Source organism: Coleofasciculus sp. G2-EDA-02 (genome assembly GCF_040226375.1).
Classification (GTDB): Bacteria; Cyanobacteriota; Cyanobacteriia; order Cyanobacteriales; family Coleofasciculaceae; genus Coleofasciculus.
In genome coordinates, this window is record NZ_JAVKEW010000251.1 from 1 (window position 1) to 55,146 (window position 55,146).

Here is a 55,146-nt window from a genome sequence, read left to right on the forward strand (position 1 = left end):
ACTGGTACGGTTCGATACTCAGCGACTCAATAACCCGGAAATAGCTGGTATCGAGTATCAGCAGGGAGAGCTGTTTGGTTACGAAGTCCGCGAGTATCTGCTAACTAAGTGGAATCGCCAATGTGCTTACTGTGGAGCTTCTGGCGTTCCTTTGCAGATTGAACATATCCACCCTAAAGCTAAAGGTGGCAGTAATCGGGTTTCTAACCTGTGTTTGGCTTGTCAACCATGCAACGTGAAAAAAGGAACCCGACCGATTGAACAATTTTTGAAGAAAAAACCGGATATTTTACAGCGGATATTAGCTTTCGCCAAACGTCCCCAATTGGACGCGGCTGCCGTCAACTCCACCCGATGGGTACTGTATCATCAGCTAACAGCTACGGGTTTACCAGTTGAAACGGGGACAGGTGGAATGACAAAGTTCAACCGCACCCGCTTAGGTTTACCGAAAACCCATTGGCTTGATGCTGCAAGCGTAGGACAATCAACAAGAGAGAATTTAATAACTCGAAATATTAATCCCTTGGTAATCGAGGCAACGGGACATGGGAGGAGGCAAATGGCACAAATCAATAAATTTGGCTTCCCACGCCGAAAAAAAGATGGCAGTCATAGCGTGAGAACTCGCACCAAAGAGTTTCATGGATTTAAGACAGGCGATATTGTCCGCGCCATTGTCCCCACCGGGAAAAATCAAGGAACGCACATTGGGCGAGTGACAGTGAGAGCTGGTCGAGTCTTTGACTTGACTACAGCAAAAGGGAAACTGCAAAGCATCAACTGGAAGTATTTCGAGCCAATCTGGAAAGCTGACGGTTATACTTATGTCCACAAAGGAAAGAAATGTCCATTGATGCGAGCGATTAGAGGAATAGCGATCGCTTATTTGATAAACCGCGCCCTGATCCCCAAAGCTAACACCATCAAGAAAGCTAACCCCATAAATCCCGCGATCGGGTTACCATCGACTCCGGTTATCCAGGGAGAAACTTGACCCGAATACTGCACCAGTTGTCCCACATTAATGATGTAATAGCCCCAAACCAACCCCCCATGTAAACCAATGGGTAAACCCAAACGCCCTTGTCCTCGCTTTGCCCAAACTAAGGTTAATCCCAACAGCACTAACCCTGGAAATCCCGGTAACGTGCGAATAATTTCTGCGATGGGTTTGAGAAAATGCAGCGTAGCAAAAATTAGCGCATCTGCCCAAAGGGATAGTTTAGGAGAATAGTCTCGCTCCAACTCATCCAGTAACCAACCCCGAAATACTAACTCCTCTGCTAAGCCAATACCCAGAGCGCTAACCAATCCTTCTAAAATAATCCGCCCCAGTTGTTCCGGGGGAGGTTGAAAGTTTAGCCATCCTAATCCCCCCTCTAACGCAAACAAGCCTAGGGTAAAAACTAGACCAATACTTAACCCATTGAGCAAGTCTATCCCATTGCGCCGAGAGGAGTACAACCCATACTGTTTTAACAGTTGAGGTTCTCTATAAACTGAGCGCCCCCAAACTTTTAGTAGCCCGAGAAATTCCCCAAACAATAGCGCCATCGTTAGAATAGTAACTAGGTTTGGATCATCGACTAAAAGGTAGATTGGCGCAGCTAACGGTAACCAAAATAGCCCTAGGATAACAACAAACAAACCCAGCCGCACAGGTGCTGGGTATTGAGCTAATTTCGGGAGGTTCAGTCTCAAAATGTTCAGGGCTTAACTCTCCCTATTCATCCGGTTCAATCGTACTGGTTAAGCCATGATTCTTCAAGGTTTCACAGTAAAACTCGGCATGTTCCATAGCGCAGGTAATGACTAGAGCAATTCCTGAGTTGTGGGCTTCCATCATAATATTGACCGCTTGCGGCTGAGTCAAACTCGGTACCGTCTGTATCAAGGCTTGCACCACATATTCCATCGGGTTGAAATCATCATTGTGGAGCAAAACACGATAGCGAGGTGCGGGTTTCCGAACAGTTGATGTTGAACGCTTCTCAATCGTTTCCACAGACACGGCTAGGCTTCTCCCTCTCGTTCTAGTGTTTACAAAAAAATAGTTGCTGGGGTACAGTCCCCCATTTTAGCTTTTTCTTTATATTACTCAACAATTATCAGACCAATCACCCGATTTGGCGAGTAGAGATAGCCGAATCTTGACTCAATTCCACAATCCTTATAGTGTTGATGTATGACTAAATAACGTAAAATAATGCATAATCTGGCGTTCAACTACAACTCAGAAACCATAGGTAGCTGCTTAATCCTGCATGCAGACTGCTTCGATTGGCTGGCGCAGATGCCGGACAACAGCATTCATGGAGTCGTAATGCTTTTCTGTCTCAATTCGACGAACACCGGATGGTAATCCATTTAATGATGTTATTTTTAGTGAACGAACTCCGCGCCAAGAACGGGAGATTGCGAATCACCCTAGTTTAAAACCCCAGTCGTTTTTACGCCAAGTTGTTCATGCTGTTTTACCCTTAGGTGAAGGTATTCTGATTGACCCCTTTATGGGTTCAGGTTCGACAGTCGCCGCCGCAGAATCTGTAGGCGTTTGCTGTATCGGGATTGAGCGATATACAGACTATTATCAGATGAGTCGCACCGCCATTCCTCAGTTAGCGACGTTGAACGTGTCGCCGCATCTGCAAAAATCGACTGAGAAAGTTGATGTGCAAATATCCGCTGATTCTCAAAAACACCAGCAGTTAACGCTTGGGTAATCCCTGACTTTTCACGAGAAATCACGAAACCTGCCTATCAGGGCGGGTTTAGTCGCATCTGGGTACAACCGAAGAGATAGTAGTGAAACCCGCCCCTACACCTTTACATAGTGATCCTATTTCTTAACGCTTACGCTATATTAGTTAACGTTACTTAACATTATCGAGAACCATGCAGGCGACCCCCGTTGCAGCAACAGCAACCATTCCTGGCATCTACTGGCAATGGCGAGGACAGTCGATTTACTACGTCAAAGCGGGTGAGAGGCGATCGCAACACCCCCCTCTGTTACTTATCCATGGATTTGGTGCATCGACGGATCACTGGCGCAAGAATATTGCTGAACTCCAAAAAGACTTTGAAGTTTGGGCAATTGATTTATTAGGGTTTGGACGATCGGCTAAACCGGACTGGCAATATAGTGGTGATTTGTGGCGAGACCAGTTGCATGATTTTATCACCCAGGTGATTGGTCAGCCTGTGGTGTTGGCAGGAAACTCTTTAGGTGGCTATTGTGCGCTATGTGTCGCGGCGCAACGTCCTGATTCTGCGGCGGGAGTGGTATTGCTTAATAGTGCGGGTCCTTTTACCGATACGAAGGTTCCAGAGTCCGCGAATTCAGGGCGAAAGGGGTTTAAGAGCATGACGCGAAGTCTCCTATTGCAACCCTGGGCGAGTTTCCTATTGTTTCAGTACCTGCGGCGACGGGCAATTATTCGCAGAACCCTCAAGCAAGTCTATTTAGATCACAGCGCTATTACTGACCAACTGGTAGAGGATATCTATCGCCCCTCGTGCGATCGCGGAGCGCATAAAGTCTTTGCTTCAGTCTTCAAATCGCCCCAAGGGGAAAAAATCGATGTGCTGCTTGCCAGTTTACGCTGTCCCCTCTTACTCTTATGGGGAGAAAGTGATCCCTGGATGAATGCCAAAGAACGGGGAGCAAAGTTTCGTCAGTATTATCCTCAACTGACAGAATACTATCTCCAAGCCGGTCATTGTCCCCATGATGAGGTTCCCGACCAAGTGAATGAACGATTAAAGTCTTGGGTGATTAAAAATTGCTAAAGATTTTGTCATTCGTCAGGGAACAGTAAATTCATAATTCCTATTTAATACTGGTTCAGCCATGAAAAATCTCTGACGCCAAAATTAACAATAAACGCAACGTTTAAATTTTCCATCGATTTAACTAAATAGAGAATCTCTTCAATCGGTGTTGATTCGTAATGATTAAATAAAATAGCCAAGCGTCTTTCAAGGTCAGGGCGAATCAACTGGGGAGACAATAGGACAATTTTGAGCAGTAAAACTGTCATTTTTAGAGAACCCAGATTATCGACTAAATCACAAAACCAATAATGTTGGGGTTTTTCCCTACTTTCCACAACGAGCAAATCAAATAACTGGCTGCATGTTTTTCCAATCAAAGAAGTGTCAACTTTATGATTGTTACATTCAGTTAGCGTATTCGTTAGGTGTTTATTCAATAATCGATAAAAGTTGTGTTGCCCATAGCTCGGATCGATCGACGTAACTAGATACTGATATAAATTTTCTTTAAACAGGGAATAAGATGGAGTTCGGCAAGTTTGGTGAAGAAAGTCTTGAGCCAACTCACGGTACGTATATGAATTTTCAGCTTTTCCGCCAAACTGTTGCAGTGCTAGATACAATTCCTCATCATTCAATAGAGTGGGATTGTTCATCAATTGCTCTCTATTTGTAGCTGAGGATGTAGTTCCCTCAACTAGATAAGTAGCGTACTGCAAAAGTTCGTCCTCTAATCGTTGCTGTTTTTCCCCTTGCAGTTTTTTGATGGTTTGCTGGGTTTCCTCGGAACAGCCTTGACTCAATAAACAATAAGAGAATAAGAAGGGATAATGACCAATTAAGTGAGCTAACTTTTTCGGTTTCGGTGTAGAATCCTCCTCTCCCTTTGCTGAATCATCGACTACTTCACCCAGAGATTCTAAGACTCGATACTCTTCCAAGTCGATCAAACTTGGTACTGAATCATCGACTACTTTCACAAGACGTTTTAAAGTGCGATATTCTTCGGAGTCGATAAAGGTTTTCACGAGTTGTCGCAAGCGGCTAGAGGTAGGCTGGTAGGAGCTTTGGAACAGACCCAGTAAATGTGCGATCGCGACATTTTGTTTAGGCGTCATTTGCCAACGGTTCACCAGGATGTGACAGCAGCGATAGAGAATATTTTTAAACTTTTCTTCAGCCTGTTTAGACGCCGTGATTACGTAGAGTGCTGCTAAAATTGTCGGTTCAGGATAGCCATTACCATGGATGAACAATTGACGGAAACGCTCAATCAACTGAGCCGGAGACTCCCGTTGTACACAGTCGATTAAGTGATTGTAGATGAGTTCTACTTCCACACTAGAGAGGATGTCTAAGTCCGGCTTATCCGCCTTGTTATCCGTTTTCAGAACGTAAACAGGTTGAGGTAGATTAGGAAAGTTCTGCTGAACCCACTGTTGATTAAAGACAGACTGGTAAATCTGGTTATAGACTCGTAATTTGCCATTTTGCTTGACCACTACTCCGGTCAACCGCAATTCCATTTTTGAGCGACTTTCATCAGCCGCGATTTGTCCACGTTGTAAAATTTGCTGATAGAGATCAATAATTTCCGGATTACTCTGTCCACCTTTGCTCAAGCGATTGTGGATAGTTCTTAAATGTTCAGGTTCATCAAAAGCCTCCCAATTTTTAATCACTTGATTTTGAATCAGTTGTTCTACCCAATCTGAGATTTTAGCTTGAACATTTCTGGCGGGATAAAGTCTCTGTAGCAGGCTAGGTTGTCGCGTCTCCCAGGTTTTATTTAAACCTTGCTTCTCGACATATTGATGGACTAATTTACATAGCTTTTGAGTGAGAAAAGGTTGACCTCCTGTCCAAGTTAAAATTTCTTGGATAATCACATCAGGATGACTGACTTTTCCCACTAATCCCTGCACCAAGGGGTGAACGTCTTCTAGCTGAAAACCCGAAAGTTCAATGGCTTGACCGATATTGAATGGAGTGCTGCGGTATTTATCTTGAATTAGATCTGAAGGTGTGGCGACACCGAGGAGAGCAAAGGCGAGGCGTTTATAGTTGGGATTGTTGCTGCGCTGATTATAGCAGGATTTGATCGAGGCAAAAAAATCATCAACGGGGAAGTGTAAGCGGAGAACGCTATCGATTTCATCAAAAAAAATCACCAAATTATGAGGAATTGCTCGGAGTAAAACCTCATCGATAAACGTTCTAAAACGTTGCACAATAGAAAGAGTCTGGCGAGTAGACCACCAGGTTTCCAATTCACCAGCATCCATGAGATCGAAGCTGCTGGCTAAGGTGTAAACAATCCCGGCATACCACTGTTCTAGAGTAATATTTTGGCATCCGATCGCACTCAAGTCAACCGCCGTGCAAGCAAACCCCACCTGGTTCAGGCGCTGCATTGTGCGAACCCGTAAGCTCGATTTTCCCATCTGGCGAGCGTTAAGGACATAACAAAACTCGCCGGCTTTGAGCGCTTCGTAGAGTTGATTGTCAGCTTGTCGAACGACGTAAGTGGGAGCATCAATGGGTAGACAACCCCCAACTTGATACTCATAGACTGAGTTTTGGACGGCAATCATGGGACGCACCTGGGGTGTCGGTGAAAATACGGAATTTACCTCTGACAGGATTGTATCCTAAATTGTTCTATTTCCCAGAACTGATAACTTATACACCACACTCAATGAATTAACTTTATGAAATCTTCATAATAACCAGATAATTTGGGGATTAGTGTGAAGACTTTATAAACTAGTCCCTTATGTATCAACTAACACCTAATTGCATGATACAAGTCTATAAGAATACAAATCTATAATACTTCTAGCTCAAAACCGAGTGTACCAAACCTATAAAACCTGGGCAACTGCATCTCAAAAGACACCAACCCTCCTGGTTACAGGGGGAGCCGGATATATCGGCTCTCATACCGTGCAAGCCTTAAAGGAGGCGGGTTATCAGGTTGTTATTTTGGATAATCTAACCTGCGGACATCGAGATTTCGTGACCAATGTTTTGCAGGTTCCCTTAATTGAGGGGAGTATCAGCGATCGCGCCTTACTTGATCGGGTATTTGCCACTCACTCTATCACAGGGGTTATCCACTTTGCCGCCTGTGCCTATGTGGGGGAATCCTTCACCAACCCAGCCAAGTATTACCGTAACAATGTGGCGGGAACCCTGACGCTCTTGGAGGCGATGGTGGCGGCTTCGGTGAAAAAGTTAGTCTTTTCATCCACTTGTGCCACTTATGGCATCCCGCAGTCATTACCCATTACGGAAGAACAACCACAAAATCCCATCAATCCCTACGGTAGTAGTAAATTGATGGTCGAGAAAATGCTGGCTGATTTTGAGGCGGCTTATGGGTTAAAGTATATCTGTTTCCGCTTCTTCAATGCCGCTGGGGCAGATCCGGCGGGACGCTTGGGAGAAGATCATACTCCAGAACCCCACCTGATTCCCTCCGTGTTGTTTAGCGCCCTCGGTTGGCGAGAATCCATTTCCGTGTTTGGCACCGATTATCCCACCCCAGATGGTACTTGTATTCGAGACTATGTTCATGTTAGCGATATCGCCCAGGCGCACTTGCTAGGATTAGCTCGACTATTGCAAACTGATGAAAGTGAAATTTTTAACCTGGGTAGTGGCAAAGGTTTCTCCGTCAAACAAGTGATTGAAACCGCCCAGACAGTAACTCAACAACCAATCCCCGTGATCGAATGCCCTCGCCGCCCTGGAGATCCCCCTGTGCTAGTCAGCACTGGAGAAAAAGCCAAGCAGGTTTTAGGTTGGCAGCCCCTATACCCAGAGCTTAAGGATATGATCACCCATGCTTGGCATTGGCATCAACAACGCCACGGTTGGCGAGCGAAACAAATGGTTCAGCCTTGCCTTAGCGCATCTGGGGCATATTTATAGTTTCAGCAGCAACCCAAAAATTTATGATCACCCCGAACCGCGATCGCGTAGCTTCTACCTTACCCCTGGTTTCGGTTATTATTCCAGCTTATAACGCCGAAGCCTTTATTGAGAAGACACTAAAATCCGTTCTATCTCAGACGTATCAGAACCTGGAGGTTTTAGTCGTCGATGATGGTTCCCAAGACAGAACCCCTGAGATTATTAAATCCATTGCACAACAAGATAAACGGGTAGTCTTGTTGCAACAGAAAAATGCCGGAGTCGCCGCCGCCCGGAATTTAGGCATTGAAAAGTCTCAAGGAGAATTCATTGCTCCCATTGATGCGGATGATATTTGGTATCCCGAAAATATTGAAAAGCAAGTCCAATGTTTTCTTGAATCCGATCCCTCGGTAGGATTAGTCTATTCTTGGTCTGTGGATATTGATCAAGATGATGTCCCCACGGGTATATTTCGTGCCGCCAAAATTGAGGGAGAGGTTTACGTCACCCTAGTCGGTCACAATTTTATCGGCAATGCGAGCGCCTCCATGATTCGTCGAGATTGTTTACAGCAAGTTGGAGGATATAACTGCCAATTGAAAGAACAGGCGGCTCAAGGATGTGAAGATTGGGATATTTATCTGAGAATCGCTGAAGTTTGTCAATTTCGCGTTGTCCCAGACTTTCTGATTGGTTATCGCAAAATTACCAACAGTATGTCCCGTGATTCTACTCAAATGGCAAAGTCACACCATTTAGTAATGCAAGCTGTACGACAAAGACATCCCGAAATACCCACAGCTCTCTATGGATTTTCGAGTAGCAGTTTATATATTTACTTTGCCCATCAAAGTCATTATTTTAAAGACCATCAAACAACTCTATTTTGGCTAGGGCAAGCAATAAAATCAGATTTCGTCACACCCTACTTACGGCTGGGGTTTTATTTATTGGCTCTCCAAAGCATTTTAGGGTTAGTCCTTCAGCTTGTGAGAGCGAAAGTGGGGGTTGCGGAAAACCAGTCGTTCAAGTCAAAAGAGATAAAAAATAGAATGACTCTTGATGACATAAAACGCAAAGAAAGGGCGATCAAGCTCAAGGTCTTAGTTGGCGATGCCTTTCACTATTTCATTCCTAAGCTTACCCAAGCTCCGAAACTTAAGCTGAAGTATGAAACAATTAAAAAGTCAGTATTGAATTAAAAAGGTATTTTTTGGGATCAAGTGACTACTGAAGAACATCGATTGAAGAGGAAAAAATTATTAAAAGGCTGCTCCTACTGCTAAAAATTTACCCTTGGGCAATTCCGGCAATTGTTACCCTGGGAATTTTATCTTCAGTTTCGGAAGGATTGGGGGTTAGCTTGTTCATTCCTTTTCTACAGAACTTGTCTCAAACCTCCAACCCAACAGTCAGTGACAATGCTTTAATCGGCTTTCTAAACCAAGTCCTCAGTACCGTTCCTACCAGTCAGCGCCTAGTCGTTATTCCCCTATTTATCTTTGGCGCTATTGTAATGAAAAATGGCTTAACCTACGGTAACTCGGTTCTCTTGGCATGGTTAAATTCGCGCATCAGTCATCGGTTGCGCTCTCGTATTTTCGATCAGTTATTAAGCGTCAGCTACAGCTTCTTAGAAACCAAAGATTCTGGCAAATTACTCAATACATTGGCAACTGAGACATGGCGCACCAGTGAAGCACTAGGGGTATTGGTCAACCTGATCGTAAGTTCCTGTACTACCTTTGTCTATGTCACCTTACTCCTGCTAATTTCCTGGCAGTTGACGCTATTAGTGGGCGGGATCATGCTTTTGATTTCCCTAATTATCCAGTTTGTGACGCGCCAGTCCAAAGTTTTGGGACAAAAGGCAGTACAAGTGAATGCCGCCCTGGGAAGACGAATGTATGAAGGGTTGGCAGGGATGAGAACCATTAGAGCATTTGGACAAGAACCTTACGAGCAAAAGCAGTTTGATCAGGCGTCTGAGCAAGTCCGTAATATCTTTATGAAGCTCGATACTCTATCGGCGTCAGTGAATCCCCTCTATGAGGTGCTTTCGGCATTGCTCGTGTTGAGCATTATGGTGATTGCGTTGCTGCAAGATAGAACTGCATTACCTACCCTGCTGACCTTTCTGTTCATTCTTTACCGACTCCAGCCGCAGATGCAACTGCTCGGTGGCAATCGCGTTAAGTTGCTGATGTTAGCGAGTTCAGTGGATGATGTAATGTACTTTCTGGAACCCTCGGACAAGCCCTACATCCGCTCTGGCAATCTGACGTTTTCCGGGTTGCAGCAGGCTATTTCCTTAGACTCCGTTAGCTTCCGCTACAATCCCCACGATAAACCAGCATTACATAATATCTCCATCTCAATTCCCCGTGGAAAAACCACCGCTTTTGTGGGTCCTTCCGGTGCGGGGAAGTCTACCCTAGTTAACCTAATTTGCCGTTTTTATGAGGTTACTGAAGGCGAAATTTATGTAGACAATCACCCCTTAAAAGAATTAGATTTACCATCTTGGCGTCGTCATCTGGCAATCGTCAGTCAGGACATTTATATTTTCAGTAATACCATCAGGGAGAACATTGCCTATGGTCGCTTAGACGCAACAGAAGCAGAGGTAATTGCCGCCGCCAAACAAGCCAATGCCCATGAGTTTATCATGCAACTCCCTCAGGGCTACGAGACCAAAGTTGGCGATCGAGGAATTCGGCTCTCCGGGGGTCAGCGACAGCGCATCGCCCTTGCCCGTGCGATTATCCGGAATCCAGAAATTCTGATTCTAGATGAAGCAACCAACGCCCTAGACACGATTTCAGAACACTTAATTCAAGAAGCGCTGAATACCTTTAGCCATAACCGTACCGTCATTGTCATCGCCCATCGCCTGTCCACTATCGAAAAAGCTGACCAGATTATTGTGATGGAGAATGGACAGGTGGTTGAGTTGGGGAATCTCCAGCAGCTTCTCCAACTCAACGGACTCTTTGCCAAACTCCACCGACTGCAATATCACCATTCTCCAGCTTGACCCTCAAACCAGACTCATGTCCTACTCCATCATTGATTTGGAAGTCACTCAACCCCTACCCACCCTCCACACAAAGGAGGACGAAACGGGTATCGCTTTGGTACTGCGCCGTAAAGACAGACCCATCGGTTTGGTGATGCAAGAACTCCCGCCAAACAGCGTAATGACTCCCGAAGATTTAGCGCCACTCCTGAGTCGGGAAATTGGCACAAAGCTGCTTCAGGAAAGTATCCGAGAGGAGTTGGTTTCTCCTGGGAATTCAGAGCAGTTTCCCTCCCTAACAGTGGCGATTTGTACGAAAGACCGTCCCGATAATGTGGCAAGATGTCTGGAGTCTTTACTTAAGCTACAACTATCAGACGGTTCTCCTCGTTTTGAAATTTTAGTGGTGGATAATGCACCGTCTGATGAGCGCACCAAAGATTTAATTGACACATTACCGACCGTGTGCTATACCAGGGAACCGAAAGCCGGTCTAGATTTTGCTCGCAATCGTGCTTTGCAAGAGGCGACGGGCGAACTTCTGGCATACCTTGATGATGATGTAATTGTAGACCGTCAATGGTTCAATGGACTGGTAGAAGCTTGGGCAGAAAATCCCGATGCGGGTGGGTTTACTGGGTTGGTTCTGCCTTATGAGTTGGTCACAGAGGCACAAATTCTGTTTGAAAAAAGGGGCGGATTTCGGCGCGGTTTTGAGAAAATCCGCCATGGACAAATTTTACCCGGCAATCCCCTCTATCCCTGTGGAGCCGGAATTTTTGGTGCGGGATGCAACATGGCGTTTCGCCGGGAGGTTTTACTCAAACTGGGTGGCTTTGATGAGGCGTTAGATACAGGCGCACCGCTTCCAGGTGGCGGGGATTTGGATATCTTTTACCGCGTAGTTCGGGCAGGATATCCTTTAGTGTACGAACCTCAATACCTGGTGTTTCACCAACACCGTCGGGAACTGGCAAAACTCCGCCATCAGTATTGGACGTGGGGGTTAGGTTTTATGGCATTTGTGGTTAAGTCTTACCAGCAAGACATCTCCATGGGTTTAAGATTTCGCTTATTGGTCGGATGGTGGTTTCAAGACCAATTGCGCCAGTTTGCAGAGAGTTTGATAGGGCTTCATCCTTTACCGCCGGGAATGATTCTCGCCGAACTCTGGGGTGGTGTTGTGGGACTGTTGGGAGAATATCCTCGTTCACAGAGGCGTATTGAGCAGATTAAGCAGCAATTTATCAAATTATCCGGTAATGATCCCAATGAGCTATGAGTGAGCAACATCCTTATCGAGCAACAATTTTACCGATACCAGAGGGAGAACAGCGCCCTTTGTGGTCGGTGATGATTCCTAGTTATAATTGTGCTGAATATCTGCGGGAAACCTTGGCAAGTGTGTTGGCTCAAGACCCAGGATCAGAGGTGATGGAGATTGAGGTGATTGATGACCATTCTACCCAGGATGATCCAGAAGCGGTAGTAAAGGAACTGGGTCAAGGTCGAGTGCATTTTTACAGACAACCAGAAAATGTTGGCTATATCCGCAATTTTGAAACCTGCTTAGAGCGATCGCGTGGTAAGTTAATCCACATCCTCCATGGTGACGATTATGTGCGGCATGGCTTCTATTGTAAACTTCAAAGGGCTTTTGAGGAAAATTCAGACATTGGTGCGGCGTTCTGTCGCCATATTTATATGGACGAATACGGACACTGGCAAAGCATTTCCCACCTCGAAAAACCGGAAAGTGGCATTGTACCGAATTGGTTAGAACAGATTGCTGCCGGACAACGGATAACCACACCCTCAATCGTGGTTAAGCGGGATGTTTACGAAAAACTGGGTGGGTTTGACCGCCGTTTTTCATGCTGCGGGGAGGACTGGGAAATGTGGGTGAGAATAGCGACGGAGTACCCTATTTGGTTTGAAGTTGAGCCTCTGGCTGTCTATCGAGTCAAGCGACTGGGTTCGCTAACGGAACGTTCTGTCAAAACCAACAAGCTGGTTCAAGATATGCGTAAAGCGGTAGAAATTATAGAATCCTATCTACCTGACTATCTGCCGCCTACCGTCGCTTACAAATTGACCAGTCAGGCGAGAGAAACTTATGCGGGTTGGGCAGTAGAAACGGCAGGAAATCTCCTCGCTACTGGCAATCTAGACGCCACTGTATCCCAACTTCAAGAAGCACTCAAGTGCAGTCGTTCTGCCAGAATTTGGCGCTGGATGATTCGTGTGCTTTGCTTTGAAGGAATCAGCTTGCTGGGGCGCAAATGCCGTTCAATGTTGACATTGAATCGTGAAAACGTCGTCAGTTGCCAGGATGTTACCGGAAATTAATCACAAGTGAATTAAGCAGTAGATTGTATGAGTACGTTTATTCCTTGGAAAATTTTCCACCTTGAGTTAAGTGAAGTCATCCCAGCATTATCGGCTGAACCGGACTATCAGGGACTGTATCTAGTGTTTTGGTGGCATGGCATTCCCCTGGGCGATCGCGCGATTTCAGTTGACCAGTTACCGATGAGTGCTACGGAACTGACCAATCTAATTGTACAAACGATTACACCTGCCGTTGGCGATCGGCTTTTGCCTCAAGGGTTTAAAGCGGCGCTATCGGAGCATCCCGTACACCAGCCGCCAGCTATACCCCCAGATTTTTATACTTTATTAGCATTAGACTGCCCTCTAGAGAGACTTGATGAATGTTTATCAAAAGAATCTGACGGTGAAACGGTTTCCGTTGTAATTTGTACCCGAGACCGTCCAGAGCAATTAGAAAAATGTTTGCGATCGCTCCAAAGTTTATCACAGCCTCCCCAGGAAATTATTGTCGTAGACAACGCACCCGCTACAGAGGCAACAAGGGAAGTGGTTTCCCAAATACCTGGTGTTCGCTACATACTAGAACCGCGTCCGGGTCTGAGTGTAGCGCGTAATACAGGCATTCGCCACAGTACAGGAACGATTATTGCGTTCACTGATGATGATGTCGCCGTTCATCCGAACTGGATTCGTCGAATTCAGCAAGGCTTTGAGAATCCTCAAGTAATGGCGGTGACGGGATTAGTCTTACCCGGAGAACTTGAAACCGAATCTCAATTAACCTTTGAAACGGGTCACGGAAACTTTAGTTGGGGATACCGAAAGCGCATCTTTGATCAACATTTTTTTGAGTCAATTCAACCTCTGGGTGTTCCCGTATGGCGCATCGGTGCAGGTGCTAATATGGCGTTTCGTCGCCATATTTTTGATCAAGTTGGCAACTTTGATGAACGCTTAGGGGCGGGAGCATCTGGCTGTAGTGAGGATTCGGAATTTTGGTATCGAGTCTTAGCTGAAGGTTGGCTTTGTCGTTACGAACCAACAGCAGTGGTTTTCCACTACCACCGCAAAGAACTTGAGCGTTATAAACAGCAGATGTATCAATACATGCGGGGACATGTTGTTGCTCTGTTAGTTCAATTCGCCCGATATGGACATTGGGGGAACTTGATTCGCTTATTTGTCATTTTACCGGGATATTACGCCAAGGTATTATTAGGCGGTATCCTCAGAGGCTTTAGTTCCAGGCACAAAACCTTAGTCACAGAAATTTTAGGGTGCTTAGCCGGAATCAAGTTTTATTTACAAAATCGAGTCCAAGTGTGAAAGGGGCAAAGCTTTTTTTAGTTTCATTGAGGCTTACTCTAGATTAGGCTCTTTACAGAAAATCATAAGTATCAACCCCTCACCCATGACAAATAAAGCACCACTCAATCATTTTTTATCGAAAAATCCTTTTTCCCGTCCCCTAACTCAGGGCTTTTTTTACAGAGAAAAAATGCGTGCTATTCATCGCATTGCTCCAGAGCAAAATTTTAGAGAAATTCTCGAAGTCGGTGGGGGTCAGAGTGGTCTCACGGCTCTGTTATACCCCCAAGCAAAAGTCACCAACCTGGATCTTAATACTGAATATTCCCAAGCGCCCTGCAATCAACAAGAACGAGTCCGCTTTGTTTGTGGAGACGCAACGGGGCTACCTTTCAACGATGATTCATTTGATGCTGTCACTATGTTTGATGTTTTAGAACATATTCCGCAGCACGAAAAAGCTGTATCAGAGGCACGGCGAGTGCTGCGAACAGGTGGTTTTCTCTTAGTCAGCACTCCCAACGAAAATTGGCGGTTTCCTTACTATGGATTTATGAAACCTATCTGCCCTAGTGATACTGATGTCATGGCTGAATGGGGACATGTACGCCGTGGCTACACGTTAGATGAACTGAAGAATCTGATTGGTTTACCCTGTCAAAGCTATGCTACTTTTATTAATCCAGTCACTGTGATTTGCCATGATATCGCCTTCTCTCATTTATCACCTCTTAATCGTGAGTTCCTTTGCGCCTTACTCAGTCCCATTACTTGGTTAAGTTACGTCCAACACAAGCCTGAAGCTAAAGGTACAGAAACTGCATCTGCTTGGCAGAACGGGGCAGAGTTGATTTAAAAAATTATAACCTTTAATTAAGTATTATTGCCATCAATGGTGTCTATCTATTTGTATGAAATTTACGCCCAACATACTCCGCTTTTTAATCATTGCCTTATTAGTTCTGGGTATATTCTTTCGCTTCGCCAATCTCGATCAAAAAATTTACTGGCATGATGAAACTTACACATCTTTACGGCTTTCTGGTTACTCCCTTAAGGAATTAACTCAGGGTGTCTTTACAGGTGAGGTAATTAGCATCGAAGAGTTGCATAAGTACCAACGGATTAATTCTGAACGGGGTGTCGTTGATACAGTCAAACGCCTTGCCGAAGAAGATCCCCAACACCCCCCTCTTTATTACGCCATGGCACGATTATGGGTGCAGGGATTCGGTGACTCAATAACCGGGATAAGAAGTTTATCTGCTGTCATTAGTTTGCTCATTTTTCCCAGTGCCTACTGGTTGTGCCGAGAGTTATTCAAGTCATCGTTAACAGCCTGGATAGCCGTTGCTCTAATCGCCCTATCACCTTTTCATGTATTATATGCTCAAGAAGCACGGCAGTATAGTTTATGGACAGTTACCATTTTGTTATCCAGTGCAGCGCTACTTAGAGCCATAAAATGTCAGACTAAGCAAAGTTGGATAATTTATGGAGTCACCCTATCTCTGGCACTCTACTCTCATTCAATTTCCTTATTGGTTGTGCTAGCATACGGTGTCTATGTCTTTCTCATTGAAGGATTTCGCCTCAGTCGAAATCTGATGGCTTATTGGGTAAGTACCCTATTAGCAGTTCTTTCTTTTGTGCCGTGGTTGATTAATTTACGTAATACCAATGGGGTAAGCTGGACAGCAAAAGAAGTATCTGGGTCATTTTTAGTCAAAAATTGGCTGGGGGATTTGACGCGAATTTTCTTTGATTTCCAAAAAGTCGATAATCCTTTAATTATTGTCGCTCCGCCTGTTTTAATCTTAATTGGATATTCAGTTTACTTTTTAGTGAAAAAATTAGATCGGAAAATCTGGTTATTTTTATTGGCATTAGGTGGAATTCCATTACTGCTGCTATTACTACCCGACTTAATCTTTGGCGGACGCAGAACTACAGTCAATCGTTATTTAATTCCGACTTATTTATCGGTGCAATTGGCTGTAGGTTATCTTCTTAGTACGAAGATTACCTCGATTCATCTTTTTCAACAGAAATTTTGGAAAGTAATAACAGCAATGCTGATTTCAATAGAAATTATTTCTTGTGCCATAAATTTGCCGCAAAAAACAGCATGGAACAAGGAATTCAGTAACGATAATCTCCCAATAGCTTTCATTATTAACAAAAAAAATCATCCTCTTTTAATTAGTAGTACAGACTACTACCTAAATCCTGGTGAATTATTTTCTATCAGCTATTTGCTTGATGCTAAAGTTAAATTGCTATTACTGGTTGAGCCAAACACACCCAATATTCCTAATGATTACACAGATATTTTTTTATTTAACACGTCTCAAGTATTAGCCAAGGAGATTGAACAAAAATACGATTATAATGTAAAGCGTTTTAATCAGTATAGGGGGTTATGGCATTTGAAAAAGTAGTTTTATGTTTGTTATATTTTTTTGATAGTTAATGAAAGAGGATCAGAAATGAACAATACCCATGAAAAAAGCTATTGAAAGAAATATTTACCCAAAATGTACAGCGCTGGACATAGAATTAAATTAATCTTGCCGACGAATTAAGCTAATTTTAGAGTTAATAGGTGAAGTTAATTATGCAACCAATTTAGTAAAAAAATAATTAAGGAGATAGTCTTGTATAAATCATATATTGATAACTTGATACACAAAATAAACTTAAGACTTTTAGGATTCATCTCAATTTTGAGAAAAGTTTTCCAAAACAAGATAGTTAGATTTCTTTTTTGCGGTGGGATCACAGCCGCTTTCAACGTTATACTTATTTATATCCTAATCGAGGGGTTAGGACTTAATACACCTGTTCTGCGTAATTTTGCCAATGTCTTAGCTATTGAAGTTTCATTGATATTCACTTTCTTTGTCTATAAGATTTGGGTTTGGTCAGGAGGAACTTGGAGACTTAGAGACGTTTTAGGTAGAGAAATTCCTCTGTTTCATATTTCATCAGGGATTGCTATAAGTCTTCGCAGTTTTCTAATTTTTCCTATAGTAGATTGGTTAGGCGTTCATTATGTAATTAACACTTTAATGGGAATTCTCATCGGATCAATATTAAATTACTTCGCTTGTGATAAAATAATTTTTAAAAAGTAATTATAAACGCCGACCTAATTCTTACAAGTTTTATGGGGCGCACTAAAACTTGGTGTTCACTGCCATCATAGTCTAAACTCCAGTTGGTTACGGCGAGCGCACCCAGGCTGATTAATACACTCAACACAGACTGATATCCTTCCTCGTAGTCTAAACTCCAGTGATGAACATCCAGCCCAAACCCGCGATCGCATTACTGCATTGGGGCGATCTAATTGAAGACTTTCTCGACAGTATTGGCATCTCCTTTGAGGGATTCTGTCAGGAAATGACAGGGGGCTGGATGTTCGGCTACATAGATGCCTTGCGATTGGCTGGCGTGCGGACGGTATTATTCTGCATTTCAGCCCAGGTTAATACACCGACACGCTATACCCATTTCCCAACAGGTGCGACGATCTGTGTACTGCCTGCCCCTAAAAGCTATCGCGCCATTCACCGCCCCATGGTTCGAGGTGTGAGTTACCTGTTATCAGCCGTACTGCGAGACATTGCCCCTTACCTAGCCACGCCCTTGAGGATACTCGCCCACGAACTACGCCAGGAAGGCTGTCAGGCGATTTTATGTCAAGAATACGAATATGCTCGCTTTGATATGTGTGTACTGTTAGGGCAATTAATCGGCTTACCCGTATTTGCCACGTTTCAGGGGGGAGACTTCCAGATGAGTCGCCTGGAACGTCCCCTGCGTCCATTCTCCATGCAAGCTTGCGCTGGTTTAATTGTCGCCACCCAGACTGAAGTCCAGCGAGTGCAGTCTCGGTATGGTGTACCTTCGAGCAAGATAGCCCAGATTTTCAACCCCTTAGACCTGAGTATATGGGATGAGAGCGATCGCGTGACCACCAGAGCAACCCTAGGAATCCCACCAGAGGCTGAGGTGGTGGTTTGGCATGGGCGAATTGACCTGCGTCGTAAGGGACTCGATATCCTAACCACGGCTTGGGAACAGGTTTGTCACCACCGCCGAGAACGGGACTTGCGGCTACTGCTGGTTGGCACGGGTAGCGATGCGGATCAACTGCGTCAACGGATTTCACAAATGCACTTACCCGGTGTAATTTGGATCAATGAGTACATCCTTGACCGCACGGCTATCCGTAACTATCTGGCTGCAGCTGACCTCTACACTCTCCCCTCTCGCCATGAAGGTTTCCCCGTTGCCCCTCTAGAAGCCATGGCTTGTGGTTTACCCGTCGTGGCTACTGATGCGCCTGGTGTACCTGATATTCTGGAGAATGGTGAGTTATCAGGGGGACTGATTGTCCCTCGCGAAGACGCAACCGCCCTAGCACTGGCTCTGGGTCGAGTTCTCGATGATCCAGCTTGGCGGTGTGAGTTAGGGAAACATGCCCGACATCGAGTAGAAACTAGCTTTTCTCTAGAGGCAGTAGGCAAGCAATTGCGCGATTTCCTTTTTAGTGATAGCTCAAACCTATCCTAAATGCGATGCTTCCCAGAGAAGGGCGGGTTTAGTTCAGTTATCCGTGTGTAGCCATGAGTTATCTGTAAAACCCGCCCCTACACCCCTGCTTCCCTATCCCTTGTGACTAAAGAGTCGGAAATACAGACTGACAAAAAACTCTTTAATCGGAAAGGCTAAAAACGTTAGCGGATTAATCGTGACGATAATATTCCGGACATCTCGAACCGCTAAGTTGATAATTTGTTGTGCCACCCAATCAGCAGACATGACGCCAATGGGATTGAGATTACTCTTAAACGGTCCTAAAATCAGTTTGCGGATCACACAAGGCGCATCTAAGCGGCGTAATGTGACTAAATCCCCTAATGCCCGTTTGCTTAATTCATACAGAGGACTGACGGCTGGACTGACTTCGGCTTCTGAGGTATTGACCCACACTTCCTTGCGGGCAATATCTTGATTGGTGCGAACGGTCTGCAAAAATAATTCTAATAACCGCCAACTGGAGAATGTATTCACCTCATAAGATTTCGCGATCGCGTCAGCGGTTCTCTCCCCATGGACGTTAATCCCATGATTGAGGATCAGAATATCAATCGATTCTAACTCAGCCTTTAAGTCAGATTCGTTTCCCACCTGCCAAGTTATCGTTTTTACCGATAGCGGTTCGCCCTCTGCCGTTAAAATGATCGGGTCTGACTTTGAGGTTAATGCGATAACTTTAGCCCCTCGTTGGTGCAAATGATACAACAGCGATCGCCCCAGTGTGCCAGACGCCCCGGTAACGGCGACAGTTTTGCCTTTCAGGGATAGCGCGGTACCCATAAGTTTATCGACGAAGGTCAATGTGCCACAATAATAAGCCTTTTGGTTATCAAAGTGATGTCGCCAATGATAGGGGCGATTTACCATCCAGTTCGAGGGAGGAGTAAAGAATTGTCCCGGACGATGAGTTAAGTCGGTTAATTCATCCGCACCGGAGAGTCCACTCCCTCGCGCGATCGCACCGACTAAAAAGCTTAAGGTATAGACAACACCTGCCAATGCCACCCAATGGGGTTCACTCCAGATATAAGCTACCCCCCACAGCAGGAGGCTAAACAGCAACATGACCAGGGATTCCGGTAAATCATTGTACCAATGAGCTTGGCGATAAATTTGCTCACTAACCGACGTTAAATCCGGTTTGAACACCCGATGGTGCCAGACATGCAACCGATATAAGGGCGTCCAATGATGGGACAGGATGTGATAAAAATCGCGGATTAGTTCCACCCAGAGGACAGAACCCAGTCCCCATGCTGCTGTAGTCACAAAAGACATCATACCCAAGCTAGATCCTCACCCATTCACAACGAGCAAACGTTAAAATACTAGAGCATACTCCTCAAAGTATAAAAAAATTAACGATTTAAGATACAATTAGATACAATTTGTGTGGGTGGAGAAATCAAGGAGCTTATGCCAGAGAACTCCTGGACAGAGAATAATCATAGCAGTGAGCTTGATCCCCTTAGCTCCCTGCTGTCTGAGTGGTCTGAAGATGATTTTGAAAGTGACTTTTTCTTTCAGGGACTCGAAGGGCGACGACGCAAAGCTGCGTTGGCGCTAACCCTGATTTGGGGTGGGACAATTACTCTGCATCTTCTATCCTGGGGTTCTTGGTTAGTCTTTGGTTTAACCGCCCTGTTAGGTATTCAGGCGATACGGGTATTAGTGGCGCGACCCCTCAGAGTGCCGAAACCACTACAGGGAGACAATCCGGCTGATTTTCCCTATGTGTCCTTACTGGTGGCGGCTAAAAATGAAGAGGCGGTGATTCAGAACCTGGTGAGGATGCTGTGCAATTTAGATTACCCCAAAGAACGCTGCGAACTCTGGGTAATTAATGATCACAGTACCGATAAAACCCCCATCCTCTTAGAGCAACTCGCGGCAGAATACGATCAGTTAAATGTATTTCATCGCGATGCGAACGCGACAGGGGGTAAATCCGGAGCGTTGAATCAGGTATTACCCCTGACAAAAGGGGAAATTATTGGCGTATTTGATGCCGATGCTCATGTGACCACAGATCTGCTGCGGCGAGTGCTGCCAATCTTTAATCAGTCGAAAGTTGGGGCGGTACAGGTACGAAAAGCAATCGCGAATGTATCCCTGAATTTCTGGACAAAAGGACAGATGGCAGAAATGGCGCTGGATAGCTATTTCCAACAGCAACGGACTGCCATTGATGGGATTGGTGAACTGCGGGGAAATGGTCAGTTTGTGCGCCGTTTGGCATTAGAACGCTGTGGCGGCTGGAATGAGCAAACGATTACCGATGACCTGGATTTAACCATACGCCTACACCTAGATAGATGGAATATTCGTTTCCTGGAATCCCCGGCGGTGGATGAAGAAGGGGTTACTAGCGCCCTATCTCTGTGGCATCAGCGTAGTCGTTGGGCAGAAGGGGGATATCAGCGTTATTTAGATTACTGGCGTCTGATTGCGAGTAATCGTTTGGGTTTTGGTAAAACTATCGATTTATTCTCATTTTTAATTATTCAGTACCTATTGCCAACCGCTGCGATACCTGATTGTTTAATGGCGCTGCTTCGCTCTCGTTTACCTCTGTATAGTCCGATTACAGGATTAGCGCTGACTCTATCTTTCATCGGTATGTTTACGGGATTGCGTCGGATTCAACGGGATGAACCTTTGACAGTCGGCACTGTATTTCTCAATGCCTTGCAAACAGTACGAGGTGTTCTATACATGCTGCATTGGATGGTGGTGATGTCAGCAACAACGGCTCGCATGTCCGTGCGTCCCAAGCGATTAAAATGGGTTAAAACCGTGCATCAAGGAACAGGAAAGGAAAGCTTTGAATTTTGACCCTTCGCTTCGTTCAGCGAACCTGGCGCCTGTGTAGGGGCTCACTTTCACTAATATCTTTTCGGGTGCGCCCCCATGTGACTAAACCCGCCCCTACTAATTGATATCTTATCCGCCTAAACAATCATCATTCCCTTATCTCTGTTCCCTTGACAAATGACTAAAACGCGATATCACCATCATCATCGTATTTTAATGTATCAGATCTATGAAAGGGTAGAGTAGAGTTATTAGGCGTTTTTCCCTGGGTTGGTTTCTCTTGAATTGCCGTTGATGCCGTATCATTCAGTGACTGAGATTGAAGGGAATGCATTTGCTTTGTGTCCTCTGTAGATGAACTCGCCTCCAACTCCGGCATATTCAATTCGTCATCTAGAGTAATAACATTCCCACTGAAAAATTTTGTTAGAGTCGTTACAGCATCCTGTATTTTTTCCTCATCCCAGTCTCCGGCGTCTACAGGTGCTGATATTGAAGATTGAGGTAGGGAAATTGGCATATTTTCCTCAGCCCTATCAAACTGAGTTTGATTCGGTTGGGGTATATGACGTTCGGGTTGAGGAATAACCATTCCTCTATCTTCTCTATCTCCCTGATCTCTCTTATCTTCCTTAGGCGTCTCGTCTTCTACATTTGACGACAAGTTAGACTCGGAAGGGGTAACAACTTCCCGATTCGTCGCCGTTGGTTTAGCCGATTTACTCCCTATAACTGTGAAGTTTACTTTGATAGGTTTTTGATACACAGCTTCAAATGCTGCTTGAATATTCTGCAGATTATCTTTGGCATACTGTAATAAGGGTTTAGTTGTGAACCCTATCTGTGCCACTGTTCCATCAAAACTCAATAAATGACCCATCTGACGCAAGAATTCTTTGACACTAGTGGGTCGCAAATTTTCAATAATCTGTTTCCAAATTTGTTCTGTATCAGCAGATTGTTCAGAAACAGGAACGGGGGAAACTGTCCCGTTATTGGAAGATGGGGGAGGTGACTCCGATGCTTTTACCCGTGGTGGCGGTTGAGTTTCAGGAATTTGGGAAATGGGTTTCGCGGCTGGTGTTTGACTCGCCGCTAGGGGTGGGGAAGCGGGTTGGGTGGTGCGATGCTGGGGTTCTGGGGGCTGGGTTGTTCTGGGTTGGCTAACCTGTGACGGTGGCTGGTGCGATCGCGTCTGAGTTGCCCCGGGTTCAACCCGTAGAGCGTTGGGTAATAAACCTAACAGGGTGACTTCTAGCCATAGGCGCGGTTGCGTTGTATTTTTTACTTGTGCTTCACTGGCTTTTAAGTGTTGCTGCCCGCGTAAAATATCCGCAGTATCCAAAGTTTGAGCAAATTCGCATAACTGTTTCCAGGTAGGCGGTGTGACAGCCACTAAATTTTGACGATTGGGTGCAGTTTTGGCAATAAGTAAATCCCGATAAAATCCGGCTAAATTTTGCAGCACAACTAAAGGTTCTCGTCCCCTATCCATTAAATTGCGGCAACAATCGAGAACAACTTGAGCATCATTACTCGCGATCGCTTGACTCAGTGCTAGCAAGTCTCGTTCGGGTACTGCCCCGACTAAATCCCAGATACACTCAACGGTTATTTCTCCGGCTAACAAGCTGAGTTGATCCAGCAGACTCTCGGCATCTCGCAATCCCCCTTGCGCCACTTGTGCTACCAAGGTAATTGCATCCGTTGTAATATTTATGGTTTCTTTGGTGGCAATAACCTGAAGATGCTTGACCATTGCCGCTAACGGAATGCGGCGAAAATCAAACCGTTGACAGCGAGAAATAATTGTGGGTAAAACTCGTTGGGGATCGGTCGTAGCTAAGACAAAAACAACATGTTTCGGCGGTTCTTCTAAGGTTTTGAGTAATGCATTGAACGCCGCACTGCTAAGCATGTGACACTCATCCACCACATACACCTTATAGCGACATTGAACCGGGGCAAATTGGGCGCGTTCGATGATTTCGCGAATATTATCCACACCCGTATTACTCGCCGCGTCAATTTCGGTGATATCCAGGGCGGTTCCTTGAGCGATTGTGCGGCAAACGTCACAGGTACCGCAAGGCTGAGGCGTTGGCTTATCGGTAGTCAGACAGTTGAGGGACTTAGCTAAAATCCGCGCTGACGAGGTTTTACCCGTACCTCTGGGGCCACAGAACAAATAAGCTGGGGCTATTTTCTCTTGAACAATAGCATTTGTGAGAGTTTGCGCGATCGCTTCTTGACCGACTAAATCGGCAAACGTCTGAGGACGATATTTGTGATGGAGGGGTTCGTAACTCACGCGACTTCAGGATGTAAGGGTTCTGGGAGATATGGGGGAGCTCTTGAAGCTCTTGAAGCAGGGGAAGCAATGTAGAGACGTGCCATGGCGCGTCTGGAAGCAGGGGGAGGATGAACAATTGTACTATCTATCATTGTCACTTGAGATCCTAACTCAAAATCATCAAAACTCCTCCGCTGCGGGAAACTCCGTGTCCCTTCGCTTCGCTTATCGGGCAAGCTTCCGACCGGGGAGGAACGCACGGCAGCGGTTTTAACCGCTTGTATCTCTTAACTATGATGAGGGTCGTTGATGTATCTTTGAATAGTTGCTGCACTGACGTTGCCTGCGGTTGAAAAGAAGTAACTATTTGTCCACAAAGAGGGGAGTTTTTTGAGTTCTGGAAACTACTTCCTGAGATAGTTGGCACTCCGTCCTTTGAAGGCTTTTGCTACTTGGTAAATCGCATCTGTTGGATGAATCTCAACAAACAAGTGAATATGAGCTGGCGCGACTTCAAGCGCTCTAATGTGCCAACCTTTTTCTGTGGCTAATTCGCTGAATATCTCAAATATTCTATCACGAATCTTGGATGGTAGCACTTTCTTTCGTCGCTTAGGTATCCAGACCAGGTGAACCACGCACAATCCGATAGCGTGGTTGTAGTGCCTGTACTCGTATGAATTTTTTCGCATTTATTTCCTGATTGACTGTTGTTACCATTGTCGATGAAAATAGAGACAGCAACAACCAAGCCAAATTATGGCTAAAAACAAAAAGCCTAGGGGTGTACAGCAAATGCTGTTACATCCCGACAAAGAAACAAAAGCCATTTTGGAGTACCTGTGCGAACAGTCAGGGAAACTCTACAACATGGGTGTGTACTTTGCCCGTCAGACATTTTTCAAGACCAGCAAACTCTTGACTGGAAAGTTTGACTTGATTTACGAGCAAAGCGTAGGAAAGAGTCAAATCGCCCAGTCTCTACCTTCAACACCAGCACAGCAAACACTACTAAGTGTCGAGTACAGCGTTCAAATCCTACAAAGGGTTGCGTCAGGTTTGGCTCAAAGGAAAATTGCCGAATAAACCCAAACCACCCAGCTACCTGAAAGGGTCAAAGCTGTTCAAGGTGGCTTATCCCAATTCAGGGGGACAGAAGCCCAAGCTAGTTGGCGGTCAACTTCAGTTCTCACTGGGCTTGAGTGTTAAGCGCTGGTTCGGAATTGACAGCTTCAAGCTACCCGCTCCAAGTAACCTTGATATTACCAAAGTCAAAGAATGGACTATTTTGCCTAAAAACGGTGTCTTCTACCTAGAAGCTTCCTACGAACAACAAGAGCAGGAGACGTTCGTAGGGATGGACGACCAAGCATTAGCAATTGACCTGGGTACAGCCGATAATCTAGCTGCTTGTGTTGACACCTTGGGCAACTCCTTCCTGATTGATGCCCGTGCTATGAAAGCCTTTAACCAATACTGGAATAAGCAGGTATCTACCACAAAGGAAGGAAAGCCGCAAGGATACTGGGATGCCTTTCTTGACCGAGTGACCCGTAAACGCAATCACCGCATGAGAGATGGTATCAACAAAGCCGCAAGCTTAATTATCAATCACTGCCTTAAATACGGCATAAGCACGATTGTTCTGGGGTGGAACGAAGGGTTTAAAGAAAACGCCAATATGGGTAGGTTGAACAACCAAAAATTTGTTCAAATGCCCTTGGGTAAGTTTAAAGACCGATTGCAGCAATTGTGTGAGATTTACGGCATTCGCTTAGAAGTAACAGAAGAAGCTTACACGAGTAAAGCCAGCTACCTAGATGGAGACTCCCTACCTAAGTTTGGTAAAAAACCAGACAGTTGGAAAGCATCAGGAAGACGAATAAAGCGCGGTTTGTATCGTAGTAGCGATGGTTCAATTGTAAATGCCGACTTGAATGGCAGTGCTAATATTTTAAGAAAAGTAGCCAGAAAGTTAGGTATTGACCTAAACCGACTGGGTAGACGGTGTTTGACGACCGTAGCGAGAGTGAGATTGTGGGCTTTGCCGCAGTCTACTCTGTCAGCAGAATCCCCGTGTCTTTAGACCAGGGAGTGTCAAGTCCGACTAACGAAGCGAAGGATGAGTCGGGGCGGGTTTAGTTCAGGTAGTGGCTTTATCGGGAACGTTATCAGTAAAACCCGCCCCGACAGACTCAAAACTCATTGATCACCCGTTGTGCCGATGGGGTAGGAACTCTGCTAAAACCATTTAGGAGTCTACTCATAATGCAAAACAATGCTTGTAACTCGTCAAATCAAAAGTGTTTATACTGATGGAGCCTGTACTGGCAATCCAGGTCCGGGTGGCTGGGGTACGGTTGTGTATTTTACCGATGGTTCTGTCCATGAAATCGGGGGGGCGACGACAAAAACCACCAATAACCGGATGGAACTCTTGGCAGCGATTGAAGCCCTGATGCTGCTTCAGAGATCGGGAAACACTCACCCGATTACCCTCTACACGGATAGTGAATACGTCAAGAACGGCATTACTAAATGGATTAAGGGCTGGAAAAACAAAGGCTGGAAAACCTCTCAGGGAAAAGCCGTTTTAAATCAAGATTTATGGGAAAAACTGGATGCGGTCAATTCTTCCCTCGTCACTTGGCAACATGTACGGGGACACAGTGGTAATCAAGGCAATGAGCGTTGTGATCAAATTGCTAATGCTTTTGCCCACGGTAAATCTCCAAGATTAACACAACTGTCGGACTTTGGTAATTCCAGCACCCCCACGCGGAAGACACCCGTAACAGGGGTATCAGATGAAAAGACCACTTTTGAGGTAGTTTACAAAGATGTACCACAGGTCCTTCCTACCTCTGAAAAACCGATGATAGATGTACCGGATTCACCAAACACTTCCAATGACGAGTTACCCCGCGAAGTTAGAGTTGCTCAACTGGGAAACTTAATCGAAACCCTACGCATTGCTGATGAAATCGCTAGTGAAGGCTATCTAATTAGTAGTTCCGAACTAGCCGATTTAATGGATATCAATGCCAGTGCAGTCACCAGTCGGGGAGATCATTGGCCCTGGCGCAACTGGATTGTCTCGCGAGTGCGGCGTGAAGGCAATCAGATTCTCTGGCAGTTAGAACGGGTAGACCAAGTTAGATCTGGAGATGAAGAGTAGTTAGGGATTGGGGACGTTTTGACCTTCACTTCTTGGACATTAAAGAAAATGCTTGTGGAGACGGTCTGACGGGGACGGGAAACCGTCTAGTTAAGAGTTCGAGAAGCAAGAACAAGGGTAGAGAGGCGCGACTTCAGTCCGCCTCGTAACATCCTTTAAGAATCCCCCTTCTTCAGATGGGGGAGTACGTCAATCCATCTTCCCATTCCTAACTCCCATAAATCCGCCCCCGCCACTGTTTTGGTCTTTGCCTAGCGGACAGGAAAATCCGCAGCACGGCTAAGGGGTCAGCCAAAGGAGAAAGCCAGAATAGCCAAGATGCGGGGGATGAGGATGGAGTGAAATCATAAGAACGAGCGATCGCGCCAACTAATGCCCAGCGCATTACCAGTAACCCTAGATTTAACCCTAGGACACTCATGAGGACGGGTGAAGATATGCCCAGGCTCAAACTCACTAAAGCCACTAAACAGGCAGGTAGAGGCAACGCCTGAGTACTCAGCAGCAGCCATACATCACTCCAGAGTTGACCCGGAGTAGAAGCATCCTTTAAATCGAGCGATCGCCCCCACTCCCGCCAGGTAGCCCAAGCGCCCTCATACATACGAACTTTGAGCACGTTAGCACCATCCAAAAACCCCACCTTAAATCCCTGTTTGGCGGCATATCGCGCTAGGGTCACATCATCACAAAATGAACCCTTGGCGCTGCTATAACCATCGAGTTGAGTTAAAACCTGTCGGCGACATAAAAAACACTGCCCATTTGCCATCACCCGTTCGGCGGGATTGCTAGTGATACCTGTTGGACCAAATCGATAGACCAACGTCATCAGCAGCGCCGGTTGTAGCCACCATTCCCCCGGATACTGGAGAATAAATCGCGGTGATAGAGACACCAGGTCAAACCCTAAGGTTTCAGCGATATGAATTAACCCCGCCACTAATCCAGGTTGGGGTTGGGTATCCGCATCTATACCCAAAATCCACTGACTATCGGGACAACTGTGCAAATAGCCCTGATGTAATGCCCAAGGACGTCCTACCCAATCCGGTGGCAATGGGTCATCGGTCATCAGCCGAAATCGCGGATCTTTGATTTGGGCATCTTTGACTAACTCCGGTGTGCCATCGGTGGAGTGAGAATCCACCACAATAATTTCGCGTACTTCGTAACTCTGTTGACTTAAGCCTATTAGACAAGGATTAAGGCGTTCTCGTTCATTGAGTGTAGGCACCACCACACTCACCGCCCCCAACTGATCGGGGGTAGGGAGCTTGGCTTCTACGGGAGGACGACGCCCTGGACCTTTGAGCAGGCGTGAGAGCAGGATTAAAGTAGCGGGGATCTGGCTCAGTAATAGGATGAGGGCAAATATCATTTAAGCAGATGGGCAGAGGTGTGGAGGGTTAGGGGGAGCCTGATTACTTAGGTGAAGCTCCCATAGATGCTACAGGCACTTTCGCCTCTGGAGTGCGATCGCGTAGTGCTTGTTCAACGGTATTCGGTGTCGGTGCAGCCGTTGCCATCCGCCACAATACCACGGCGGGAACAACACCCAACAGAATACCTAAGCCGATAGGTAACCATATTTGGGCACCGATACTCATCACAGCCGCAAAGACAAAGTTGCTCAGATAAACGGCTAAGGGTAATCCCAATTGGCTTCTAGACAATGCCATTGGCGTTTTCTGCCAAAATAGAGTCGCGACCGTCATAAATACAGCACCTGTTCCCAACCAGCCAGCAAAATTCTGATACGGCATGCCAAAAAAGGCACCCGGTTGCTCCCATAACCAGAAGGGGACAGTGGCTTGGCTCATCGCGGGGTCAAGCACGAAGTCCCAAGAGGTGAGTAAGACAGCACCAATCGCGATCGCACCGAAGTGACGCAACCAACTGACTGACTTGTTTGTCGCTACTCTAGCCTCTAACCCCACACGAGCCAATAGATAAGACACCAATCCTAAATAAAACCAGGATAAGGGAATCGTAAACGGGACAAGATCGGCGATTTTATAGCCTAAGCCATTTAAGTAACCATAGTGTCCAAATGGGAAACCTGTACTCGTTCCCAGGAGTTCACTTGCCAAGGAAATGACTATAGCCGGCACCATGAACGTTAACCATTGCCACAGTCCCAGAGTTCGGTAGGCATAAATCGCGACAGCTAGTGCCCCCAAAATAATATAGACCACTCCACCCCCAGCCATTGACCATTGAAAAAAGGTTTTTCCCTGTGGTGGTAAGCTGAGAATCCATTCCGGGTGAGGCAAAACCAGCAGTAAACCTGCCAGTCCAAATGCCATAGCCCCAATATGACCTATCAACAAAAAGCGCTCAATTTTGATCAGTTGCTTCATGAGAAACTCCTAAAATGGTGAAAACCCCCAACTTGTCTTAGCGGCAAGACACAGCATTCCGATTCACATGCAGCAAGGCAATAGTGGTTTGCGGGTATACAAGCAGCAATGATTAATAGTTTACAAATGTTTACGAAAAAAGTCCCTAGTACCCCCGTGTGAATGATCAGGGTGAGGGGGTGAGGGGGTGATGGGAAAATTTCCCCATTCCCCGTTCCCCGTTCCCCGTTCCCTTGTCCCCGTTCCCTTGTCCCCATGAACAGGGCGGGAAAATCGTTAATATATTGGCAGGGCAGTAACCTTAATCTTGTCACTGTTTGTTACAGGGCAAAAAAGTTGCTCTTGTCTGCTGTTGGCTTCCTAGCATCTTTACTCAAAATGACTTCACCTGTTCCGGAAAACGCGAAAACTGTCATTCGTCCAATTCAATACGGCGATTTGGAGAGAATTGAGCAGCTTACTACTCAAGCAACGGAGCAAGAGTGTAATAGCTGTTCGTTAACCTTCATTCGCAAACTTCAGCAGGTTCGACGCTGGTATGGGTTGCTGATGCTTTTGAATTGGTTCCCGAATCCTTGCCAGTATGATTTTTGTTTCTATGTGGCTGAACAATTTCAGCGGTTGCGGGGATTAATTAAAGTCTCGCCCTTTAATCGGACTCGCAGTACTTGGCGTGTGGAACAGGTGTTAGTTACTCCTGATCACTCTTCTCGAACCAGTAATAAACCTGCCAAACTCGAAACGGGCTCAGCACTCTTGCGCCATTGCTTCGAGACCATCTGGGAAGCCCGCACCTGGTTACTAGAAGTCAATATCCATAATAAAGATACCCTGGCACTGTATCGGCACAACGGATTTCAACCCCTAGCGCAATTGACATATTGGGCAATAAATGATACCACTCTAACTAAACTAGCCGATCGCGAACCCGATTTACCCAACTTGCTCCCCGTGAGCAATGCTGATGCCCAACTATTGTATCAGCTAGATACAGCGTCCATGCCTCCGTTAGTGCGTCAAGTTTTTGACCGCCATATCGAAGATTTTAAAACAGGGTTTATGCGATCGCTAGTCTCGACACTCCAGCAGTGGTTCAATCGCACTGAAGTAATCAACGCTTATGTGTTTGAATCCCAGCGGAAAGCGGCTATTGGTTATTTTCAACTCACCCTTTGCCGAGATGGGAGTCGAGCCCACGAAGCCCAGCTCACCGTTCACCCTGCCTACACTTGCCTGTATCCAGAGTTATTCTCACAAATGGCACGGATTAGCCAACAATATCCTGCCCAGTCATTGCATCTAGCTTCAGCCGACTATCAACCGGAACGAGAAGACTACCTGGAACAGTTAGAAGCTCAGAGAATCGAGCATACTCTGCTCATGTCTCGCTCAGTCTGGCATAAACTCCGGGAAGCAAAGAAATTAGAGGCGTTACAGTTATCAGAAGTGCTTCAGGGACTCCAGCCAGCCCGTACTCCTATCCCCAGCCGTATCTCCTGGTGGGAATCCCTCTCCAAACAACCTAACGCGGCTTCTAAGACCAATGGAACCAATCCCTCGTCAAAACAGAAGTCGAAGGAGAAGGATATTCAACCTCCAGCCGATTCTATAGATGCTGACTAGGAGCGTTTTGAGTTTTGCGTTTTGCGTTTTCACCCTTTGGAAAGAGGGTATGGCGCTTGTGTCGGGGTGGGTTTCACAATGATGCAGAAAATCTCAGCCTTAGGCTTAGATGTTGGTAGTAAGCGAATTGGTGTCGCCGGATGCGATGGCACCGGTTTAATTGCTACAGGTTTAACCACAATCAAGCGAACATCCTTTGAGCAGGATGTATCACAGTTGGGAGAACTCGTAGAACAACGCGAGGTTCAGGTTCTAGTGGTTGGGCTACCCTATTCAATGAACGGAACTCTGGGATTTCAGGCGCGACAGGTGCAAAAGTATGCTCGTCGCTTGAGTGCTGCCCTACAATTACCCGTAGAATATGTGGATGAGCGGTTAACCTCCGTTGAAGCAGAACAGTTACTTCACGCCGAGAAGCTTGCGCCCTCTCGCCATAAAGCTCTGATTGACCGCAAAGCCGCAGCAATCATACTCCAACAGTGGCTGGATACTCGTCGCTCAAGCCGTGAACCATGAACATGTAGCTTGCTGATCGAGAAGCGAGTACCATGAACCCGGAAAAGTGATAAGATGAAAAACTGCTGGATTATACCAACGAACGTTTATCCATGGCTTTAACCCAAGAACGCAAACAAGAAATTATTGAGAGCTATCAAACTCATGAAACCGACACGGGTTCGGCAGATGTGCAAATTGCCATGCTCAGCGATCGCATTAGTCGTTTGAGTACACATCTACAAGCAAATAAAAAGGATCATGCCTCCCGTCGGGGATTATTAAAGATGATTGGTCAGCGCAAGCGCTTACTCAGTTATGTTCGTCAAAGCGATCCTGAACATTACCAAGCCTTGATTAAGCGCTTAGGTATTCGCGGCTAGACACCAATTAAAGCTTATGTCTGATCAACCCTCCCGCAACCCTTTACCCTTTGAGCCAAGCCAGAAGCGCAAAAAAAAGTCGAAACCACAGGCAAAACCTGTAGCCAGTAAAGCGGAGGCGAAACCAAAAGCGAAACCCGATAAACCCAGGACTTCCAGTTCTGAGTCGATGGCTATCCCTGATCAGGTGAGCAAGCGTATGGTACGCCGCATGGCGTTACTGTGCGGTATTCCGACAGCGTTGGGGATTCTCTCATTTGTGGTCAGCTATCTTGTGGTGGTTAACCTGGAGATCAAATTACCCAATGTCGCTGTGGTTCTGGTAAGTATGGGCTTTTTTGGCTTAGGGGTGTTGGGCTTGAGCTATGGCGTCCTTTCCGCATCTTGGGAAGAAGAAATCCCCGGAACACTACTAGGTTGGCAGGAATTCACAACCAACCTAGGACGACTCACATCAGCATGGCGTGAGGCGAGAGAGGCTAAAAAAAGTTAGCTCAGCTTTCGGTAAGATTGCCAGGGCTCGCGGGAGTAGAAAAATTCCAGGGACAGGGGAAGGAAGATGAGGGAGTTAACTCAAAACTCAAAACTTAAAACTTCCCCAATTGAAAACTTAAACCTTAAAACTTATGATTGTAGTCATGAAAGTCGGCTCTCCAGAAGCCGAAATCGAGCGCATTAGTCAAGAACTCAGCGAACAGGGTCTGACTCCGGAACCGATTGTTGGGAAACACAAGGTTGTTATCGGTTTAGTTGGTGAAACGGCGGCTTTAGACCCCCTGCAAATTCAGGAAATTAGCCCCTGGATAGAAGAAGTCCTGCGGGTTGAGAAACCCTTTAAACGGGCAAGCCGTGAGTATCGCAATGGGGAAGCGGGCGAAGTTGTGGTATCAACACCCGATGGACCCGTTACCTTTGGCGAGAATCATCCGGTGGTGCTGGTCGCAGGTCCTTGTTCGGTAGAAAACGAAGAGATGATTGTCGAGACAGCACGTCGGGTAAAAGCGGCGGGCGCTCGATTTTTGCGGGGGGGTGCCTATAAACCCCGGACTTCACCCTATTCATTCCAAGGACATGGAGAAAGTGCTTTAGAGTTACTCGCTGCTGCGCGGGAGGCTTCGGGTTTGGGGATTATTACCGAAGTCATGGATACAGCGGATGTGGATAAAATTTCCGAAGTCGCCGATGTGGTGCAAGTCGGTGCCCGCAATATGCAGAATTTCTCCCTGTTGAAAAAAGTAGGAGCCCAGGATAAACCGGTGTTGTTGAAGCGGGGAATGTCGGCAACCATTGATGAATGGTTAATGGCGGCGGAGTATGTTTTAGCGGCTGGGAATCCTAATGTGATTCTGTGTGAACGGGGAATACGAGGATTCGACCGGAAATATGCCCGCAATACCCTAGATTTATCAGTGTTACCTGTTTTGCGATCGCTCACCCATTTGCCGATTATGATTGACCCCAGTCACGGTACGGGTTGGTTTGAGTATGTGCCAACGATGGCAAAAGCCGCAATCGCAGCCGGTGCAGATTCGTTAATGATTGAAGTTCATCCCAATCCAGCCAAAGCATTATCCGATGGACCCCAATCCCTGACACCGGATAGCTTTGATAGCTTAGTCACAGAAATGGCGGTGATTGGTAAAGCCGTTGGGCGTTGGCACGAACCCGCGATGGCGATGGTATAAGTGTTCAAACACATCAGTGATATCCTAGGGGCACGGCAATACCGTGCCCTTGTTCTTTGAGTGAATACTCCACGCTTCATTCTTACGAATAGAAGCGTGGCGTCTAGCTCCATAAATGACAGAGTAGACCCGGTATTCGGCTCTCCCGTACTTAGAGTGATAATAAAGTCTTATGAATGAAGCTAAGGTCTCACGGTGTCATGCTTGTAGGTTGGGTTGACAAAGGAAACCCAACTAATCCAGCTTAAAAGCTAGGTTTTCCTCAAATCAAGCCAATCTCCACACACATAAGTAAAATTTATCACACCATGTACGGGAGAGCCAGACTACACCAATCAAGGCACGAGCATAAGAACGAGACATCTTCTCAGTTCGCTCGCTTGTGCTTCACTTGTTCGGGTGTCGGGGCTAATAGCCACCGATCTGTGCGTACAATCAAGTTACCCATACAATGATTATAGCAGTGAACAACGACAAAACACTAAAACTGAAGTCTAGGAATCACATAACTTTTAGGCTTTGCTATCATCTCATCCTGACACTCAAAACTCAACCACCGGAAAATCCGATTCGCGATAAAAATGGGTCATATTATCAAACTTCCGCAATTGAGCCCGCTTAACCCAAAACGAATTAACATCCTTAGCTAACCATTGCTCATTCAAATCCGATAACATACTACTGATGCGATCGCGCTCAAGCTGCGCTGGAATTTCCCCGAAGTATCCTAGGGTAATATGCGCCGTAAAATGGTACTGCTGCTCAACACCCAAACCAATCAATCCCGGATTTTGATAAAGACAGCGCCGGAACTCAACCACTCGTTTGTAAGACTCCTCATCTTTTGGCACCAAACAAACCCCAATCGCACGGGGCATGACAATCACGCCGAAAAACTGCCAGCATATAGGATAGGGATTCCTATACAACCCCTTATATTGCTCAAAACTCTCCCCAATTCGTTCCTGAAGTTGCTGATCAAACTCCGGATTATCCTGCACCGTATCCCGATAACTATTCTCCCAAATTAAATCCGCCAGGGTTAAATGAAAACTCTCAGGCGGAAGCGATAGCATTAAACTCGATTTAAATTCCTTCTCTAATATCCGTTGTAACTCCTGCAAACTGCTATAAAACCCCTCATTCTCTGACTCATCCTCCCATGGTGGCGTCATCACCGTGTATCCTGGAAAATTAACCGCCTTGGTTGTGCCATCAGCCAGACGCTCAAACTTAGGTGACTCCTGGATATTGGGTAACTGAGAGTGATAACTATCAGATACAGTCATCCTCGCCACCCGATTGATATAGGTTGGATAGGTATCATCCATGTTGAATTTCCTCCGAATGCGCTAAACGTCCTTATGCCAATTTATCTTTATTGGGGAGATAATGACTTTGCCCTGAATCAAGCCGTAAACGAACTACGCCAGTCCTTCCTCGACCCTAACTGGCTCAGTTTTAACTATGATAAAATTCCCCCAGACCAACCCGACGCCCTCATTCAGGGACTCAATCAGGCGATGACTCCCCCATTTGGAATGGGAGGACGATTAGTCTGGTTAGTCGATACCACCGTTTGCCAGAACTGTTCCGACAGCGTCCTCGCTGAACTCGGACGCACTCTCCCCGCTATTCCGCCAGAATCTATATTACTGCTCACCACTCATCATCGACCCGATAAACGACTCAAGTCCACCAAGCTGCTACAAGAACACGCCCAAATCCGCGAATTTCCCCTAATCCCCCCCTGGAAAACCGAGGAATTAGTCCAACAGGTTAAATCCTACGCCCAAACCACTGGCGTTAAACTCACTCCCCTAGCGGCTGAACTCCTCGCCGATGCGGTGGGTAACAATACCCGTCAACTTGCCAACGAATTGGACAAGTTACGCCTTTACGCTGGCGATGGGACAACTAGCTTAGATGAACGCGCTGTTGCGGCATTAGTCACCACCACAACTCACAATAGCCTACAATTAGCCGAGAGTATTCTCAAAGGCGATACCACCAAAGCCTTGGGACTCATTGCTGACTTAATCAACAACAACGAACACCCATTAAGAATCGTCGCCACCCTCGTGGGACAGTTTCGCACCTGGTTATGGGTTAAGCTAATGATCACTCAAGGGGAAAAGGATATAAAAGTCATTGCTACCGCCGCCGAAGTCGGTAACCCCAAGCGTATTTACTTCCTGAAAAAAGAGGTGCAGCACCTTAGTCTAGATCAGTTAATCGCAACTTTACGAGTCCTGCTAGAGTTAGATGTTAGCCTCAAACGCGGTGCTGATGAACTCTCCACCCTGCAAACCCAAGTGATCAAACTGTGCCAAATTTGCTGTTGATTTGTCATTCGTCATTCGTCAGGGAATAGGGAATAGGGCATAGGGAATAGGTTAGAGTTTTGAGTTAACTTCCCCAGCTCCCCCAGCTCCCCCAGCTCCCCCAGCTTCCCCAGCTCCGCTACCCCCTTATCTCTAAATAGCGGAACTTCTATCCCCTAAAATAGTTCAGGAAAAACAAGCCCACAGTGGGTTTTGTTGTGTACTTTTAATTATTTGCGATCGTTATGATTACGTTCTACTGTAATCACCCTCATTTGACTCGTTTCTCTCGTCCACTGATTGTAACGGCACTAACCACCTTGGGTTTACTGTCTGGGTTCATCCCCGAACTTTCCCGAGAGTCCCTAACCTTGGACTTCAACCGTGCTGTCTATGCTCAACAAGCCGTTCCAGAGGATGATATCAACAACTACGCTCGAGCGGTTTTAGCGATGGAACCCCTACGTCAAGTTGCCTATAACGAAATTAAAAAAATCGTAAATGGCAACATTCCCGATATCCAGTGTCATCGATCAGAAACCATCAATCAACTGCCGTCTCAGGAGGCGCGAGCAATTGCCAACAATTATTGTAACCAAGCTTCGGCGTTGGTCAACAATTATTTAACCCCCTCTCGATTCAACCAAATTACACGTCTGGCGGAAAAAGATGGTAATTTACGACAACGGATTCAAGATGCATTACAAAGGCAGCAAAAATCCAGGTAACGATCAACCACTCTTGTGGTATAATAAGGCTCGGTAAGGAACTCTCTACATAAAACATCGAACCCTGAGTTTTATTGAGTTCCAAACGGTAAAAACCTGTCAAGATAGAGCTATTTTGCCGGATTCCATGCCCATACAGGCGCGATCGCAAACCTATAGGATTCCCTGGACGAGTTGTATCGCCGCACTCGCCATCATCCTCTCTGGATGTGCATCTAACTCCAATCCAGAGGCTACTCCCTCTATCTCCCCATTGCCAGCCGAAACCATCACTGAAGAGGACATCAAAAATTACGCCAAGGCGCTTCTGGCGATAGAAGGTAGCCGTCAGACTGCCTTCAGCGAAATTCAACAACAGATGAATCAAGAGCAGATTCCTAGTATTACCTGTACCCAACCCGATTCCCTCAAAGAGCTCCCTTCTGATGTTCAAGGAATTGCCGTCAACTACTGCAACACAGCCAAAGAACTTGGCGAAAGTCAGGGATTCAGCATGGCTCAATTTAACGCCATGACTTATACTGCCCAATTAGACCCTGATTTACAACGGCAAATTCAGAATGAACTGATTCGCCTGCAACGGTAACTTTAGCTTGACAAGTTGGGCGATTTATGCTGATGTTGACGCAACGATTGAACTCAGCAACAGAAATCTCCGTTAATTTTACACTTTCCCTCACCGCAGAGGAACGCACCCGGACGCGCTACCGCTTTGAAACCCCAGAGGGTCAAGGTTTGTATCTGCGTTTACCGAGAGGGACTATCCTCAACGATGGGGATTTACTCCAATCACAGGCAGGTGAGGTGGTGGTTCAGATTGCGGCGAAACCCGAACCTGTTTTAACAATTACTTCCTCCAATCCTCTGAGTTTACTGCGAGCCGCTTATCATCTGGGTAATCGCCATGTCCCCTTAGAACTCACTCCCCACTATTTACGCTTATCACCTGACCCCGTTTTACAGGCGATGCTCAATCAGTTAGGCGTGGAGGTGAAGCCAGAAATTGTCCCCTTTCAACCCGAAATTGGCGCGTATCACCATCATGGGTGAAGGGAGTTTTCTTCTAAGGTAGAAGGCACCAAGGCTGTAAGATTTAGAGGATCGGCTGTTTGGTAACGGCTGGGTTATTACGACTAAGCTGCACCAGTGCGATCGCGGCTCAACGTTGAGGTAATAAATAAAGTAATATGACTCGTAAACGTTTGATTATTGAAATGGGTATGGGGGTAGATCAACATGGACAGGAACCCACTGTCGCTGCATCTAGGGCTGTGCGGAACGCGATCGCGCACAACGCTTTACCCGGTGTCTGGGAAGTTGCGGGTTTGAGCGATCCCAATCAAATGATTGTGGAAGTGCAAGTCGCTGTACCTTACCCGGAACAAGTGCGACAGGAAGAGGTTCTCGCCATGTTACCCTTTGGTCGCAAATCACTCACCGTACAATCGGGTGGAATGGTAGTTCAAGGTCGAGCCATTCCTGAACTCAATGATAAAAATGACGAAATGCTAATTGCTGTTGCAGCCGTTACCGTTTTCGTGGAAACTGAATAGCTGAGTTAACCTGATTAAAATTAGAGAATAAAAAAATTACAGTTTAACAGGTTAACCGCTAAAGTGAAAATCCGTTTAATCCATCGCAAAAGGCAATGGACTCTGACTATTCAGGGATGGATAGTTACACTTATTTGTATAATTGCTTTAATGGTATTCACTCTCAGCACTATCTACCCATTCCTAGCGGTTAACTCTCCCGTGGCGGCTGATGTCATAGTGGTGGAAGGCTGGATACCAGATTATGCAATTAAGGACGCGATCGCACTCTTCCAGCGCGGGTCTTATAATCACCTGATTACCACGGGTTTACCCGTCTCGAAGGGATATTATTTAGCCCAATACAAGAATTTTGCCGAACTCACCGCCGCCACATTTATCGTTTTGGGGTTTAACCCAGAACAACTGGTAGCTGTTCCCGCCCCCAAGGTGATTAAACATCGAACTCAAGCAAGCGCCATCGCCCTACGGGATTGGTTATCGACGTCCGAATTAGACATAAAATCGATAAATCTTTATTCCTTAGGACCTCATGCCCGTCGAAGCTGGATTATATTTAAAGCCGTATTAGAACCAGAAATCCGAGTCGGTGTGATTGCGGCTGAACCTCAAGAGTATGATCCTAAACAGTGGTGGCACTCTAGCGAAGGGGTACGAACCGTAATTGGGGAAGTGATCGCCTATCTCTATGCCCAGTTTGTCGATTGGAAATAGCCCTACTCTAACTTAGTTGACGTACTCCTCTGTTCTCTAACAAATGACAGATGACAAATGACCATTAAAAATCCACCCCTCGCTTCAAATCCACTCCTTTGTCACAATAATGCTTATGACAAATCATCTCCGAATGGACAGTCGCCAATTCAAAGTAAGCGGGTTGATTTTTACAACGACCTGTGATAATAACTTCCGTATCGCGGGGTTTCCGTAACAGCGCCTCGACAATGGGTTCAACCTGCAACAGTTCCAAATCAACCGTCGGATTCAGTTCATCCAGAATAATCGTTTTATACAACCCTGACGCTAACGCCGCCCGGGCAATTTCCCATCCCCGTTCTGCTTCTACATAATCCAAAATTTGCTGCTGTCCCCGCCAAACGATCGCGTCTCGCCCACAACGCTGATGATCCACCAGATTTGGGTAACTTTGGCGTAAGGCTGCGATCGCGGCGTCTTCAGTATACCCTGTCCCTCCCTTCAACCACTGCATAATCAGAACCCGGTGGGATTTATCCGTACTAATTCCGCGACCAATGGCTTGTAACGCCTTCCCTAACGCATTGGTCGATTTCCCTTTCCCCGCACCCGTATAAATTTCAATTCCCTCAATCCCCTGTTCCCGAGAAACCGGGTGATCGTGGGGAACTGACTCACTATGTAAATCCGCCAAATCCAACAGCGCTGGCGGCGTTCCTCGTCCCGTGACAATCACTTCCAGAGACGGGGGTTTATTGGTCAGGGTTTGCACCACCTCCTCAACCGGGAGTAACCCCAAATCCAGCAGGGGATTCAACTCATCCAGAACCACAACCGAATAGAGATTTGACGCGATCGCGCCTTTCGCCACATCCCACCCTCGCTGCGCCTCTAGCTTGTCAAACCGGGTTACTTCCTCTTTAGTAAAAAATTCACTTCGTCCCGTGCGAACCTGATCAATCAAGTGAGGAAACGCCCGTCGCAACGCCTCAATCGCCGCATCCTCATCATAGTTACGTCCCGGTCCCTTAAGAAACTGTAACAATAACACCCGACTGGATTCTGCACAGTTGATCCCCAAACCAATCGAGCGCAAGACCACGCCCAATGCGGCTTGAGACTTCCCCTTACCCACGCCATCGTAAACATGAATCTGACCGGTGATGCGTTCTGTACGCTCAGCCGCCGTGCGAATACCAATACCTGTCCTAGTCATTGACGATCCTTGGGACTTTATCAACCCCACTCAGTTTAACGATACAACTGGGAATAGTGAAGTACCCCAACTTGCTTCGCTGAAGTTGGGGCTTCCAACCTCTTAAAACAAGGACGGTCTTATTCGTCTTCGGGATTTCCCGCTTCATCCGCCAACGCCTCCAAAGGTTGCCCTCTATTGGTCTTACAAGAGCGTCCACAGGCAGCCGTCCGCCTTCCGCAGACAGTGATATTTTGTTAGTCCGCTTGGTTAGAGCGGTTTGTGGTTGGGGTTCCAACCGAATAATGCCAATAGGCATCTTGCGCTATTCTTTTGGAGGACGCTTGCAAGCGAACGGTGGTCGAGTTCATTAACGCGCTTTTGACTACATCTCTATCACACCGAGCATCGACCATCTGTCTTCCCATGCCCTAGAAGGTAGACCTAGGCGGGTTATTATAATTTTACTACAAAAAATTTGGCGGTCAGGACGATTTTGGAAATTTCCGTACCTCCAATTTCCCGCTGTCCATCCTCACCCGGCTGTCACTGAGGGTGAGGACTTCCGCGATTACGTTAAGAATAACCTTCACTCTCTTATCCCAGCCAGTCTAATATAGTATAAAAATACCCCCGTTGCCGTTATGGGGGAAAAAGGTAGCAGGTAGAAGCCTCCAAGGATGTTAGGTTTATCATATCTACTTTTTTATCGCTCCTTAATTTTTCCGCACTACACTATGAACTGATACATCGAGCAAAAGGAAACTATTATGATAGATGTTGTTTTGCCCCTACAACTGATTGTCTTTCAAATCTTATTCCTCTTGGTTGCGATCGCCTTAGAAGCCAGGGTTTTGCACCAACGGCTAAAACTCACTCGTAAAACCAGTATTCAATATGCCACCTCGCTGAATTTATGGAGTGTTGTCATTGGTTGGTTAACTTTTTTATTCCTGGAAACTTTATTGCCTCGATTTTTGCAGAATCAAATTGTTAGTTTTATTTTCTTCGATCATCCCATTGGCAGTAGATTAGATAAAGCAAATCCTCTAATAATCTCACTGGGTATTTGTATTTTCTTTTTTACTTTTATCATCAAACTGCTGGGGTTGGAATTACTAAAAATCTGGATTCATGATAACCCGGAACAGTTGAATACGAGTTCCAATTTATCAAATAAAAGACCCAGCTTGCTTAATTCACCCAAACGCAAAATTACCCAATCAAAACCCAATCCTGCCTTTGCTGTGCTACTGGCTAATGCCTATAGCTACAGCGCTATTTTGCTAATTTTGGTGTTACGGTTTCTGGAGTTTAATCGCGCCCTCTGATCAATCCATAACCTGAGATACCTTCGGGATAATTCTAACTATCCTTAAGCCCCTAAACCCTATTTTTAAATCAAAACGATGCTCAAGAAGATTTTTGAAAATTTTTTGAATTGGTTCAACAATACCCTGAAATTCTTCTTAGGAGTATTTGTTCCTCCTACGGCTTTCTCTTGGCAGACCCTGATTGGGCTAAGTATTTTCTCCTGGCTAATGTCATTTTTGGCAACGAACATTTTTAAGATTTTATTAGAGAGTTTTAGTTGGTTATTTTTAATTCTAGGTGTATTTTGGGCGACGAGTAGCAATAAAGCCTTCAGCATTGGCAAAGTTTCCTTAAGTCCCTGGATTACTGGAGCGTTGATTACTATTTATCTTTCTGGCGTTTTTACAAGAGAATTATCACCCTATGCTTTAGTCTTCTGGCCCCTCGTATCGGCAGTTGTTGCCGCATTACCCGTTTGTTTAGATGGCAATTTTAAACCCAAAATTCCCGATAGAGACAAACGTCAACCCCTGGTGTGGCTATTCACAACTCAGTTGATATTAAGCAGTTGGTTTCAATTCTATTTTCTGGTGCAAAACTGGTTAGTTGAATATCCCACAATCGCGGCTGATACATTTAAGCAAAGTGCCTTTGTTGTCAGAATAAATATCGATGAATCTCAGCAAAGGCTACCCCGGGGGGTTACCATTTTAGATTTGATGGCATCTCGCTTAAAAAAACAACTCGATAACCAAGCTTGGTCGGATGTCGAGCGAATTCTTCTCCCCAGTGAACGCGAACAGTTAATTGAACAGATTAAAGCCCAAGTGATGCAAGAACTCACATCTGATGATATTGAAGAAGACAATTTATGGCAAGTGAGTTCCGGTGAGATTTCGCTCCGGGATTCGGGGTATAACTTAGATCTACAAGCCCTTTGGCAAGGTCCGCGATCGCAACCCGAACCCTACTTACTCACCAAATCTTGTCAGATCATATCCGTCACTCGGCGAACTGACATCGGTATTAGTCTCGTCGGTCAGGTAAAATGCGATCCAGCAGCAGGATGGGGCGTTCCTAAACCGATTGTTACCTCTCAATCTCCAACTTGATGAATTATGAATTCTAGACGCAACGAATGAATTGAAAAAGAACAAAGAACAAAAAACAAATGACAACTAAAACTTTAGGTAGAATTTGGACAATTGCCACGAATGGGTTTCAGGAAGTCATTCGCGATCGCATTTTTTATGTGATTGGCTTTTTTGCCCTGCTGTTGATTGTTGCAATACCACTCCTGGGGGAAGTTGCCGCTACCACAGAAGATAAAATATTTATGGATTTGGGTTTAGCGGCGATTAGTCTTTTGGGAGTACTCGTTGCCATATTTGTCGGGACAGGTTTGATTAATAAGGAAATCGAAAAACGCACTGTCTTGGTTTTAATCCCTAAACCCATCTCACGGGCAGAATTAATTATTGGCAAACATTTAGGGTTACTAGGAGTCCTTGCGGTTTTGGTTATCGCCATGACAGCTATTTACTTAGCTCTCCTCAGTTTCAATGGCATTAATTACCCTTTAGTCAGCCTACTGATTTCGGCGCTTTATCAGTTTTTAGAGTTAAGCCTAATTGTAGCTGTAGCGCTAGTGTTTGGCGTATTTACCAGCTCAATTCTAGCCACACTCCTAACCGTTGGTATTTATTTAATGGGACATTTGAGTCGCGACGTGCTGGAGTTAGGGAAACTTAGTGAAAACGCGACTCTAGAGACGATAACCCAAGCTCTTTACCTTGTTTTACCCGATTTATCTCGTCTGAATTTGAAAAATGAAGCGGTTTATGGGTTGCTCCCTTCTTCTGTGACTCTGTTAGGACATGCCGCTTATGCCATAGTCTACACGATCTTGCTGCTTGCGATCGCGATTCTGATTTTCTCCCGACGTGAATTTTAATTGGTAATTTAGGGATTGGTGATTGGGCGAAGCATGTCCTTCTGTACACCCCTGTTCCCTACTTCATGTATTCACCAAAATAAAATCCTGCACAATTTCTACCACTTCAGGCGCAATCTCATGCCCCATATCCACTTCTTTGTACTGCATGGGAGCGCCTAAGGCTAGTAAATAATCCCGCAATCGATGAGCTACCCTCAAAGGGACAACATTATCTTGTCTACCATGAACGATTAAAACAGGGGGCAAAGGAGGTTCAATTTCTTGAGGTGTACGATGCCAATAACCACTCATTGACACTAAACCCGCTAAGGGTAAATGTAATCCAACATCTAGAGCCATGGCTCCCCCTTGAGAAAAGCCCATGACAATCGTAGAGCCAAGAGGAATACTGGTGAGACTTTCTAAAGACTTTAGCCAATCTGTCAAAAGACGCTGACTTTGTGCCAATCCCTGATAATCTTCTCGTTCCAAGTCATACCACATATAGCCTCCAGGCACATGGGGGTGGGTAAAGGGCGCATTGGGTAGCAAAACATGGTAATTAGATAGAGCCAATGCTGGCACAAGAGGTTGCAAATCCTCAGCGTTAGCCCCCCAGCCATGCAAAATCACAACCAGTCCCACTGGTTGTTGACCTGTAGCTGGTGGAATTGAAATCGTCTCCAAAGACAGGGGCTTACTCCTGAAAAATTTAACCTGTGACCATACTTGGGTTACAAAGGTATTATACCTGCGAGGATGAATACCATCCGAATGAAACGAAAACAAGTTTTCTCACCAGAGGTGATTCATTCCCCACTATCCCTCTCTTGTTTGACATCTCCTCTCCTTAAAAGAGAGAGGATTCTGAGCTGATGTTAGGCGACAGCTTGAAAGACTGTCGCTTCACATTTCTCACGGTATGATCGTCTCAAGCGAGAAAACAGGTCATACCGTTTCGGCAGTGCCAAGCTGCCCTTACCCACCTTGGCTGTCGGGTAAGGTTTGAGAGTCACCTCTGTTCCCTCCCCTAAGAACCGGACATGAGACTTTCGCACTCATCCGGCTCAAGCCTTACTTCAAGCAAGTTTAACTTGGTTTTATGTATCTGCCTATGACACGCGCCGTGTAGATGCTGGAGGTTTTCGGTGTCGTCCGTTCCACCCTCAGCCACAGGTACTATGTGATGGGTTTCGATTCCCTCTCCATTGAATAATGGTTCGCCACATTCTGGACACTTCCATTCCTGGTTTTCTGCTATTGTATAAAGTTTAGTCCCTTTATCAAAGCGAGTTTTCCCAAGCTTCTGGTGGCGTTTGTCCCAATACTCTTTTAACGAAGGGTCATCGGGGCTAGCGTTACCTTTAACCTTTATATGACGTTCAATGGGGGTAGATGCAATTTTATAGAGAACAAGTTCTTTGTTCTTTCCCCGCCTATCGCTTGTAGTACAAGCGAAAGTCCATTGATTGCCTTTAATGGTTTTAAAGTAGCGCTTGTATATCCATCTTGCTTTTTTGTTGGGATGTCTACGCTTCGCCCAACGCCAAAGGTATTGCCATATTCGGTATGAGATATAGCTAAAGGTTTCTTTGCTTATTACCCCTTTGTAGTAATTAGCAAAACCTCGGAGAAGTGGATTGAGCTTTCTGATTAATGCTTCCTGTTTTACGCTACTCAAATTTCTCATCTCCTCTCCTAAGCGTTTGCAAAAGGTGAGAACCTTCTTTTTGGATGGTTTGATTAGAAGTTTTCCGTTGTAGTGCCGGGAGTTGAACCCCAGAAAGTCGAAGCCTTCTTCCATAGGCGTGATAGTTGTCTTCTCAGCGCTTAACTCAAGACCTCTTTGGGACATCCATGCTTGTATCAGGTTTTGGGCATTTTCGAGACTCGCTCTGTCTCTAGCCGTAACAATGAAGTCATCGGCATATCGCACCACACCAAGTCTCTTGTTGGTGGCTTTTATAAAGGTTTCTAAGCCATGCAAACCGATGTTGGCAAGTAGCGGCGAAATAACTCCGCCCTGTGGTGTGCCTTGTTCTGTGGGATTAAGTTTCCCTTGAGACACAAAACCCGCTTTTAACCATCCTTTGATGAGTTGTCTTTTGGGGAAATTACCCAACATGGTCAGGATAGATTCATGGGCGATGTTGTCAAAGAATCCCTTGATGTCAGCTTCTAGAACCCAAGTATCTCTGCCAGTGTTACTCATGCAGGTTCTTATGAAACATTGCTCAATGGCATCTTGGCAGCTTCTTCCCGGTCGGAATCCGTAGGAGTGTTGCTCGAATACGGCTTCCCATTCAGGTTCTAGTGAATTTTTTACTATTGCCTGTTCGATTCTGTCGCGCACGGTCGGGATACCGAGCGGTCGTTTCTTTCCGTTAGGCTTTGGAATCTCCACCCTTCGGGTCGGTTTGAGGTTTCCCCCGTTCCAGCTATTTACCAGAATCACTCGCTGCTCAGGGGTATTGACTATTTCCTTATCAATTCCTGCCGTTGCTTTACCAAGATTTGTCTGAGTGATACGTCGAACTGACAAAAGCAAGTTTGCGTAGCTTCGTAACATTAACTTCTGTAAGCTTCTTAACTTACGGAAATCACCAAGTTTTCTTGCACGAAAGATTCTTTGACGTAGGTTTCTAACGAGCTTGTTAACTTTTTTCCAGTTGACCTGGCTCCAGTCCTCAAGCTGTCTCTTCAGTCCGTTTGTTGTCAGTGTTGACACCATCTAACTTGTCCTTAGATTGGATTCCTTTGTGAAAGTTTCTTTCGTATAAGACCCAGAAGAAGTCAGCTTTCCTTTCGGTCAGGGATAATGTTTCAACCCTATCTGACTCATTACAAGCCAGCCTTCGCTTTTTCTTCCATCCTTTACCCTCCAGAGAATTCCGTCCTTGTTGCCTCAGACCTACTAAGAGTAATCGACCTCTCTTAGACTCTGTAGGGCTTACCCTGTTGTATCGTTTAGTTTTATTTGTTTCCTTTAGGCGCTGACTCTTCTGCGATGGGATTAGAGTTCACACAACAAACGGAAAACCTAGCCGTTTGTTCTACCCATTGACCTTTTGGTTAATGCCTATCAGCCATTTGGCATTTTTAGGAATCACGCAGTTTATATATCAGTTCACTTTCGTTCGCCATCGGGAACTTTCCCTCTAGCTCCTAACCAGTTTCGGCTACCAGTTTCGGCTACGTTTGGGGTCTGCATTCCACCTGTTTCATTACTTACTTGAGGCGTGACCGGACTCCGAAGAGTCTTTTCCATGAGGGCATGGGGTGTGAATCCCATGGGGGAGTCGGCTCCCCGTACTAAACGACCTTTTCAGGTCGCGCGGGTTTTTTCCTAGCCTAGCGGCTCCATCCATGACTTTATCATTAAGAGAACATGGATAAGCGACTAATATTATCGGGCAAAATCTGTCCATATTGCGGCAGAGAAACTGAGTTTACCGATAGTGCTAAGGTGTACCACGGCAAAAACTATGGGATGATTTACCTGTGTCGCCCCTGTCAAGCATGGGTAGGAGTCCATAGCGGAACGGATAAAGCACTGGGTAGGCTGGCTAATGCTGAGTTACGACGCTGGAAACAGAACGCTCACGCCTGCTTTGACCCACTCTGGAAGCGAAAGATGCAGAAAGGATTTAGTAAAGCAGAAGCCAGAAATGCGGGGTATAAGTGGTTATCGCAGCAGATGAACTTACCGCCACAAGAAACTCACATTGCCATGTTTGATATTGAGCAGTGCAAAAAGGTTGTTGAACTTTGCCGTCCTTATAGCGAGCGCTAGAATTTTTCCTCCTATCACGCCTTGGTTTTCCTCAGCCTAGCGGCACCTGAGAGGTGTGTTTTTATAGGCTCAACATGGTAAACGAACCAGGACTTTACCACTTGCAAGACCAACTTTGTAAGTGGAAACCCAATAAAATTGACCCCAATCTTAAGCGCAAACTCTCCCCCGGCTGGATGATTCCCTATCTGCTAGACATCGACATAATGACCTGGCAGCGCTGGGATTACTGGGCGAAGATAATGATGGCTGGGGAGCTAATCTCCGAACCCATTCCCTTAATTGAGTTCAGTTGTGGCTCATCCAAACACGCAGAAGGTGAAGGCAGCGGTGCAAGAAATCACATTGAAAAGTGCCTCGATTTGATTCCCCAACACGGCAGTTGGCTTGGCTGGAGTAGCTGGCAGTACTTCAACTATTTCATGGACTGGTTGCTATTCGGCTTTTGTTATCACGGGCAACCAGAGGAACCAACGGAACCATCAGGATGCACCGGGGCATCAATGCGACTGTATCAATACTTCAATCTGGCTTGGTTAATCTGCTATCCTTACGATTACTTTGGCGGGATATTAGCAGCGAATCGACACGGCAAACATTTGGGTTTCTATCCAACTCCGATGCCCGTAGTCAATATGATGTGTCGCATAACGATGGGGGATGAGGATAATCGCACCAAAACCGTGTGTGACCCCTGCCTTGGCACAGGTCGAATGCTGTTGTATGCTTCCAATTATTCCTTCAGATTGTACGGTCAAGACATCAATCCCACTGTCATCAAAGCCAGCTTAGTCAACGGTTATCTCTATGCCCCGTGGATGGTGAAGCCATTTCCATTCCTTGATGCGGCACTGTGCAATGGTCATGTTAAGTGCAGCGACGGGGAAACTGTCAGTCAGAAAGTCTCTGATGATATGAGTAATAATCAGGCGATACCTTCTCTTCTCCTGTCGGAGACGCTGCGCGAACGAGACGCTACGCGAACGGCGGGCTTCGCCAACGCATCCCGTCCCGATGTGGCTGAATACCTTGCCGACACCGAACACGATACTGAACAACAGTGGCGGTTTGAACCCATCAAGAAACGTCGTAAGAAGGATGCATATTCATCAGATTCAGAACCAGACTACTACCAAGGCTGTTTATTTTAGGCAGCTTTAAATGGCATCGATCCTCGGCAATTGCCGGGGATTTTTTTTGAGGAAGATGATGACTTGCTTCTGATGATGCCCTTGATTGGGAAGACTCTCTGACAACTTAGCCGACCATATCTGTATGTTCCGGTGCAGCGCATTTGTTAGGCGCAAGGCGACTATTTTGCTATTCCTGCGTCTCATTCACCGAACGAATCGAAGATTATTGAATCGCTGGTACGGATTCAAATCTAATCTCCATAAAAGCAACTGGCACTGTTGGGGGTTTTTTTAGAGAAAACATGGTATTGATGAGTCCATGATAACGCTCTCTGTCTGACTATTATTGATCGCTTGGAGGCTCCTTACTCCCAGCGAACACAGCAGCAAGAGCGCTAGCGATCGCAAATCTAGCATCGAAACCCCAGCGTCTATAAGCGACTAGCGTCGCGCCGACGGGTAAGCAATCACCTCTTACCCGTCTATGCCAATAATCTCAATAACTGATTTAAACTCCCTAATCAACCCGACGTTGCTGACTTCACCCATCTATAGTGATCAACAACACTTTCAGCTAGTCATGAAACAAACCTGCCTGAAACTTCCCACAGAACCCCTGCTAGTTGCTCATCCACAAATTGATAGATGGATTATGGAAGTTAACTTACTATTTCCTGAAGTATTTGAATGGGAACCTCCTCAACTCTTAGTAGATACTCAGTTCATTACCCAACTTTGTACGGGCGAAAAAAATGTGTGTGTGCAAGTCAACACAAACGCAGCTTTTCTGGAAAATCGAACGGTCAATCTAATCGAGTGGGCAATTCGGCATCCGTCCTTAAATTGGTCTGACAAAGTAAAATTGTGGGTAGCGGCAGACTATCTCTCATTGCCACCAGAAAACCTCAAGTTGACCATCTTAGCACTGCACCCGACTCATCCAGGTAAAAGACACGAAATCAGTTGGGATGAGCGGCAACACGTAGAGACAAGAGATTGGTTGGTGTCTGTTCTGACAGGACAGGCAGCACAGACGAAAGCGCCAGTTACCAGTCGCCAAAAATCACCATCCCGCTCCGCAATTCTAGCTAATTTCAACATTGAAGAGATTGCAGAAGTCGAGATTTGACCGGATTCTAAGGACGGAGGGAGTTGATTTGTACGCGATCGCGCTTTCGGCAGTGCCAGATGCGATCGCTTTCATAGTCGAATATCCCCAAATCCCTCTCCCTCAAAGCTTTAAGCCAAATTTATCCCAACGAGTCCACCAATCCCAATGGAAAATTTTCCATTGGCAACCACTGGAACAGCATCTGGCTATCGCTTACCAATTCCACCAGTGGCAAAAACTCGTTTATGTCGCTTAACTTTACCAACAACAGAGTCCAGCGGGTCAGAGCCATACCTTTTACTTGAACCTGATCCCATCTGCGACTCTTGTGGAACATTACCCCCAGCATCAGGCAACGGTAACATCCGTTCGGCTTCGGCAATGCGATCGTACAAAGCGGCTGTAAGCTGTTCTAGACTAGCAAGTTGCACCCGACTCTCCAACCGGGGTTTGACCTGTGTATCCCAAAGGGCTTCACTTTCATCCTTACGCTTCAAATCAGCTTTGGGAATGGGTATAGTCAGCGCATAAGGAATTGACCCCTCGCCGCCAGAACTGTAGCCGGGGTTAGTAATCACGCATCGCCCTTGGGGGAACCGCAGAATCTCATCCACTGAAAACAACGGCATCTTCTGGAGTGACTCGTTCCAACTGATTGAGCGATTGCCTTGAGATTGACCGCCCTGAGAACGACTGGTAGACTTGCTTTTTAGCAGGACTTCTTTCTCTCCGTACCGCTCAGAATATTTTTTGGCAGTGTCAGTATTGCCGGGGTTGAACAAGATGTGAGTGCTACAAGCAGAAGCGATCGCGACCCCCATCTTCTCTCCATACCCCTCGTACAATTGCTCCAAACTTTGAATTCCTAGGATAAAACAAGCCCCATTCGAGCGATATTCATTAATCCACTGCGGCATTCGATCCAATCGAATTGAAGGAAACTCGTCCAAGGAAATAATCAGCGGGTCTTTCCGGGGACGGCTTAAATTAGATACAACCAGCAAGTGAATCGCTGCTGCTAATAGCGGTCCCACCACCGAGCGCCGCTCATCATCTAATTTGAAAACAATCATTTGCCGACCTTCAATTTTAGTCGGTATATCCGACTTACCCAGAAAAGCTCGTAACAGGTCAGCCTGAATAAAACTACTAAAGGTTCCCGCCGCCGTTGTCAGAATTCCAGAAATAGTTTTCTCAGCTTCCTTTGCACTCAAAAACTGATTAAAACTGGTAGCTACCCACTCATCTATTTTACGAGATTGTACAGCATAATCAATCCGCTTTACAAAATTTGGCAATCGCATAATTGCATAGAGCATTGCCATATCCGGGTACTTAGACCCCTTGACCAATTGAAGCAGTGCTTTAGCCAACAAGTCCCCAGCTTTGGAGAAAAACTCATCACTTTTTCCTTGACCGGAGCTAGCATTTCGATTAATAACCTGACCGATTTCCCCAGCCATTACGGAATCTTGAGGGGATTTCATAAAGTCAAGAGGATTAATGACACCCGAATAAGGTTCCCCCGGCGCAAATACTGACACTTTATAACCGTAGCGAGCTGCTAGCGGTGCGTGAAGTTTGAGTTGCTCCCCTTTTTTATCATAGATCATAATTGGAAAGCCTTGTACCATCGCACTTTCAATCGCTCTATCTATTGTGGAAAAAGTTTTACCAGACCCAGGCGCTCCAATTACTAAAATTGACCGTTCTGCATGAGGCAGCCAGACAGTCGGACTGCTTCCCAAGAGCGTTTGGAAAGTAGAGACAAGACTTCTAAGTTTTTTCCCATTCCACCAATAGCGAGGACTGCCACACCAAAGAGTAACTTTATTATGTTTACGTTCCTTAATTTGTTTGATTGACAGCCGAGTAGCTGCCACCTTTTCCGAAGTTCCACAGAGCTTACCTGTGGTAATCTTGCCTTTCCCACTTCCCATAAACCGAGAGAGTAAAAGGAGGAAAATAAACATTCCTATCGTTAAATAACCTTCAGGGTTATTGTATTGTTGTAAGAGTCCACCTAAGTTAATTGAAAATATCGGTGCTGGTTGCTCTGTTCGGCTCTGAGTTTGAGCGATAACGGGGATAGAGTTAGCTTGAACTAACAAAAACTTTGTTTCAAAACTCATAATTTACCTGTTGCTGTTCTGTAAAATACATCCCATTCATTACACTTCGGGAAACGGGAGATAGTTTGTAGGGACAAATCAACATTGATAGACAAGTCAGTTTAACCAACAACTGTTATTGGCTTGTTCTGCCTTGGGGACGATAAATTACAGTTAACAGGTCAGCCTTTCGGTTAATCAACAGCACTGTGTCTCTAAAAAGCTCACAAAGGGAAACTGTCCTCGATGAACAAAAAACAAAAAGAGTGGTTGTCGGAATTCTTTAAAAGGCATCCAGACTATAAACTTTCAAAATCGGCTGGAATTACAAAACTAGGAGCGGGTGATATCTCAATGACTCTAGAGCGTACAGAATGGATATACATGGAAGCAGTTCCCACAGACTATTCAGGAGGATATCTACCCGGTTTCAAGTACCATTATATTAAAGCTGAATGGCACTGACTTAAGAGGCGATCGCAGGCACGCCCAAGTGCGAAATGTGGGCTATAACTAGGGACAAAAAAAACGCTATTAGGAGGGGCAGCGGGGCGAATGAACTGTTATCTACTGCTCTATACCTCTGGTCAGCCTCCCTAGAAATGCAGGTTTAACCCGCCTCAACAGAATTTTCCTCCGATTCGGGTAAGATGCTAGGAATTGCCATGACCATCAGCATAATCAGGTTAGCCACCCAAAACAGCAGAACTAACCCCAATAAACCCACCCAAAGCATCGGATAAGCGACTAGGTGCAGACCTTCCCACAACTGCCAAATCCGAAACCCTGTGTAAAGCCCTCCAATAATGACCACAACACTTTTGCAAAGCCAACGGCTGAACGTGACCTCACAGGCAAGCTGAACGGCAACAGCCAATAAATAGCAACTGAAAAACTGGCGAGGAATGGGCTGATTCCAAAAAACGACCCACATAACCAAGGGCAGGATGACCCCAACGACTAGAGCGACCTTGACCCAAATCCTCATAAATTGCCACTGTGCCGAGCTGAAAGCCATCATGGGTTTGAGTGGTAATGCCCTTTTTTTGATTAGCCAACCGACTAGAGCGCTCAATAGTGTAGCGATAGCGATAAATAAAAAGACGCTTAACCAGCGATTGGCGATGAGGGCTTGGGTTGGGTTCATCAGTATTGAGGTCAAAGCTGCCTTGGTTGATCATCCTACCAGATAACCTGACGCGGTGCTGGTCGCAGCCACCACAAACTGACTAAGATTATTCAAGGACAAATCCCCTAGAAAATAGCGATCGCTTACTCGTTTTATCCACTCACTATCAGTCTATCCATCTCAATTAACCGCTGTTGCAGTCGGGTATAGCGTTGCTGCTGATTGGTTTGGTTCAGGGCGATCGCTATTGCTTTCTTCGAGCCTATTAAAATCGCCAGTTTCTTCGCACGAGTTAGTCCTGTGTAGAGCAGATTTCGAGACAGCATCAGGTAATGTTGTGTATATAACGGCAGGATGACTACTGGATACTCACTTCCTTGAGACTTGTGAATAGTAACTGCCCAAGCGAGAGTAATTTCATTCAAATGTCCCTATTCTCAGTCAACCAAGCTATAAAACGACCCTACTCACCGGACGTGGATAAACCTTTGCATTTCAACAACAACTCAGGTTCGTCTCGGTGCAGCAGGCTTATTGAGCTGCGTCTAGCCAAACATTGTTGCGTAGTCGCAGGCGAATGTCTTAAAACTGCGCGGCTCTTTACCAATTGCGTCCTGCATACCAGACGAAACCACTGCTGCCTCATTGCGTCGGTAGTGCGCGTAATCCTCAATCAGTCCGTCTGCTTGCCAAGCTGGAACCCCAATGTTGAGCAGTTGATCGCGCATTGCTTCAGATGAAATATCGACGAATGCAATTTGACGATTGAGCGCAGCCGAGAGTTGTTCTGCCATCTCAGCATGAGTCAATGCCTGTTGTCCCGTGAGGTTGTAAATCTTTCCCTCATGCCCTGTTTCTGTTAGAGCAACTACTGCAACTTCTGCAATATCGCGCACGTCTACCACGCTGACCTTTGCATCGTTGATCGCTGCATAAAAGGCGTTTTGGCTTGTGATCGTCGATCTAAAGTTTAATAAGCCCTGCATAAAGAGGTTGGGACGCAGAAACGTGTACGTCATTCCTGATGCTTGAATTGCCGCTTCGACTGCGGCATGGTAGCGCAAAAAGCGCACGGGCGAATGGGCATCGGCTGCAAATTGCGATAGTTTGACGATATGCTTGACACTACTCTGACGTGCCGCATCAACAAACGCGAGTTGTTGGGCTTCTGCGTGTTCTGTAGAGTTCGTTAAGAGAAAGGCACGGTCTACTTCAGTCAGCGCCTCCAACAGCGTCTCAGGGCGATCAAAGTTCCCCTCCACCACTTCAACATTCGGGAGTGCAATTTCTTTTGCTCGATCATGGTTACGAACCATTGCGCGGACTTGCACGTTCTGTGCTGCGAGTCGTTTGACAATCTCTGTACCGTTGCTTCCAGTTGCGCCAGTTACTAAAATCTTCCGGTTCATTGGAAACCTCCTGATGTGTGTGTTGTAGTAAGCTTTGACTCAAAAAGCGATGTCTCAATGACTCGAATTAACGTTTTGTGCAGGCATATTGCTGTTGGATGGCATTGTTTTTGTACACTTCTAGTGTTCCAGATTGCTGGCTATCTAAGGTTCCATCCCAAACCCAGTATTGATAATTACCATTCTGAAACTTGTAAACTCGAACGCCTTCAGTTGCTTGGCTCGTCCCTCTTCCCAAACTCAAATTTCCATTGGAACTGGTTGAGCGATAAAGGAGTTCGCCTGATTGCTTAGTTTTCCAGATATTAACGTTGTATCCGCCTTGGCATTGCAAGTTGAGGAGCAAATTAGCTGTGGAATCGGCTTTTGCAGGCAGGGCGAAATGAGCAATCAGGCTAGTTGCTAAAGCCAGAAGAGTTGTGGAACGAATTAGGAATGCTTTCATGGTGTCCTCTCTGAGTATTTGAGTGGGTAGATCTATCGAACCAATCGATAGAAATGAGGTTGACAGGGCATCGCCCACCATTTTGTAAAACCCTTCACAATGAAGGTTTGTAGGCAGTGCCCACCCTATTGGCTGCGATCTAACAATTTCATCTGACATTAATTGCGCCCAAAAGCGTGGTTGCTTGAATGATGAAAATTGCCTTTGAAACTGCTTTGCCGACCAACTCTCCTTCTGCGATCGCTCTAATTCGCGATCGCGCTTCAGGACGTTCTTCAGGTCTGAACACCGCATCGGTCAGGTGAGAGGCTTGCATTAAACTAACGGGACTTAAACAAAAATCAACGCCAAATAAAGCCCAAACTGGCTTTATAAGCGACAAATACGTCTCTATTTTCGTTTAACCAAGCGATAAAAGCACTTGACATTGCTGTACGAAATGCTTCTAAAGCATCAGCAAAACTC

52 protein-coding genes and 4 pseudogenes are annotated in these 55,146 nt (G+C 45.9%); 35 read left to right on the forward strand and 21 right to left on the reverse strand.

The annotated features are described in order from the left end of the window. On the forward strand, positions 1-997 hold a 997-nt coding region (gene iscB / locus RLO19_RS29120), incomplete at its 5' end, for an RNA-guided endonuclease IscB (RefSeq protein ID WP_446361004.1). Here iscB and RLO19_RS29125 read toward each other — a convergent pair. Both RLO19_RS29125 and clpS read right to left on the reverse strand, forming a co-directional pair. After that, positions 886-1,704 carry a CPBP family intramembrane glutamic endopeptidase gene (locus tag RLO19_RS29125; protein ID WP_446361006.1) on the reverse strand — a complete coding sequence of 273 codons (819 nt, stop codon included), beginning with the start codon at positions 1,702-1,704 and terminating at the stop codon, positions 886-888. The two genes, iscB and RLO19_RS29125, sit on opposite strands and share 112 nt — an antisense overlap. A gap of 22 nt (positions 1,705-1,726) precedes the next feature. Continuing rightward, on the reverse strand, positions 1,727-2,014 hold the full coding sequence (gene clpS, locus RLO19_RS29130; RefSeq protein ID WP_446361008.1) for an ATP-dependent Clp protease adapter ClpS: 288 nt from the start codon (positions 2,012-2,014) through the stop codon (positions 1,727-1,729). Positions 2,015-2,342: 328 nt separating this feature from the next. Between clpS and RLO19_RS29135 the strand changes: the two are divergent. Together RLO19_RS29135 and RLO19_RS29140 are read left to right on the forward strand one after the other, a co-directional pair. After that, positions 2,343-2,726, forward strand: a pseudogene (locus RLO19_RS29135) (DNA methyltransferase); the annotation flags it as partial. A gap of 172 nt (positions 2,727-2,898) precedes the next feature. After that, a complete protein-coding gene (locus RLO19_RS29140; RefSeq protein WP_446361010.1) occupies positions 2,899-3,795 on the forward strand; it encodes an alpha/beta fold hydrolase in 897 nt (298 codons plus the stop codon). 44 nt (positions 3,796-3,839) lie between these two features. Here RLO19_RS29140 and RLO19_RS29145 read toward each other — a convergent pair whose 3' ends face one another. Then, positions 3,840-6,374 carry an AAA-like domain-containing protein gene (locus RLO19_RS29145; RefSeq protein ID WP_446361012.1) on the reverse strand — a complete coding sequence of 845 codons (2,535 nt, stop codon included), beginning with the start codon at positions 6,372-6,374 and terminating at the stop codon, positions 3,840-3,842. A 259-nt stretch (positions 6,375-6,633) separates the two neighbouring features. On the opposite strand from RLO19_RS29145, the gene galE reads away from it, so the two are divergent. The 10 genes from galE to RLO19_RS29195 all read left to right on the forward strand — a co-directional run bounded on the left by galE (position 6,634) and on the right by RLO19_RS29195 (position 18,943). Beyond that, positions 6,634-7,716 (forward strand): UDP-glucose 4-epimerase GalE, encoded by a 1,083-nt coding sequence (gene galE / locus RLO19_RS29150; protein ID WP_446361014.1) that lies wholly within the window; start codon positions 6,634-6,636, stop codon positions 7,714-7,716. 23 nt (positions 7,717-7,739) lie between these two features. After that, positions 7,740-8,903: a glycosyltransferase family 2 protein gene (locus RLO19_RS29155; protein WP_446361016.1), complete on the forward strand. Its 1,164-nt coding sequence runs from the start codon at positions 7,740-7,742 to the stop codon at positions 8,901-8,903. Between the two features lie 101 nt (positions 8,904-9,004). Then, positions 9,005-10,738: an ABC transporter ATP-binding protein gene (locus tag RLO19_RS29160; protein WP_446361096.1), complete on the forward strand. Its 1,734-nt coding sequence runs from the start codon at positions 9,005-9,007 to the stop codon at positions 10,736-10,738. Positions 10,739-10,754: 16 nt separating this feature from the next. Continuing rightward, positions 10,755-12,002 (forward strand): glycosyltransferase family 2 protein, encoded by a 1,248-nt coding sequence (locus RLO19_RS29165; protein WP_446361018.1) that lies wholly within the window; start codon positions 10,755-10,757, stop codon positions 12,000-12,002. Beyond that, positions 11,999-13,069: a glycosyltransferase family 2 protein gene (locus tag RLO19_RS29170; protein WP_446361020.1), complete on the forward strand. Its 1,071-nt coding sequence runs from the start codon at positions 11,999-12,001 to the stop codon at positions 13,067-13,069. Before RLO19_RS29165 ends, RLO19_RS29170 begins: the two co-directional genes overlap by 4 nt. A gap of 27 nt (positions 13,070-13,096) precedes the next feature. Next, a complete protein-coding gene (locus RLO19_RS29175; protein ID WP_446361022.1) occupies positions 13,097-14,380 on the forward strand; it encodes a glycosyltransferase family 2 protein in 1,284 nt (427 codons plus the stop codon). Between the two features lie 85 nt (positions 14,381-14,465). Then, the gene (locus RLO19_RS29180) at positions 14,466-15,218 is read left to right on the forward strand and encodes a class I SAM-dependent methyltransferase (protein WP_446361024.1); all 753 of its coding nucleotides are present in this window, start codon (positions 14,466-14,468) and stop codon (positions 15,216-15,218) included. A 55-nt stretch (positions 15,219-15,273) separates the two neighbouring features. Then, the gene (locus RLO19_RS29185) at positions 15,274-16,803 is read left to right on the forward strand and encodes a glycosyltransferase family 39 protein (RefSeq protein ID WP_446361026.1); all 1,530 of its coding nucleotides are present in this window, start codon (positions 15,274-15,276) and stop codon (positions 16,801-16,803) included. A gap of 216 nt (positions 16,804-17,019) precedes the next feature. Beyond that, on the forward strand, positions 17,020-17,499 hold the full coding sequence (locus RLO19_RS29190) for a GtrA family protein (RefSeq protein ID WP_446361028.1): 480 nt from the start codon (positions 17,020-17,022) through the stop codon (positions 17,497-17,499). A 163-nt stretch (positions 17,500-17,662) separates the two neighbouring features. Beyond that, positions 17,663-18,943 carry a glycosyltransferase family 4 protein gene (locus tag RLO19_RS29195; RefSeq protein ID WP_446361030.1) on the forward strand — a complete coding sequence of 427 codons (1,281 nt, stop codon included), beginning with the start codon at positions 17,663-17,665 and terminating at the stop codon, positions 18,941-18,943. Between the two features lie 93 nt (positions 18,944-19,036). Here RLO19_RS29195 and RLO19_RS29200 read toward each other — a convergent pair whose 3' ends face one another. Then, the gene (locus tag RLO19_RS29200; protein WP_446361032.1) at positions 19,037-20,251 is read right to left on the reverse strand and encodes a bifunctional sterol desaturase/short chain dehydrogenase; all 1,215 of its coding nucleotides are present in this window, start codon (positions 20,249-20,251) and stop codon (positions 19,037-19,039) included. Positions 20,252-20,386: 135 nt separating this feature from the next. Between RLO19_RS29200 and RLO19_RS29205 the strand changes: the two genes are divergently transcribed. Then, positions 20,387-21,805: a glycosyltransferase gene (locus tag RLO19_RS29205; RefSeq protein WP_446361034.1), complete on the forward strand. Its 1,419-nt coding sequence runs from the start codon at positions 20,387-20,389 to the stop codon at positions 21,803-21,805. 160 nt (positions 21,806-21,965) lie between these two features. On the opposite strand, the gene RLO19_RS29210 is transcribed toward RLO19_RS29205, so the two are convergent. Together RLO19_RS29210 and tnpA are read right to left on the reverse strand one after the other, a co-directional pair. Then, positions 21,966-24,095: a DNA polymerase III subunit gamma/tau gene (locus RLO19_RS29210; RefSeq protein ID WP_446361036.1), complete on the reverse strand. Its 2,130-nt coding sequence runs from the start codon at positions 24,093-24,095 to the stop codon at positions 21,966-21,968. Positions 24,096-24,364: 269 nt separating this feature from the next. After that, positions 24,365-24,769, reverse strand: a pseudogene (gene tnpA / locus RLO19_RS29215) (IS200/IS605 family transposase). A 67-nt stretch (positions 24,770-24,836) separates the two neighbouring features. Here tnpA and RLO19_RS29220 point away from each other — a divergent pair. Next, positions 24,837-26,163: pseudogene (locus RLO19_RS29220) on the forward strand (RNA-guided endonuclease InsQ/TnpB family protein). Positions 26,164-26,355: 192 nt separating this feature from the next. After that, positions 26,356-27,255, forward strand: a complete 900-nt coding sequence (gene rnhA, locus RLO19_RS29225) for a ribonuclease HI (RefSeq protein ID WP_446361038.1) — start codon at positions 26,356-26,358, stop codon at positions 27,253-27,255. 208 nt (positions 27,256-27,463) lie between these two features. Here the strand turns inward: rnhA and cruG are convergent, their stop codons facing one another. Beyond that, positions 27,464-28,636, reverse strand: a complete 1,173-nt coding sequence (gene cruG, locus RLO19_RS29230) for a 2'-O-glycosyltransferase CruG (protein ID WP_446361040.1) — start codon at positions 28,634-28,636, stop codon at positions 27,464-27,466. Between the two features lie 43 nt (positions 28,637-28,679). After that, the gene (gene cruF, locus RLO19_RS29235) at positions 28,680-29,618 is read right to left on the reverse strand and encodes a gamma-carotene 1'-hydroxylase CruF (protein WP_446361042.1); all 939 of its coding nucleotides are present in this window, start codon (positions 29,616-29,618) and stop codon (positions 28,680-28,682) included. A 378-nt stretch (positions 29,619-29,996) separates the two neighbouring features. On the opposite strand from cruF, the gene RLO19_RS29240 reads away from it, so the two are divergent. From RLO19_RS29240 to aroF, 5 genes are all read left to right on the forward strand, one after another. After that, complete coding sequence (locus RLO19_RS29240) at positions 29,997-31,241, forward strand: GNAT family N-acetyltransferase (RefSeq protein ID WP_446361044.1); 1,245 nt, start codon at positions 29,997-29,999, stop codon at positions 31,239-31,241. 81 nt (positions 31,242-31,322) lie between these two features. Beyond that, the gene (gene ruvX, locus RLO19_RS29245) at positions 31,323-31,757 is read left to right on the forward strand and encodes a Holliday junction resolvase RuvX (protein WP_446361098.1); all 435 of its coding nucleotides are present in this window, start codon (positions 31,323-31,325) and stop codon (positions 31,755-31,757) included. A 92-nt stretch (positions 31,758-31,849) separates the two neighbouring features. After that, a complete protein-coding gene (rpsO, locus tag RLO19_RS29250) occupies positions 31,850-32,119 on the forward strand; it encodes a 30S ribosomal protein S15 (protein ID WP_446361046.1) in 270 nt (89 codons plus the stop codon). A 16-nt stretch (positions 32,120-32,135) separates the two neighbouring features. Next, positions 32,136-32,612, forward strand: coding sequence for a photosystem II biosynthesis protein (locus RLO19_RS29255; protein WP_446361048.1), 477 nt, complete (start codon positions 32,136-32,138; stop codon positions 32,610-32,612). A gap of 133 nt (positions 32,613-32,745) precedes the next feature. After that, positions 32,746-33,804, forward strand: coding sequence for a 3-deoxy-7-phosphoheptulonate synthase (gene aroF / locus RLO19_RS29260; RefSeq protein WP_446361050.1), 1,059 nt, complete (start codon positions 32,746-32,748; stop codon positions 33,802-33,804). A gap of 542 nt (positions 33,805-34,346) precedes the next feature. Here the strand turns inward: aroF and RLO19_RS29265 are convergent. After that, positions 34,347-35,135, reverse strand: coding sequence for a DUF1868 domain-containing protein (locus RLO19_RS29265; RefSeq protein WP_446337064.1), 789 nt, complete (start codon positions 35,133-35,135; stop codon positions 34,347-34,349). A gap of 33 nt (positions 35,136-35,168) precedes the next feature. Here RLO19_RS29265 and holA point away from each other — a divergent pair, with 33 nt between their 5' ends. The 6 genes from holA (at position 35,169) to RLO19_RS29295 (ending at position 39,123) form a co-directional block, all read left to right on the forward strand. Further along, a complete protein-coding gene (holA, locus tag RLO19_RS29270; protein ID WP_446361052.1) occupies positions 35,169-36,149 on the forward strand; it encodes a DNA polymerase III subunit delta in 981 nt (326 codons plus the stop codon). Between the two features lie 224 nt (positions 36,150-36,373). Then, positions 36,374-36,856: a DUF4168 domain-containing protein gene (locus RLO19_RS29275; protein ID WP_446361054.1), complete on the forward strand. Its 483-nt coding sequence runs from the start codon at positions 36,374-36,376 to the stop codon at positions 36,854-36,856. Between the two features lie 115 nt (positions 36,857-36,971). Further along, positions 36,972-37,442 carry a DUF4168 domain-containing protein gene (locus tag RLO19_RS29280; RefSeq protein ID WP_446361056.1) on the forward strand — a complete coding sequence of 157 codons (471 nt, stop codon included), beginning with the start codon at positions 36,972-36,974 and terminating at the stop codon, positions 37,440-37,442. A gap of 26 nt (positions 37,443-37,468) precedes the next feature. Further along, positions 37,469-37,906, forward strand: a complete 438-nt coding sequence (gene ureE, locus RLO19_RS29285) for an urease accessory protein UreE (protein WP_446361058.1) — start codon at positions 37,469-37,471, stop codon at positions 37,904-37,906. 137 nt (positions 37,907-38,043) lie between these two features. Then, positions 38,044-38,409 (forward strand): Lin0512 family protein, encoded by a 366-nt coding sequence (locus RLO19_RS29290; protein ID WP_446361060.1) that lies wholly within the window; start codon positions 38,044-38,046, stop codon positions 38,407-38,409. Between the two features lie 63 nt (positions 38,410-38,472). After that, on the forward strand, positions 38,473-39,123 hold the full coding sequence (locus RLO19_RS29295) for a cytosine deaminase (protein WP_446361062.1): 651 nt from the start codon (positions 38,473-38,475) through the stop codon (positions 39,121-39,123). Between the two features lie 64 nt (positions 39,124-39,187). Here the strand turns inward: RLO19_RS29295 and RLO19_RS29300 are convergent, their stop codons facing one another. Beyond that, positions 39,188-40,321, reverse strand: coding sequence for a cob(I)yrinic acid a,c-diamide adenosyltransferase (locus tag RLO19_RS29300; protein WP_446337054.1), 1,134 nt, complete (start codon positions 40,319-40,321; stop codon positions 39,188-39,190). 749 nt (positions 40,322-41,070) lie between these two features. Here RLO19_RS29300 and fraC point away from each other — a divergent pair. The 3 genes from fraC to RLO19_RS29315 all read left to right on the forward strand — a co-directional run bounded on the left by fraC (position 41,071) and on the right by RLO19_RS29315 (position 43,568). Beyond that, positions 41,071-41,631: a filament integrity protein FraC gene (gene fraC / locus RLO19_RS29305; protein WP_446361064.1), complete on the forward strand. Its 561-nt coding sequence runs from the start codon at positions 41,071-41,073 to the stop codon at positions 41,629-41,631. Between the two features lie 78 nt (positions 41,632-41,709). Next, complete coding sequence (locus tag RLO19_RS29310; protein ID WP_446361066.1) at positions 41,710-42,726, forward strand: DUF5357 family protein; 1,017 nt, start codon at positions 41,710-41,712, stop codon at positions 42,724-42,726. A gap of 59 nt (positions 42,727-42,785) precedes the next feature. After that, positions 42,786-43,568: an ABC transporter permease gene (locus tag RLO19_RS29315; RefSeq protein WP_446361068.1), complete on the forward strand. Its 783-nt coding sequence runs from the start codon at positions 42,786-42,788 to the stop codon at positions 43,566-43,568. Between the two features lie 63 nt (positions 43,569-43,631). On the opposite strand, the gene RLO19_RS29320 is transcribed toward RLO19_RS29315, so the two are convergent. The 4 genes from RLO19_RS29320 to RLO19_RS29335 form a co-directional block, all read right to left on the reverse strand. Further along, positions 43,632-44,243 carry an alpha/beta hydrolase gene (locus RLO19_RS29320; protein WP_446361100.1) on the reverse strand — a complete coding sequence of 204 codons (612 nt, stop codon included), beginning with the start codon at positions 44,241-44,243 and terminating at the stop codon, positions 43,632-43,634. A 185-nt stretch (positions 44,244-44,428) separates the two neighbouring features. Next, positions 44,429-44,566 carry a hypothetical protein gene (locus tag RLO19_RS29325; protein ID WP_446361070.1) on the reverse strand — a complete coding sequence of 46 codons (138 nt, stop codon included), beginning with the start codon at positions 44,564-44,566 and terminating at the stop codon, positions 44,429-44,431. Between the two features lie 14 nt (positions 44,567-44,580). Beyond that, positions 44,581-46,281 (reverse strand): group II intron reverse transcriptase/maturase, encoded by a 1,701-nt coding sequence (gene ltrA / locus RLO19_RS29330; RefSeq protein WP_446361071.1) that lies wholly within the window; start codon positions 46,279-46,281, stop codon positions 44,581-44,583. A gap of 396 nt (positions 46,282-46,677) precedes the next feature. Next, positions 46,678-46,818: a hypothetical protein gene (locus RLO19_RS29335; protein WP_446361073.1), complete on the reverse strand. Its 141-nt coding sequence runs from the start codon at positions 46,816-46,818 to the stop codon at positions 46,678-46,680. A gap of 120 nt (positions 46,819-46,938) precedes the next feature. Here RLO19_RS29335 and RLO19_RS29340 point away from each other — a divergent pair, with 120 nt between their 5' ends. From RLO19_RS29340 to RLO19_RS29355, 4 genes are all read left to right on the forward strand, one after another. Beyond that, complete coding sequence (locus tag RLO19_RS29340) at positions 46,939-47,343, forward strand: zinc-finger-containing protein (protein ID WP_446361075.1); 405 nt, start codon at positions 46,939-46,941, stop codon at positions 47,341-47,343. A 74-nt stretch (positions 47,344-47,417) separates the two neighbouring features. Beyond that, on the forward strand, positions 47,418-48,494 hold the full coding sequence (locus RLO19_RS29345) for an N-6 DNA methylase (protein WP_446361077.1): 1,077 nt from the start codon (positions 47,418-47,420) through the stop codon (positions 48,492-48,494). A gap of 466 nt (positions 48,495-48,960) precedes the next feature. Further along, positions 48,961-49,605, forward strand: a complete 645-nt coding sequence (locus RLO19_RS29350; RefSeq protein ID WP_446361078.1) for a hypothetical protein — start codon at positions 48,961-48,963, stop codon at positions 49,603-49,605. Beyond that, on the forward strand, positions 49,586-49,843 hold the full coding sequence (locus RLO19_RS29355) for a hypothetical protein (RefSeq protein ID WP_446361080.1): 258 nt from the start codon (positions 49,586-49,588) through the stop codon (positions 49,841-49,843). The genes RLO19_RS29350 and RLO19_RS29355 overlap by 20 nt, the downstream gene beginning before the upstream one ends. Here the strand turns inward: RLO19_RS29355 and RLO19_RS29360 are convergent. Continuing rightward, positions 49,794-51,719 (reverse strand): type IV secretory system conjugative DNA transfer family protein, encoded by a 1,926-nt coding sequence (locus tag RLO19_RS29360; RefSeq protein ID WP_446361082.1) that lies wholly within the window; start codon positions 51,717-51,719, stop codon positions 49,794-49,796. The genes RLO19_RS29355 and RLO19_RS29360 overlap by 50 nt on opposite strands. A 225-nt stretch (positions 51,720-51,944) precedes the next feature. On the opposite strand from RLO19_RS29360, the gene RLO19_RS29365 reads away from it, so the two are divergent. Further along, positions 51,945-52,163, forward strand: a complete 219-nt coding sequence (locus RLO19_RS29365) for a hypothetical protein (protein ID WP_446361084.1) — start codon at positions 51,945-51,947, stop codon at positions 52,161-52,163. Positions 52,164-52,308: 145 nt separating this feature from the next. Here the strand turns inward: RLO19_RS29365 and RLO19_RS29370 are convergent, their stop codons facing one another. The 6 genes and pseudogenes from RLO19_RS29370 to RLO19_RS29395 form a co-directional block, all read right to left on the reverse strand. After that, the gene (locus tag RLO19_RS29370) at positions 52,309-52,575 is read right to left on the reverse strand and encodes a hypothetical protein (protein ID WP_446361086.1); all 267 of its coding nucleotides are present in this window, start codon (positions 52,573-52,575) and stop codon (positions 52,309-52,311) included. Next, a complete protein-coding gene (locus RLO19_RS29375) occupies positions 52,547-52,879 on the reverse strand; it encodes a hypothetical protein (RefSeq protein WP_446361088.1) in 333 nt (110 codons plus the stop codon). Before RLO19_RS29375 ends, RLO19_RS29370 begins: the two co-directional genes overlap by 29 nt. Before the next feature lie 100 nt (positions 52,880-52,979). Further along, positions 52,980-53,252 (reverse strand): annotated as a pseudogene (locus RLO19_RS29380) (ATP-binding domain-containing protein); the annotation flags it as partial. A gap of 120 nt (positions 53,253-53,372) precedes the next feature. Then, positions 53,373-54,236, reverse strand: coding sequence for an SDR family oxidoreductase (locus RLO19_RS29385; RefSeq protein WP_446361090.1), 864 nt, complete (start codon positions 54,234-54,236; stop codon positions 53,373-53,375). Positions 54,237-54,303: 67 nt separating this feature from the next. Next, positions 54,304-54,681: a hypothetical protein gene (locus RLO19_RS29390; protein WP_446361092.1), complete on the reverse strand. Its 378-nt coding sequence runs from the start codon at positions 54,679-54,681 to the stop codon at positions 54,304-54,306. A 148-nt stretch (positions 54,682-54,829) separates the two neighbouring features. After that, positions 54,830-54,997: a hypothetical protein gene (locus RLO19_RS29395; protein WP_446361094.1), complete on the reverse strand. Its 168-nt coding sequence runs from the start codon at positions 54,995-54,997 to the stop codon at positions 54,830-54,832. Positions 54,998-55,146 lie beyond the last annotated feature (149 nt).

What these genes read in the sequence shown, in the direction of transcription:
- RLO19_RS29140 (WP_446361010.1), top strand. Translation starts at nt 2,899, where the DNA reads ATGCAGGCGACCCCCGTTGCAGCAACAGCAACCATTCCTGGCATCTAC.
- RLO19_RS29145 (WP_446361012.1), bottom strand. Translation starts at nt 6,374, where the DNA reads ATGATTGCCGTCCAAAACTCAGTCTATGAGTATCAAGTTGGGGGTTGT.
- RLO19_RS29155 (WP_446361016.1), top strand. Translation starts at nt 7,740, where the DNA reads ATGATCACCCCGAACCGCGATCGCGTAGCTTCTACCTTACCCCTGGTT.
- RLO19_RS29165 (WP_446361018.1), top strand. Translation starts at nt 10,755, where the DNA reads ATGTCCTACTCCATCATTGATTTGGAAGTCACTCAACCCCTACCCACC.
- RLO19_RS29170 (WP_446361020.1), top strand. Translation starts at nt 11,999, where the DNA reads ATGAGTGAGCAACATCCTTATCGAGCAACAATTTTACCGATACCAGAG.
- RLO19_RS29175 (WP_446361022.1), top strand. Translation starts at nt 13,097, where the DNA reads ATGAGTACGTTTATTCCTTGGAAAATTTTCCACCTTGAGTTAAGTGAA.
- RLO19_RS29180 (WP_446361024.1), top strand. Translation starts at nt 14,466, where the DNA reads ATGACAAATAAAGCACCACTCAATCATTTTTTATCGAAAAATCCTTTT.
- RLO19_RS29185 (WP_446361026.1), top strand. Translation starts at nt 15,274, where the DNA reads ATGAAATTTACGCCCAACATACTCCGCTTTTTAATCATTGCCTTATTA.
- RLO19_RS29195 (WP_446361030.1), top strand. Translation starts at nt 17,663, where the DNA reads ATGAACATCCAGCCCAAACCCGCGATCGCATTACTGCATTGGGGCGAT.
- RLO19_RS29200 (WP_446361032.1), bottom strand. Translation starts at nt 20,251, where the DNA reads ATGATGTCTTTTGTGACTACAGCAGCATGGGGACTGGGTTCTGTCCTC.
- RLO19_RS29205 (WP_446361034.1), top strand. Translation starts at nt 20,387, where the DNA reads ATGCCAGAGAACTCCTGGACAGAGAATAATCATAGCAGTGAGCTTGAT.
- rnhA (WP_446361038.1), top strand. Translation starts at nt 26,356, where the DNA reads ATGCTTGTAACTCGTCAAATCAAAAGTGTTTATACTGATGGAGCCTGT.
- cruG (WP_446361040.1), bottom strand. Translation starts at nt 28,636, where the DNA reads ATGATATTTGCCCTCATCCTATTACTGAGCCAGATCCCCGCTACTTTA.
- cruF (WP_446361042.1), bottom strand. Translation starts at nt 29,618, where the DNA reads ATGAAGCAACTGATCAAAATTGAGCGCTTTTTGTTGATAGGTCATATT.
- RLO19_RS29240 (WP_446361044.1), top strand. Translation starts at nt 29,997, where the DNA reads ATGACTTCACCTGTTCCGGAAAACGCGAAAACTGTCATTCGTCCAATT.
- ruvX (WP_446361098.1), top strand. Translation starts at nt 31,323, where the DNA reads ATGCAGAAAATCTCAGCCTTAGGCTTAGATGTTGGTAGTAAGCGAATT.
- rpsO (WP_446361046.1), top strand. Translation starts at nt 31,850, where the DNA reads ATGGCTTTAACCCAAGAACGCAAACAAGAAATTATTGAGAGCTATCAA.
- RLO19_RS29255 (WP_446361048.1), top strand. Translation starts at nt 32,136, where the DNA reads ATGTCTGATCAACCCTCCCGCAACCCTTTACCCTTTGAGCCAAGCCAG.
- aroF (WP_446361050.1), top strand. Translation starts at nt 32,746, where the DNA reads ATGATTGTAGTCATGAAAGTCGGCTCTCCAGAAGCCGAAATCGAGCGC.
- RLO19_RS29265 (WP_446337064.1), bottom strand. Translation starts at nt 35,135, where the DNA reads ATGGATGATACCTATCCAACCTATATCAATCGGGTGGCGAGGATGACT.
- holA (WP_446361052.1), top strand. Translation starts at nt 35,169, where the DNA reads ATGCCAATTTATCTTTATTGGGGAGATAATGACTTTGCCCTGAATCAA.
- RLO19_RS29275 (WP_446361054.1), top strand. Translation starts at nt 36,374, where the DNA reads ATGATTACGTTCTACTGTAATCACCCTCATTTGACTCGTTTCTCTCGT.
- ureE (WP_446361058.1), top strand. Translation starts at nt 37,469, where the DNA reads ATGCTGATGTTGACGCAACGATTGAACTCAGCAACAGAAATCTCCGTT.
- RLO19_RS29290 (WP_446361060.1), top strand. Translation starts at nt 38,044, where the DNA reads ATGACTCGTAAACGTTTGATTATTGAAATGGGTATGGGGGTAGATCAA.
- RLO19_RS29300 (WP_446337054.1), bottom strand. Translation starts at nt 40,321, where the DNA reads ATGACTAGGACAGGTATTGGTATTCGCACGGCGGCTGAGCGTACAGAA.
- fraC (WP_446361064.1), top strand. Translation starts at nt 41,071, where the DNA reads ATGATAGATGTTGTTTTGCCCCTACAACTGATTGTCTTTCAAATCTTA.
- RLO19_RS29310 (WP_446361066.1), top strand. Translation starts at nt 41,710, where the DNA reads ATGCTCAAGAAGATTTTTGAAAATTTTTTGAATTGGTTCAACAATACC.
- RLO19_RS29315 (WP_446361068.1), top strand. Translation starts at nt 42,786, where the DNA reads ATGACAACTAAAACTTTAGGTAGAATTTGGACAATTGCCACGAATGGG.
- ltrA (WP_446361071.1), bottom strand. Translation starts at nt 46,281, where the DNA reads ATGGTGTCAACACTGACAACAAACGGACTGAAGAGACAGCTTGAGGAC.
- RLO19_RS29335 (WP_446361073.1), bottom strand. Translation starts at nt 46,818, where the DNA reads ATGGAAAAGACTCTTCGGAGTCCGGTCACGCCTCAAGTAAGTAATGAA.
- RLO19_RS29340 (WP_446361075.1), top strand. Translation starts at nt 46,939, where the DNA reads ATGGATAAGCGACTAATATTATCGGGCAAAATCTGTCCATATTGCGGC.
- RLO19_RS29345 (WP_446361077.1), top strand. Translation starts at nt 47,418, where the DNA reads ATGGTAAACGAACCAGGACTTTACCACTTGCAAGACCAACTTTGTAAG.
- RLO19_RS29350 (WP_446361078.1), top strand. Translation starts at nt 48,961, where the DNA reads ATGCCAATAATCTCAATAACTGATTTAAACTCCCTAATCAACCCGACG.
- RLO19_RS29360 (WP_446361082.1), bottom strand. Translation starts at nt 51,719, where the DNA reads ATGAGTTTTGAAACAAAGTTTTTGTTAGTTCAAGCTAACTCTATCCCC.
- RLO19_RS29365 (WP_446361084.1), top strand. Translation starts at nt 51,945, where the DNA reads ATGAACAAAAAACAAAAAGAGTGGTTGTCGGAATTCTTTAAAAGGCAT.
- RLO19_RS29375 (WP_446361088.1), bottom strand. Translation starts at nt 52,879, where the DNA reads ATGATCAACCAAGGCAGCTTTGACCTCAATACTGATGAACCCAACCCA.
- RLO19_RS29385 (WP_446361090.1), bottom strand. Translation starts at nt 54,236, where the DNA reads ATGAACCGGAAGATTTTAGTAACTGGCGCAACTGGAAGCAACGGTACA.
- RLO19_RS29390 (WP_446361092.1), bottom strand. Translation starts at nt 54,681, where the DNA reads ATGAAAGCATTCCTAATTCGTTCCACAACTCTTCTGGCTTTAGCAACT.
- RLO19_RS29395 (WP_446361094.1), bottom strand. Translation starts at nt 54,997, where the DNA reads ATGCAAGCCTCTCACCTGACCGATGCGGTGTTCAGACCTGAAGAACGT.